Annotated in this window: 59 protein-coding genes and 1 riboswitch (2 of these 60 cut by a window edge); of the genes, 22 read left to right on the top strand and 37 right to left on the bottom strand. The window is 43.5% G+C overall.

The annotated features are described in order from the left end of the window. Both ACGTNH_RS01215 and thrS read right to left on the bottom strand, forming a co-directional pair. A protein-coding gene (locus ACGTNH_RS01215) for an L-lactate permease (RefSeq protein WP_394586098.1) crosses the window boundary here: on the bottom strand, positions 1 to 1,477 show its 5' portion. It extends 110 nt beyond the left edge of the window; 1,477 of the gene's 1,587 nt are visible here — the first part of the coding sequence; its start codon is at positions 1,475 to 1,477; its stop codon lies off the left edge, out of view. A gap of 157 nt (positions 1,478 to 1,634) precedes the next feature. Next, positions 1,635 to 3,557, bottom strand: coding sequence for a threonine--tRNA ligase (gene thrS, locus ACGTNH_RS01210; RefSeq protein ID WP_394584462.1), 1,923 nt, complete (start codon positions 3,555 to 3,557; stop codon positions 1,635 to 1,637). Positions 3,558 to 4,336: 779 nt separating this feature from the next. Here thrS and ACGTNH_RS01205 point away from each other — a divergent pair. Next, a complete protein-coding gene (locus ACGTNH_RS01205) occupies positions 4,337 to 4,528 on the top strand; it encodes a hypothetical protein (RefSeq protein WP_394584461.1) in 192 nt (63 codons plus the stop codon). On the opposite strand, the gene ACGTNH_RS01200 is transcribed toward ACGTNH_RS01205, so the two are convergent. The 4 genes from ACGTNH_RS01200 to ACGTNH_RS01185 all read right to left on the bottom strand — a co-directional run bounded on the left by ACGTNH_RS01200 (position 4,518) and on the right by ACGTNH_RS01185 (position 10,369). Beyond that, entirely contained in the window at positions 4,518 to 6,443 is a 1,926-nt protein-coding gene (locus ACGTNH_RS01200; protein ID WP_394584460.1) for an endonuclease MutS2, read from the bottom strand. The genes ACGTNH_RS01205 and ACGTNH_RS01200 overlap by 11 nt on opposite strands. Positions 6,444 to 6,799: 356 nt before the next feature. Continuing rightward, positions 6,800 to 7,012 carry a hypothetical protein gene (locus ACGTNH_RS01195; RefSeq protein WP_394584459.1) on the bottom strand — a complete coding sequence of 71 codons (213 nt, stop codon included), beginning with the start codon at positions 7,010 to 7,012 and terminating at the stop codon, positions 6,800 to 6,802. Further along, positions 7,012 to 7,716: an LppM family (lipo)protein gene (locus ACGTNH_RS01190; protein ID WP_394584458.1), complete on the bottom strand. Its 705-nt coding sequence runs from the start codon at positions 7,714 to 7,716 to the stop codon at positions 7,012 to 7,014. Before ACGTNH_RS01190 ends, ACGTNH_RS01195 begins: the two co-directional genes overlap by 1 nt. A 283-nt stretch (positions 7,717 to 7,999) precedes the next feature. Then, complete coding sequence (locus tag ACGTNH_RS01185) at positions 8,000 to 10,369, bottom strand: immune inhibitor A domain-containing protein (protein ID WP_507161308.1); 2,370 nt, start codon at positions 10,367 to 10,369, stop codon at positions 8,000 to 8,002. Between the two features lie 435 nt (positions 10,370 to 10,804). Between ACGTNH_RS01185 and ACGTNH_RS01180 the strand changes: the two genes are divergently transcribed. Further along, positions 10,805 to 11,089: a hypothetical protein gene (locus ACGTNH_RS01180; RefSeq protein ID WP_394584456.1), complete on the top strand. Its 285-nt coding sequence runs from the start codon at positions 10,805 to 10,807 to the stop codon at positions 11,087 to 11,089. A 171-nt stretch (positions 11,090 to 11,260) separates the two neighbouring features. On the opposite strand, the gene ACGTNH_RS01175 is transcribed toward ACGTNH_RS01180, so the two are convergent. Then, entirely contained in the window at positions 11,261 to 12,199 is a 939-nt protein-coding gene (locus ACGTNH_RS01175; RefSeq protein WP_394584455.1) for an LCP family glycopolymer transferase, read from the bottom strand. 142 nt (positions 12,200 to 12,341) lie between these two features. Here ACGTNH_RS01175 and ACGTNH_RS01170 point away from each other — a divergent pair, with 142 nt between their 5' ends. After that, entirely contained in the window at positions 12,342 to 12,992 is a 651-nt protein-coding gene (locus tag ACGTNH_RS01170) for a YdeI/OmpD-associated family protein (RefSeq protein ID WP_394584454.1), read from the top strand. 32 nt (positions 12,993 to 13,024) lie between these two features. Here ACGTNH_RS01170 and ACGTNH_RS01165 read toward each other — a convergent pair whose 3' ends face one another. Beyond that, a complete protein-coding gene (locus tag ACGTNH_RS01165; RefSeq protein WP_394584453.1) occupies positions 13,025 to 13,627 on the bottom strand; it encodes a class I SAM-dependent methyltransferase in 603 nt (200 codons plus the stop codon). Between the two features lie 14 nt (positions 13,628 to 13,641). Then, on the bottom strand, positions 13,642 to 13,821 hold the full coding sequence (locus ACGTNH_RS01160; RefSeq protein WP_394584452.1) for a hypothetical protein: 180 nt from the start codon (positions 13,819 to 13,821) through the stop codon (positions 13,642 to 13,644). A gap of 105 nt (positions 13,822 to 13,926) precedes the next feature. Between ACGTNH_RS01160 and ACGTNH_RS01155 the strand changes: the two genes are divergently transcribed. Both ACGTNH_RS01155 and ACGTNH_RS01150 read left to right on the top strand, forming a co-directional pair. Next, positions 13,927 to 14,256: an ArsR/SmtB family transcription factor gene (locus ACGTNH_RS01155; protein WP_394584451.1), complete on the top strand. Its 330-nt coding sequence runs from the start codon at positions 13,927 to 13,929 to the stop codon at positions 14,254 to 14,256. A 56-nt stretch (positions 14,257 to 14,312) separates the two neighbouring features. Continuing rightward, positions 14,313 to 14,948 carry a LysE family translocator gene (locus tag ACGTNH_RS01150; protein WP_394584450.1) on the top strand — a complete coding sequence of 212 codons (636 nt, stop codon included), beginning with the start codon at positions 14,313 to 14,315 and terminating at the stop codon, positions 14,946 to 14,948. Between the two features lie 270 nt (positions 14,949 to 15,218). Here ACGTNH_RS01150 and ACGTNH_RS01145 read toward each other — a convergent pair whose 3' ends face one another. Both ACGTNH_RS01145 and ACGTNH_RS01140 read right to left on the bottom strand, forming a co-directional pair. Next, positions 15,219 to 16,118 (bottom strand): DMT family transporter, encoded by a 900-nt coding sequence (locus tag ACGTNH_RS01145; protein ID WP_394584449.1) that lies wholly within the window; start codon positions 16,116 to 16,118, stop codon positions 15,219 to 15,221. A 104-nt stretch (positions 16,119 to 16,222) separates the two neighbouring features. Next, a complete protein-coding gene (locus tag ACGTNH_RS01140) occupies positions 16,223 to 16,936 on the bottom strand; it encodes a sulfite exporter TauE/SafE family protein (protein ID WP_394584448.1) in 714 nt (237 codons plus the stop codon). Positions 16,937 to 17,044: 108 nt separating this feature from the next. On the opposite strand from ACGTNH_RS01140, the gene ACGTNH_RS01135 reads away from it, so the two are divergent. Both ACGTNH_RS01135 and ACGTNH_RS01130 read left to right on the top strand, forming a co-directional pair. Then, positions 17,045 to 17,422, top strand: coding sequence for a VOC family protein (locus ACGTNH_RS01135; RefSeq protein WP_394584447.1), 378 nt, complete (start codon positions 17,045 to 17,047; stop codon positions 17,420 to 17,422). Positions 17,423 to 17,558: 136 nt separating this feature from the next. Further along, the gene (locus ACGTNH_RS01130; protein ID WP_394584446.1) at positions 17,559 to 18,833 is read left to right on the top strand and encodes an L-lactate MFS transporter; all 1,275 of its coding nucleotides are present in this window, start codon (positions 17,559 to 17,561) and stop codon (positions 18,831 to 18,833) included. 110 nt (positions 18,834 to 18,943) lie between these two features. On the opposite strand, the gene ACGTNH_RS01125 is transcribed toward ACGTNH_RS01130, so the two are convergent. The 4 genes from ACGTNH_RS01125 to ACGTNH_RS01110 all read right to left on the bottom strand — a co-directional run bounded on the left by ACGTNH_RS01125 (position 18,944) and on the right by ACGTNH_RS01110 (position 24,309). Then, positions 18,944 to 19,669 (bottom strand): polymer-forming cytoskeletal protein, encoded by a 726-nt coding sequence (locus ACGTNH_RS01125; RefSeq protein ID WP_394584445.1) that lies wholly within the window; start codon positions 19,667 to 19,669, stop codon positions 18,944 to 18,946. A 14-nt stretch (positions 19,670 to 19,683) separates the two neighbouring features. After that, positions 19,684 to 20,343: a hypothetical protein gene (locus ACGTNH_RS01120; RefSeq protein WP_394584444.1), complete on the bottom strand. Its 660-nt coding sequence runs from the start codon at positions 20,341 to 20,343 to the stop codon at positions 19,684 to 19,686. Continuing rightward, entirely contained in the window at positions 20,344 to 20,979 is a 636-nt protein-coding gene (locus ACGTNH_RS01115) for a YhbD family protein (protein WP_394584443.1), read from the bottom strand. Positions 20,980 to 21,147: 168 nt separating this feature from the next. After that, positions 21,148 to 24,309, bottom strand: a complete 3,162-nt coding sequence (locus ACGTNH_RS01110) for an efflux RND transporter permease subunit (RefSeq protein ID WP_394584442.1) — start codon at positions 24,307 to 24,309, stop codon at positions 21,148 to 21,150. 113 nt (positions 24,310 to 24,422) lie between these two features. On the opposite strand from ACGTNH_RS01110, the gene ACGTNH_RS01105 reads away from it, so the two are divergent. After that, a complete protein-coding gene (locus tag ACGTNH_RS01105) occupies positions 24,423 to 25,268 on the top strand; it encodes a TetR/AcrR family transcriptional regulator (RefSeq protein ID WP_394584441.1) in 846 nt (281 codons plus the stop codon). 38 nt (positions 25,269 to 25,306) lie between these two features. After that, positions 25,307 to 25,405: an AzlD domain-containing protein gene (locus tag ACGTNH_RS01100; RefSeq protein WP_394584440.1), complete on the top strand. Its 99-nt coding sequence runs from the start codon at positions 25,307 to 25,309 to the stop codon at positions 25,403 to 25,405. A gap of 280 nt (positions 25,406 to 25,685) precedes the next feature. Here ACGTNH_RS01100 and ACGTNH_RS01095 read toward each other — a convergent pair whose 3' ends face one another. From ACGTNH_RS01095 to ACGTNH_RS01085, 3 genes are all read right to left on the bottom strand, one after another. Next, a complete protein-coding gene (locus tag ACGTNH_RS01095; RefSeq protein WP_394584439.1) occupies positions 25,686 to 26,762 on the bottom strand; it encodes an alanine/ornithine racemase family PLP-dependent enzyme in 1,077 nt (358 codons plus the stop codon). Continuing rightward, positions 26,759 to 27,844 (bottom strand): N-acetyltransferase DgcN family protein, encoded by a 1,086-nt coding sequence (locus tag ACGTNH_RS01090; RefSeq protein WP_394584437.1) that lies wholly within the window; start codon positions 27,842 to 27,844, stop codon positions 26,759 to 26,761. The genes ACGTNH_RS01095 and ACGTNH_RS01090 overlap by 4 nt, the downstream gene beginning before the upstream one ends. Positions 27,845 to 28,120: 276 nt before the next feature. Beyond that, positions 28,121 to 29,209, bottom strand: a complete 1,089-nt coding sequence (locus ACGTNH_RS01085) for an NAD(P)-binding protein (RefSeq protein WP_394584435.1) — start codon at positions 29,207 to 29,209, stop codon at positions 28,121 to 28,123. A gap of 340 nt (positions 29,210 to 29,549) precedes the next feature. On the opposite strand from ACGTNH_RS01085, the gene ACGTNH_RS01080 reads away from it, so the two are divergent. The 3 genes from ACGTNH_RS01080 to ACGTNH_RS01070 are packed head-to-tail and all read left to right on the top strand — an operon-like array spanning position 29,550 to position 30,991. Then, positions 29,550 to 29,873, top strand: a complete 324-nt coding sequence (locus ACGTNH_RS01080; RefSeq protein ID WP_394584433.1) for an ArsR/SmtB family transcription factor — start codon at positions 29,550 to 29,552, stop codon at positions 29,871 to 29,873. 3 nt (positions 29,874 to 29,876) lie between these two features. Further along, positions 29,877 to 30,266: an SRPBCC family protein gene (locus ACGTNH_RS01075; RefSeq protein ID WP_394584431.1), complete on the top strand. Its 390-nt coding sequence runs from the start codon at positions 29,877 to 29,879 to the stop codon at positions 30,264 to 30,266. Positions 30,267 to 30,283: 17 nt separating this feature from the next. Next, positions 30,284 to 30,991, top strand: a complete 708-nt coding sequence (locus ACGTNH_RS01070; protein WP_394584429.1) for an FAD-dependent oxidoreductase — start codon at positions 30,284 to 30,286, stop codon at positions 30,989 to 30,991. A 282-nt stretch (positions 30,992 to 31,273) separates the two neighbouring features. On the opposite strand, the gene ACGTNH_RS01065 is transcribed toward ACGTNH_RS01070, so the two are convergent. The 4 genes from ACGTNH_RS01065 to ACGTNH_RS01050 all read right to left on the bottom strand — a co-directional run bounded on the left by ACGTNH_RS01065 (position 31,274) and on the right by ACGTNH_RS01050 (position 35,005). Next, on the bottom strand, positions 31,274 to 32,833 hold the full coding sequence (locus tag ACGTNH_RS01065) for a sodium:solute symporter family protein (protein WP_394584427.1): 1,560 nt from the start codon (positions 32,831 to 32,833) through the stop codon (positions 31,274 to 31,276). A 24-nt stretch (positions 32,834 to 32,857) separates the two neighbouring features. After that, a complete protein-coding gene (locus tag ACGTNH_RS01060; protein WP_394584425.1) occupies positions 32,858 to 32,992 on the bottom strand; it encodes a hypothetical protein in 135 nt (44 codons plus the stop codon). Between the two features lie 91 nt (positions 32,993 to 33,083). Beyond that, positions 33,084 to 33,192, bottom strand: a riboswitch (SAM riboswitch). A gap of 205 nt (positions 33,193 to 33,397) precedes the next feature. Continuing rightward, positions 33,398 to 34,300, bottom strand: coding sequence for a macrolide 2'-phosphotransferase (locus tag ACGTNH_RS01055; protein ID WP_394584424.1), 903 nt, complete (start codon positions 34,298 to 34,300; stop codon positions 33,398 to 33,400). Positions 34,301 to 34,483: 183 nt separating this feature from the next. Then, positions 34,484 to 35,005, bottom strand: coding sequence for a GNAT family N-acetyltransferase (locus tag ACGTNH_RS01050; RefSeq protein ID WP_394584422.1), 522 nt, complete (start codon positions 35,003 to 35,005; stop codon positions 34,484 to 34,486). A gap of 260 nt (positions 35,006 to 35,265) precedes the next feature. Here ACGTNH_RS01050 and ACGTNH_RS01045 point away from each other — a divergent pair, with 260 nt between their 5' ends. Beyond that, positions 35,266 to 35,916 (top strand): LysE family translocator, encoded by a 651-nt coding sequence (locus ACGTNH_RS01045; RefSeq protein WP_394584420.1) that lies wholly within the window; start codon positions 35,266 to 35,268, stop codon positions 35,914 to 35,916. A gap of 102 nt (positions 35,917 to 36,018) precedes the next feature. Then, positions 36,019 to 36,282, top strand: a complete 264-nt coding sequence (locus ACGTNH_RS01040; protein ID WP_394584419.1) for a hypothetical protein — start codon at positions 36,019 to 36,021, stop codon at positions 36,280 to 36,282. 105 nt (positions 36,283 to 36,387) lie between these two features. Here the strand turns inward: ACGTNH_RS01040 and ACGTNH_RS01035 are convergent, their stop codons facing one another. The 8 genes from ACGTNH_RS01035 to ACGTNH_RS01000 all read right to left on the bottom strand — a co-directional run bounded on the left by ACGTNH_RS01035 (position 36,388) and on the right by ACGTNH_RS01000 (position 42,268). Further along, on the bottom strand, positions 36,388 to 36,984 hold the full coding sequence (locus ACGTNH_RS01035) for a hypothetical protein (protein WP_394584417.1): 597 nt from the start codon (positions 36,982 to 36,984) through the stop codon (positions 36,388 to 36,390). 12 nt (positions 36,985 to 36,996) lie between these two features. Further along, entirely contained in the window at positions 36,997 to 38,433 is a 1,437-nt protein-coding gene (locus tag ACGTNH_RS01030; RefSeq protein WP_394584415.1) for a sodium:solute symporter family protein, read from the bottom strand. 14 nt (positions 38,434 to 38,447) lie between these two features. Further along, on the bottom strand, positions 38,448 to 38,660 hold the full coding sequence (locus ACGTNH_RS01025) for a hypothetical protein (protein WP_394586097.1): 213 nt from the start codon (positions 38,658 to 38,660) through the stop codon (positions 38,448 to 38,450). 25 nt (positions 38,661 to 38,685) lie between these two features. After that, positions 38,686 to 39,621: an ornithine cyclodeaminase family protein gene (locus ACGTNH_RS01020; protein ID WP_394584413.1), complete on the bottom strand. Its 936-nt coding sequence runs from the start codon at positions 39,619 to 39,621 to the stop codon at positions 38,686 to 38,688. Positions 39,622 to 39,731: 110 nt separating this feature from the next. After that, complete coding sequence (locus ACGTNH_RS01015) at positions 39,732 to 39,866, bottom strand: hypothetical protein (RefSeq protein ID WP_394584412.1); 135 nt, start codon at positions 39,864 to 39,866, stop codon at positions 39,732 to 39,734. Between the two features lie 30 nt (positions 39,867 to 39,896). Further along, positions 39,897 to 41,093, bottom strand: coding sequence for a hypothetical protein (locus ACGTNH_RS01010; protein ID WP_394584411.1), 1,197 nt, complete (start codon positions 41,091 to 41,093; stop codon positions 39,897 to 39,899). Next, positions 41,090 to 41,557, bottom strand: coding sequence for an RNA polymerase sigma factor (locus tag ACGTNH_RS01005; RefSeq protein ID WP_394584410.1), 468 nt, complete (start codon positions 41,555 to 41,557; stop codon positions 41,090 to 41,092). Before ACGTNH_RS01005 ends, ACGTNH_RS01010 begins: the two co-directional genes overlap by 4 nt. Before the next feature lie 267 nt (positions 41,558 to 41,824). Beyond that, positions 41,825 to 42,268, bottom strand: coding sequence for an RDD family protein (locus tag ACGTNH_RS01000; protein WP_394584409.1), 444 nt, complete (start codon positions 42,266 to 42,268; stop codon positions 41,825 to 41,827). A gap of 163 nt (positions 42,269 to 42,431) precedes the next feature. On the opposite strand from ACGTNH_RS01000, the gene ACGTNH_RS00995 reads away from it, so the two are divergent. Next, positions 42,432 to 42,689: a hypothetical protein gene (locus ACGTNH_RS00995; RefSeq protein ID WP_394584408.1), complete on the top strand. Its 258-nt coding sequence runs from the start codon at positions 42,432 to 42,434 to the stop codon at positions 42,687 to 42,689. Positions 42,690 to 42,715: 26 nt separating this feature from the next. Here the strand turns inward: ACGTNH_RS00995 and ACGTNH_RS00990 are convergent, their stop codons facing one another. Next, a complete protein-coding gene (locus ACGTNH_RS00990) occupies positions 42,716 to 43,426 on the bottom strand; it encodes a GntR family transcriptional regulator (protein ID WP_394584407.1) in 711 nt (236 codons plus the stop codon). A gap of 173 nt (positions 43,427 to 43,599) precedes the next feature. Here ACGTNH_RS00990 and ACGTNH_RS00985 point away from each other — a divergent pair, with 173 nt between their 5' ends. Both ACGTNH_RS00985 and bglA read left to right on the top strand, forming a co-directional pair. Further along, positions 43,600 to 45,513, top strand: a complete 1,914-nt coding sequence (locus tag ACGTNH_RS00985) for a beta-glucoside-specific PTS transporter subunit IIABC (RefSeq protein ID WP_394584405.1) — start codon at positions 43,600 to 43,602, stop codon at positions 45,511 to 45,513. A gap of 12 nt (positions 45,514 to 45,525) precedes the next feature. Further along, on the top strand, positions 45,526 to 46,989 hold the full coding sequence (gene bglA, locus ACGTNH_RS00980) for a 6-phospho-beta-glucosidase BglA (RefSeq protein ID WP_394584404.1): 1,464 nt from the start codon (positions 45,526 to 45,528) through the stop codon (positions 46,987 to 46,989). A 51-nt stretch (positions 46,990 to 47,040) separates the two neighbouring features. On the opposite strand, the gene ACGTNH_RS00975 is transcribed toward bglA, so the two are convergent. Next, positions 47,041 to 47,898: a cupin domain-containing protein gene (locus ACGTNH_RS00975; protein WP_394584403.1), complete on the bottom strand. Its 858-nt coding sequence runs from the start codon at positions 47,896 to 47,898 to the stop codon at positions 47,041 to 47,043. Between the two features lie 140 nt (positions 47,899 to 48,038). Here ACGTNH_RS00975 and ACGTNH_RS00970 point away from each other — a divergent pair, with 140 nt between their 5' ends. Continuing rightward, positions 48,039 to 48,614 (top strand): DNA-3-methyladenine glycosylase I, encoded by a 576-nt coding sequence (locus ACGTNH_RS00970; RefSeq protein WP_394584402.1) that lies wholly within the window; start codon positions 48,039 to 48,041, stop codon positions 48,612 to 48,614. 318 nt (positions 48,615 to 48,932) lie between these two features. On the opposite strand, the gene ACGTNH_RS00965 is transcribed toward ACGTNH_RS00970, so the two are convergent. Genes ACGTNH_RS00965 through ACGTNH_RS00955 form a run of 3 tightly spaced genes read right to left on the bottom strand, consistent with a single transcriptional unit; the run spans position 48,933 to position 51,276 of the window. After that, positions 48,933 to 50,642, bottom strand: a complete 1,710-nt coding sequence (locus ACGTNH_RS00965) for an ABC transporter ATP-binding protein (protein WP_394584401.1) — start codon at positions 50,640 to 50,642, stop codon at positions 48,933 to 48,935. 21 nt (positions 50,643 to 50,663) lie between these two features. Then, on the bottom strand, positions 50,664 to 50,891 hold the full coding sequence (locus tag ACGTNH_RS00960) for a hypothetical protein (RefSeq protein ID WP_394584399.1): 228 nt from the start codon (positions 50,889 to 50,891) through the stop codon (positions 50,664 to 50,666). Further along, positions 50,878 to 51,276, bottom strand: a complete 399-nt coding sequence (locus ACGTNH_RS00955) for an acyl-CoA thioesterase (RefSeq protein WP_394584398.1) — start codon at positions 51,274 to 51,276, stop codon at positions 50,878 to 50,880. The genes ACGTNH_RS00960 and ACGTNH_RS00955 overlap by 14 nt, the downstream gene beginning before the upstream one ends. Positions 51,277 to 51,540: 264 nt before the next feature. Here ACGTNH_RS00955 and ACGTNH_RS00950 point away from each other — a divergent pair, with 264 nt between their 5' ends. From ACGTNH_RS00950 to ACGTNH_RS00935, 4 genes are all read left to right on the top strand, one after another. Beyond that, complete coding sequence (locus ACGTNH_RS00950) at positions 51,541 to 52,230, top strand: response regulator transcription factor (protein WP_394584397.1); 690 nt, start codon at positions 51,541 to 51,543, stop codon at positions 52,228 to 52,230. Next, entirely contained in the window at positions 52,227 to 53,234 is a 1,008-nt protein-coding gene (locus ACGTNH_RS00945) for a sensor histidine kinase (protein WP_394584396.1), read from the top strand. Before ACGTNH_RS00950 ends, ACGTNH_RS00945 begins: the two co-directional genes overlap by 4 nt. A gap of 100 nt (positions 53,235 to 53,334) precedes the next feature. Continuing rightward, complete coding sequence (locus ACGTNH_RS00940; RefSeq protein WP_394584395.1) at positions 53,335 to 54,096, top strand: ABC transporter ATP-binding protein; 762 nt, start codon at positions 53,335 to 53,337, stop codon at positions 54,094 to 54,096. Continuing rightward, positions 54,086 to 56,029 carry an FtsX-like permease family protein gene (locus ACGTNH_RS00935; RefSeq protein ID WP_394584394.1) on the top strand — a complete coding sequence of 648 codons (1,944 nt, stop codon included), beginning with the start codon at positions 54,086 to 54,088 and terminating at the stop codon, positions 56,027 to 56,029. Before ACGTNH_RS00940 ends, ACGTNH_RS00935 begins: the two co-directional genes overlap by 11 nt. Positions 56,030 to 56,270: 241 nt before the next feature. Here ACGTNH_RS00935 and ACGTNH_RS00930 read toward each other — a convergent pair whose 3' ends face one another. Together ACGTNH_RS00930 and ACGTNH_RS00925 are read right to left on the bottom strand one after the other, a co-directional pair. Then, positions 56,271 to 56,891 (bottom strand): NUDIX hydrolase, encoded by a 621-nt coding sequence (locus ACGTNH_RS00930; protein WP_394584392.1) that lies wholly within the window; start codon positions 56,889 to 56,891, stop codon positions 56,271 to 56,273. Between the two features lie 123 nt (positions 56,892 to 57,014). Continuing rightward, positions 57,015 to 57,316: the final stretch of a GDSL-type esterase/lipase family protein gene (locus ACGTNH_RS00925; protein ID WP_394584391.1), read on the bottom strand. 415 nt of this gene lie beyond the right edge of the window; only the last 302 of its 717 coding nucleotides appear in the window; its start codon lies off the right edge, out of view; it ends in the stop codon at positions 57,015 to 57,017.

The raw sequence follows: 57,316 nt of genomic DNA, 5'->3' as shown, positions 1-57,316 counted from the left end.
CGACAGCACCTGCAGCTACTACGTTATGCACACAAATCATGTTTCCTGCAGATGCGCCGATCACCTGAAGAGAAAGAACCGTGTTGGAATCTAGTCCTGTCGCTTGTGCAATATTATATTGAATCGGGGAAAACGTAAGCTGTGAGACCGTCGCACTCCCTGTAATGAAAGAGCCCAGCTCTCCGAGGAATGGAGCGACTAAAATCCACATCGGACCAAAGCTTCCCGCCAGTGTTTCCGCGATATATTCCGGCATGCTTACTAAATCTTGTGCATTCATACCGGAATTTGTGAACACTTGAACAAGTGCAAGCGTAGCGGCGAGCGCAAGCGCTGCATCTTTCATTGACCGTACGGACTCTTTTGACGCTTTTACAAAATGCTGGAAGGAGGCTCGCTGAATGGCGACCGCAAGTAAAGCGGCAGCGACAAGCACCGTTCCCGGAGAATAAAGGACTTCCCATTTCGATGTAATGCCCTCCACACCAAGGATATTCACCCATGTAAGATCGACCCACGACATTGCTGCGTTTTTAACGGCGGGAATGATGCGTGTGACTAATAGTAAGACGACAATAATTAAATAAGGAGACCACGCGGTGACTAAAGGCATGGAAGACGTCTCGTTCACTTCTTCCGCATCCTCCGCCAGTGCGTCCTGCCAATTTCTTTTCGGCAGCAGGAACCCCTTGCTTGCAGTCGTAGTTGCGACAATAAGGGCAGTCAAAGAAGCTAAAATCGCTACAAATTCGTGTCCAAACAACGTCGCGTACAGCCACGCGGAAGACGTGTAGGAAATACCGACCAAAAATGCCCACGGAAATAATTCAAATGCATCTTTAAATCCTTTTCTTTTACCAAAAAACAGCGTAAGTACAATCACCAATACAAATGGAACGAACGTACCGACAAATAAATCGATAAACGCGACTTGTGCTCCTATCTCTTTATAAAATGGAATCCCGGCCTCAGGTAAGTTGCTTAACCCCACTTGAATCGGCGTTCCGACCGCTCCATAAGACACAGCTGAACTATCCGCTATTAAAGCAAGAGCCGCAGCAGCCATCGGAGTAAATCCAAGGGCCACCATTAACGGCCCTGTAACCGCAGCAGGTGTGCCAAATCCGGAAGCCCCTTCAATTAACGAACCAAACAAAAAGGCGACAATAATTACTTGAACACGCATATCTGTAGAGATGCTGCGGAACCCCTGATTAATCCGGTCCACAGCACCTGTCCGCCGCAGCGTATTTAACAGAACAATCGCACCGAATAAAATAAGCAGAATCGTCAACGTCTTATGAGCACCTTCAAGAACGGAAGCAGCGATCACTGCCGCATCCATTCCCCATACTGTAAAAGCTAAAGAAAGTACGATGAGCGCACTGAAGAACATCCCCTTTTTCGCCGACATCCGCAACAGAACGAGAAAAACAAACGGTGTAATAATTGCACTAAACGCTACCAGCAACAGCATATGGTCTCCCTCCAGCACTTGCTCTTCTTTTAAAAGTAAGGTCATCAGATGACCTGATATTATATTTTTATTGTAAGCCTTTTCTTATGAAAAAGCAATCTAATTTTTGCCAATAAAAAACGGTCAGCTCCTGATAAAGGAACCAACCGCGGCATACCTAGAGTTTCAGACTCCTAGCCGTGATTTTATGATTAACGGCACGTATAAATTCATCTAATTTAAGATTCTCGGATTCTTTCTGCCCGTATTTTCTTACATTAACTGACCGGTATTCCATCTCTTGATCACCCACTACCAGCACATAAGGAACTTTATTCATTTGAGTCTCACGTATTTTATATCCTAATTTCTCTTCTCTACTATCGGCTTCTACGCGGATCCCCGCCCTCTTCAGCTGGTCTTTAACTTCTTGGACGTATTTGTTGTGGACTTCGTTCGATACACCGATTACTTTCACTTGAATAGGAGCGAGCCAGACGGGAAATGCTCCGCCGAAATGCTCGATCAAAATACCGAGAAACCGGTCGATCGAACCAAATACTGCACGATGAATAATGACAGGGCGCACTTTTTCATTACGCTCGTTCACATAGGAAAGGTCAAATTTTTCAGGCATTTGAAAGTCCAGCTGAACCGTCGCACATTGGTGGCTTCGATTGAGAGCATCTTTTATATGAATATCTATTTTAGGACCATAAAAAGCCCCATCGCCTTCATTAATGTTATAGCTGTAATTTAAATCACCCAGCACATTTTCCAGAGCCTGTTCCGCATCCTCCCAAAGTGCCTTATCCCCCATATAATCATCCGGACGAGTCGAAAGCTCAAAGCTGTATTGAAAACCGAACGTGCTGTATACTTCATCAATTAATTGCAGAGCCCTCTTAACCTCTTGCTCTACCTGCGTTTCTGCAGCAAAAATATGAGCATCATCCTGGCAGAATGTACGTACTCTAAGCAGCCCATTTAAAGCACCGCTGAACTCGTGACGGTGCACCTGACCAAATTCCGCCATCCTGATCGGCAGGTCACGATAAGAATGAAGCTTATCTTTAAATATCATCATGTGACCCGGGCAGTTCATTGGTTTTAGCGAAAAATTTTGATCATCCACTTCTGAGAAATACATGTTCTCCTTATAATGATCCCAGTGGCCCGACTGCTTCCACAGGCGCTGATTCATCATAATTGGAGTACGGACCTCCTCATAATCATATTGGTGCTGGACTTTTCTTAAATACGCTGCAAGCTCATTACGCAGCACCTGACCATTCGGCAAATAAAAAGGCATGCCTGGAGCTTCTTCTGAGAACATAAACAGTTCCATCTGCCGGCCCAGCTTCCGATGATCCCTTTCCTTCGCTTCCTCGACAAAATGAAAATATTCCTCCAATTCAGAGGCAGAGGCAAACGCAGCACCATAAATACGCTGCAGCATTTGATTATCACTGTTCCCCCTCCAGTAAGCACCGGACACATGCGTTAACCGAAAAGCTTTAATGTACTTTGTCGACGGTACATGAGGGCCGCGGCATAAGTCTACGAACTCCCCCTGGCGATACACCGATACAACTTCGTCAACGGGAATGCTCTGCAGGAGCTCAAGCTTTAACGGCTCAGCGGCAAAAAGAATTTCCGCTTCTCTGCGTGAAATTTCCTCCCTGCTAATTTCAAGGTTTTCCGAAATAATTTTTTTCATCATCTTCTCAATCTGGGGCAGATCATCTGCTGGCAGAGATTGAACGATATCGATATCATAGTAAAATCCGTTTTCCACCACCGGCCCGATACCTAAATGAACGTCGCCATATAAACGTCTCACAGCCTGGGCTAGTAAATGTGCGGCTGAATGCCTCATGACTTCCAAGCCTTCAGGCGAATGAAGGTCAAACAATTCGATTTCTGCATCATGCCCGATGCTACGTTTCATATCATACAGTTCCCCATTCACTTTGCCGGCTACGGAGTTCTTTTTCAAACTCGAACTAATCGATCCGGCTATCTCCTCAAGACTCACCCCTATCTGATAACCCTTCTGGCTTCCATCAGGGAACTTTACAAGCACTTTCTCTTCATTCATGTGAACCACTCCTTTTGAATTCGGCTTAACTACACCTCAAAATAAAAAACACACACTCTCCCTAAACAGGGACGAGTGTGTGTTCTACCCGTGGTTCCACCCAATTTTCCGCCCGTCCAAACCTAAGACGAAGCGGCTTCATTACTAACGGTATCGTCGTTAAGACGGCACTGATTACTATTCCTTCACCAGTGCAGCTCCAAGGGGGTAAGTGATTCTCCTGCGTTAGGGTGATCTCAGCCCTCACCCCTCTCTGTTAACCGGTCAGAAAAACTATTGTCCTCATCTACGCTATGTATTTTTCATTAAAAAACGCACCCATCCCTTATAAAAAGGGACGAGTGCGTTGGAAACATAACCCGTGGTTCCACCCAAATGATACCACTGAAATGGTACCGCTTAATTGGCGCAATAACGTTGCGAGGACGATGCTGGTTACTCAAGCTTCCCCAGCACAGCTCCGAGGTGGTAAGCTATCTGCGTCAGGCTAGGGAGCTCTCACCTTTTCTCCCCTCTCTTTCAACCGCTGCACATAACCCGTGTCCTCTTCTTGGCTTTTCTATAATTGTAAATAATATACACAAGGTACGAGATAAAGTCAATAGTCATTTTCAGAAAATTATGCAGATGAAACAGCATCATCTCTGACTGGTGAAAAAGGGTTTCAGGAAACGGCGACACTCTTATAGAAGAGAAAGCGAAGGCTTCTCTACAAGCTGAGTTAAAACATGTTTCATCTTCAGCTCACTTGTCTATTTAATAACAAAGGAAGTGAACTCATGGAAATCCTAATTGCTTTTTTAATGATGATCGGTACTCTCTCCCTCTGGGGGATCGGCCTCATTTATCCGGACCTTAAACGATGGAAAGGAGAAAAGGTCTCCGAATGGAAAGGGTATGGCTACAGTATGCTCGGCGTCGGAATCTTCCTACTTATATTCATCGCATGCTGGTTTTTAATTAACGCTTAAAGTCCTCATCCTCAATTGTCAGCCCCTCGACATGCTTACGATCGAGCTGCTTCCTCACTTTACGATATTCCTTTGATTTAAAAATAATATCAAAATCGTAATCCGCCGGGTATAGCTCTTCTGCACGGATATAGAGCTCTAGACGTTTATAATTGATCTTCAGCTTTTCTCCCTTCTGCTGCACGATATAGTCGCCATTTTCGTCCGGTCCTTTATAAACAATCACCGTTTCTCCTGTCGCTTTCACTTTCACGTTGTCACCCATGTTAAAGTGAGTCACAGCGCTCTCTTTAGGAGCGGCTGGTTTCTTTTTCACATAACGGTTCACGATGATTTGCTGTTTCATTTCATTGCTCTTCAAAAGGGACTCCTCTACAGCATAGCTTCCCTTTTCCTGATAGGTGACTTCATGAGCCCGCTCAATAATGGATGGATGGAGTTCGAGCTTTAATGCAATTTGAAAGGCCTGGCTCTCTCCTGCTTCGCCGATCACGAGTCGATACGTCGGCTGCAGCGTTTCTAAATCAAATGACATCGATCCATTGATAAAATCTTCGCGTTTGTTCGCAAGCTCCTTCATCTCGGTAAAATGCGTCGTTACCATAAGCTTTGCTTTTTTCTCAACAAGCTGCTCTAAAATCGCCTGGGCCAGACCCATGCCTTCATTCGGCTCCGTTCCTGAGCCAATCTCATCGATTAAAGCCAGTGTACACGACCCCGCTTTTCGGAGAATGTCAATAATATTGACGAGTCTGGAGCTGAACGTGCTTAAGTTGGCTTCAATGCTCTGCCCGTCGCCAATATCGCAAAAGATGTCGTCATAAATCATTACATTGGACGCTGCGCTTGCCGGAATCCATAATCCGGCCTGGGCCATCATCGTCAGCAGGCCTGTTGTTTTCAGCGTAACGGTCTTACCACCTGTATTCGGCCCTGTAATCATTAAAGCCTGATCCTTTTCCTTCATGGTAATCGTTAAAGGGACCGCTTCTTGACCGAGCTGCGGATGCCGTGCATCAATGAGCGAGATGACGTTGTCTTCATTTAACTGAGGAGGATGAGCGGCAATCACTTTTGCGTATTTCGCTTTTGCAAAAATCACATCGTACTGGTGCATAACGTCAATGGCAAGCTGAATCGCCGGTTTATGCTCAAGGACGAGGCCTGTTAAATAGTACATAATCTGTTCCACTTCATGCTGCTCAGAAAATCTCAGCTGCTCAATGGATGCCTGCCGATCCGCAAGCTCCGCTGGCTCGATAAAAAGCGTGGCACCTGAGGACGACTGGTCCATCACTGCCCCCTTCAACTTTTGACGGTGCTCTCTTTTCACCGGAAGGGTGAGTCGTCCATTTTTCTCAACAATCATCTGCTCCTGCAGAACCGACGCGCGTTTTTTCAAAAGCTCCTGCGCCCGGTTTCTCAGTTTTGTCTGCTCCTGCTGCAGGTCTCTGCGCAGTTTAAGCAGCGCTTTTGTCGCGTAATCATCAATCTGCCCATTCTTTAAACAGCGGCGCAGCTCTTCCTCAAGCTCTGTGAGGTCCTCCATTGAATCGACGTAAACGGAAATCGTAGGGGCCGCATACCCTTTATCGTCCATAAACTTTTTCAGCTTACGGCAGTGATCGAGAAATTCGATCATACGGCTGAGGGCCTCCACGCGGATGTACCTCCCTTTTTCTCCTTCTTCTAAAGATCGAGTGACGGAATCAAGCGAATAAATCGGAACGCTTGAGTTGAGGGTAAGAATCGCAGCGGCTTCTTTAATTTCCTGAAACGACCGTTCGATCCGCCTCCGCTCCGTCATTGGTTCTAATGCTTGAATCGTTTGTTTTCCTTTATTCGTTAACGCATAAGAGCTGATTTCTTTCACGATCTGATCAAACCCTAATTTGTGAATCGCTTGTTTATTCAATGGTCATTCTCCTTTATTTATTTTTACATACAAAAAAACCACAGCAGGCGGATATACTCCTCCCTGCTGTGGCTGCTCAACCAACCATTCTGCAGATTAAAGATAAAAAAAGAACTACGACAGGCGCGTCATAGTTCTCCCTTTGATCATCGGGTATGCCTGTTCTTAACTACCCCTGCTTTCGTTCAACACAAAGAGCACCTGTTGATCAGGTGTTTTTGGAACGGGCAAGGATTATACAATTACGTATTAGTTAAGAACATACACACTCATAAAACAATCTCCTTTTAGATACCATAGTTGCAGAATGGTATGCTTTATTTATACGCCGGCTACGGTAACTTTGTCAATGTTTTTTACCTTTTACATTCAAATGAATAATCATTAGTGAAATTATTATGAATCTCAAGGATGACTTCTCCCCCATGGTCGTAGCATTGAGAAGTAAATCTATTAATTTCCTTCGTATTGAAATAGCTGCTCGTCATGAGTAAAAAGCTTACGACGAGCAGCAGCGTCACAAGTACAATCGAAGCACTGATAAAATATTTGTTCGTTACTACCTTCATTACTGTCCCTCCTTATTTGGCTTCCCTTTTTTACGCATCACTAGAAAAATTACAACGCCAATCACCGCAAGCGCTGCGACTCCAACTATGATAATGTTCCTTACATTCGGAGCATCCGCTTCGACCATAATGTCATTACTACCCGTTGGATTAATGTCCCAGGCCAGTACGCTGCCGTCTTCCTCATCAGCATTATGCTCCTTCGCCTGAATCGGCAGATCAAGGGTAAAGGTAAGATCCATTTGGTTCGCGATCATCTGCTCGACACCGCCTAAATCAAACGCTCCTTCTAAATCAAAAGAACCCTCGAGTCGATACGTGTCAGTAAAAAATCCTTCCTCTACTGAAAAGTTGATGTCTTCCTCCGCAGCAGAAGCATCCATGTCGGCCTGGTCGATAGTATCGGTATCGGGAATAAAGTCCATCTCTCCTGCATCTTCAAATTCCTTTGTCGCCGTAATGCCTATGTAGCCTTCTTCATCAAGCTCTTCAATTGTGTATCCTTGTGCTTCTAAATCTTGATTTGTTTCATCCAGCATTCCCTCGTCTCCGCCAAACTGAGCGAATGTGACTTCTTCGACTCCTATCGTAATGGTGTTAACGCCGCTGCCATCTTTATTAATTTTTACTGCAAAATCCCCTTTTACGCAGCCTGCCAAGAGCAAAGCGAGCATTATCATGGCTAGAATCATTCGTTTGTTCATTTGTCCATCTCCTCTATTTAACTATGAAACGGTAATGACTAGTGAAATGTCATACTATCATAATTTTTTCCAGTAGAGAAGTACTATATAGGAGCGAGGACTTGTATTCATTCTGACATTTCAAGGGTTATTTCTGACATTTGAGCTTGTTTTTCTGACATTTGGATGAATAATTCTGACATTATAAGATATTTTTCTGCCAATTGATCCGCTTATTCTGACATTTTACATTTAAAATAAAAAACGAGCATGGAAGCTCAACCGCTTCCATGCTCGTTTATCGTTAATCTCTCTTAATTGTAACTTTTCCAACTGTTCGATCTTTCGCTTCTCCCGTAACTTCCATCTTCAACCCATAGTTCGGTACGTTGCGTCCGGCATCCGGCAGCGCTTTGTTTAAGTAGTTCTTGCTATCATCGAATTTTTTCACAAACTGTTTGTGCTTATCTTCGATCGTCCCTCCTAACGTGTCACGGTAGTCAATAAACATTTTTTCATCATGCCGCAGGCTGAAAGCGGCGTCGTGCACCTGGAAACGAGTGGATGCTGCGTCTCCATTATCCCAGAAAACTCCCTTCTGATCAGCATCGACCACCCCTAGATAGCCTTCTCCAGGGTGGAAGCCTGTCCAATTATCGCTATATTTATTATCGGCGTACCAGATGACCAAGCCCGGATCATAAGACATTAAGCTGGCGCCGCGGCGGATGTTTCCAAGTCCTTTATCTACCCCTTGATGGTTTCTCCATTCAAGTAAATAGTAGTGTTCCGAGTTTTTCACCCCGGTGTCTTTCGTAAATCCGTCTAACGTAACTTTCGGTTCTCCCTCTGCATCATCAAAAAGTAAATCAGTATCTGTCCCTTCAGCGGTTACCCGAATGTCGTCCACGTAAAGACCAGGGTTAATAGCTGCTACGTCTGTCCAGTAATTAATTTTCACCTCTATGTTCTTACCGGCATAATCACTTAAATCAAACACGGCATCCACCCAGCCGTCGGATGTACCTGTGATGCCGTGACCCGGATTCTGATCATGCGGGTCAGTGTCAGTCGTAATGTTACCAGGAATAGCGTCCCACTCATCGGAACCCTCTTCTTTCACTTGGACCGATCCATAATCCCAATCGGTTTCAATGTCGTACCACGCTTTAAAGCTGAGTCCGCCTCCTCCATTCGTTAAGTCCACTTTAAATTCAGCCGAGTGATCAAGGTTATTTCCGCTGCCGCTGAAATATTGATACTCCCCGCTGTACGGCGTATTGACCACACTCACTTTATTCGGAAGATTAATACGCATCGCATCTAAATTGGTTCCTTTCGTATTCGCCTGATCAAGCAGGACCTCCATTCCTTTTTTATCAATGTTCTCGATATCTACTTCATCATATTTCAGCCAGTTGCCGCCGTGTGCCGCCTGCAGGTATTCCTTCGACCAGGCGCTGAATCCCGTTGGCTCTGTGCCTGGAATGTCCCCGGCCCAGCTGCCGCTCGACATAATCGACCAGTAGGCTACCGGCTCTCCGGCACCGGAATACTGCGTGTCGTACTCATCCGGGAGGCCGAGATCGTGGGCATACTCATGAGCGAAAACGCCGGCTGCTCCGTCGGCTGGCTCAATCGTGTAATCATAAGCGGCCATTCCACCGCCCCAGTAACCCACTTCAGCTTGTGGTGCTCCAGGAATCGCATATACTCCGCCAAGATTCCACCGGTGTGACCAGATCGCATCTCCCGCTAATTGACCGCCACCCGCTTCTTCCCCGACGGACGAATGAACGACCATTAAATGATCGACGAGCCCATCCGGCTCGCGGGTATTACCATCCCCATCCAGATCATAACGATCCTCCTGATCAAATTGAGATAAATCCAAATCAGGGTCCGCTGCTGCAGCTGCTAAGGCTTCTTTCACAAGAGCACGCGGGTTCTTATCACTTCCATCCGGTTCAGGATCGTTAGCTCCATAATAAGAGGCTGGATGTTCAGCTTCGTACCAGCCAGCTACCGTTCCTTCAACGGTGTACGCTCCACTGGTCTGTTCTTCATAAAACTGCTTCATCGATACGAGGTTTTCGCCATCGGGCCCTTCATACCCTTCATCGCCGAAAATCATATCCTCGTAGTGTTCTTTTACGTATTCTTCATAATACATGTCGGTATCCTCTGACTTAATTTGATCGGCTTTAAAATCCGGGAATTCCATTAACAGGACGAGCACTTGATCGGTACGGATATCGCCGTCATAGTCCTCCTCTACAACGGAATCAAGGTTCTTCTTCCCTTTTTTCGCTTTGTCCTTTCCTTTGTTTTTATTCCCTTTTTTCAGTTTTTCTTTTATCTCCTCCTCAATCTTCTGTTCTTCGTCATTCAGCTCGCCATCGTCATCCAGCTCTTTGAGGCTGTCCGATTTCTTTTTCAAAAATTCTTCTAATCCCTGCTGCGCTTCCTCTGGAGATGCTTTATTAGGAATATCTCCGCGCTCCTTCAGCATTTCGATTAGTCGTTCTTCGTTTGCGACAGCTAAGTCAAACGGACCTTCGCTATGTGCGTGTTCTTTGGTTGACTGTTCCGCCGACACACTCGGAACTGGTGATGCGGTAAACAGGCCTGTACATAAAACTGCAATCAACACCATGGACCAAAACTTTTTCACACTCAACTTTCCACTCTCCCGGTATGTATATTTTTTCAACGTCTTAACTATATTCTAATTTCAGAAAATTGAGAATCGTACCATGGTCTTATTGTTTCTACCTTTTTTTACATACATTTCCTCCCGTTTTCTAGGATTCCCCGGGATGTGACACAAAGCGGTTAAATTCCTGTTTCACTCTTCAAAAAAAGATTGGGGCATGAGTAGAGCAGCGAGAATATGTCAGGCACCGATGCTTGGCGTGCCTTTAGAATCCATGCTGTGGAAAACGGTGTGGACCATTACCCAGCGTGCTTTCAAGTGTGAGAAAACCTCCACCATCAGAGAAATAATGAATGATATGATAATAAAAGGGAATTTAATTCCAAGTGTGGAAACCTACTTAGATTATCTAAGTTTACTGTAGATAAATATAAAAATAATGGGGGCATAATGATGTGGTTAATATTTGGACTTATTGCCATAGTGGCAACTTTTTTAAATCTTTCTATGTATAATACAGGAAAAGATTATAAACTTGCGATGGCAATGGGATTATCATTTACAGCATTCACACTTTGTGCAGAATATAGCCTTGTATCTAATTGGGTGAAAAGTGAAGATTGGGCAGCTTTATTGGATGTTGTACCTACTATGGAAAAGGCCTTATGGTTTTTGACAATTGTTTCTATCATGTTAAATATACTACCTATCCTCTTAGAACTAAAAGATAAAAAATAATCTCAGGGTGCGTTAATTCCATAAGACAATAAAACGTAACTGAAATTCATTTTTAAGGTGTTTTTCTATAAATATCAACATAACAAAGCCTGACAAAAAATAATCCGAACTGATTTATGTAAAATCGTTCGGATTATTTTATGCTTTATTCAGTTTTATCCCAGGTTTCGGTTATAACTTATCTGGATAATCCTTAATCATATGGTGTACTTTCTGAACTTCACCATCGGGAACGAGCAGGTACCACACATCCCCGATATACGTTCCATCGCCTTCCACCTGATACGTATCTATCGTTTTTCTGGCACCGCGATAATCGGTAGCGAGCGTGCGCATATCAGAGAAATCCATGTTGGTGCTGACATTGTCGCCTAACACATCTAAAATATCATGAAATTTATTCATGCTGCTGAAGCTTGCCCCTTTACTAAGAACACCTTCAATGACTTGACGCTGGCGTTCGTTACGCCCGGCATCGCCTTGAGGATCGTCTTTTCTCATTCTTACATACGCCAGTGCTTCGCGCCCATCTAAATAAAGCTCACCCTCAGGAAAGTCAAAGCGTCCATTTGAAAACGCCAGATCATTATCAACGGTAACTCCATCGACAGAATCCACGAGCTGCTCCAGCCCTTCCATATTGACCGTAGAAAAGTAATCAATCTCAATATCGAGAAAATTCTCTACCGTATTCACAGCCATATCACTGCCGCCAAAAGCATACGAGTGATTAATTTTATCCGTTGTTCCACGGCCGATGATTTCCGTACGCGTATCTCTCGGGATACTTACCATCTGCATCCGTTCATTATTCGGGTCAAGTGTCAGTACGATCATCGTATCTGACCTCCCGCGGTCGTTGGCTCTTTCATCGACCCCGAGCAAAAGGATGTTTAACGGCTCCTGATCCTTCACCTTGCCCTTCGTAATCTCATTATCTATCGAAGCGACCGATTCATGGACGTCCTGATCGACCGTGTTTTTTAAATTATGATAAATATAATAGATCCACGTTCCCCCGCCCGCGATCAATAATGCCATGAAAACCAATGAGACTCTACCCCAGCGAACTTTTCTTCTTTGCTTGCTTTTTCTCTGCTTCCTATTCATATGTACCCCCATCATTCTGTGCTCTCTAACTCACCATTATATCTTATTTTGACGAAATCTGTAAGAAAAATTTTCAAAATGAAGGAAAGGTAAAATCATAAATCTGTTATAATTTTACTAATCTATATAAGGAGCCAGGCCCATGACCATTATCGATAAATTGAAGCTCGACAAGTATTCAACGCTCACTGTACTCAATGAGCCTGCTGATTATGACCTGTTTTCCGCCTGCTCGTCTGATCTCTCACAGCAGCACGATGGTATTTTTATTTTCATAGAAACAGTGGAAGAAATGAAAGATTATACGCAGCACATTATTCAAAAGGATCTGCTGCTAGAAGGCGGCTATCTTTTCTTTGCTTATCCGAAAAAAGGCAACAAACGTTATGAGACGCATGTGCACCGGGACGAAATTTTTCCAGCGCTATCGATTGGAGATGACCGGTATGTGGAAGGGAGCGATATAAAATTCTCACGAATGGTCAGTATGGACGATGTGTTTACCGTCACTGGCTTAAAACGTGAGAAAACAAAAGCCGCTCCCTCGTCCGCTTCCAGTCAGCGTGTGGCAGACTATGAAGATAAAATTGGAGAAGTTAAAAAAATGCTCCGCGAGCACCCCGAAGAGCTCACCTTCTATGAAACACTGACGCCGGGTTATCAAAAAGACTGGGCACGGCAGATTTTTTCCGCAAAGCAGGAGAAAACGCGTCAGAAACGATTCCAGCAGATGGTGGATGTTTTATCGAAAAGGTATAAAACGCTGGATTTGTACCGGAGGAACCAAAGATAAGCCAGCTTTCAAATGAGCTGGCCGCTAGGCTATCACGACTTCTGCGCCACTACTTGAATCACATGACCAAGTCCCGTATGCCTGTCCCCTTCATGACGTACAGCTTCCCCGTAATAAAAGTGAAGCACTTTGCAGCCTTCGACCCAGCGAAGAACATCAGCGGGATCATAAAGCAGCTCCTTTGATGGCGGGCCGCCCGTGCCGTAGTCCAGCTGTGCTTCGGAATACACTTCAACCAAAATATATCCTCCAGGCTTTACTGAAGTGAAGAGATTTTTCATAAGAAAAGGCTGGCCCGATTTCGGCACATGGCCAAATACCATGACTGCAGCATCATTGTTTAATGTTCCGACTTCCTCTTGCGTTAAATCAGCCTGTACAGGCATAACTCCTACCCCTTGCTTACGGGCAAGCTCGCTCATTTTGTCCAGCCCAACCTGCGACTGATCGTAGGCCGTCACTTCATGACCCTGAGTCGCTAAAAAAACAGCGTTTCGTCCTTCGCCTTCTGCAAAACATGCCACCTTCGCACTTTCAGGCAGAACAGCGGCCTTCTCCCTCACAAATTCATTCACTTGCGTTCCATAAACAAATCCTTCTTCAGCAAAACGCTCATCCCATTGATTTTTAGACACCTTCCCCATCTCCTTTATCTCTTAGCATTAGATTTTGTACCTCCGAACAATCGCAGCATCAGGCTGTAAACAAGGGTAAAAAAGAAGGCCTGGATCAGATTCATTACCCAGCTGACATGTTCAAAGCGGACATAATCGATCACACAGCCGACCGCGAACACAATGACGAAAAGAATCACAAACTTCTTTGGCAATACATCCCCTCCCATCCCTTTCTATAGTGTATAGCTTTCCAAATAAAAAATAAAACTCAGCCCTTTCCATTGACATTTACCAGCCTATCACTTACAATTCGAAACATGTCGAACTATAATAATGTAAACGTAGAAGATTTTAGTGAAAAGTTTAAAGCCTTATCCAACCCTCACCGGTTAAATATTTTTCTTTACCTTGCAAAAAACTGCTTCCCGGGAGAATTAAGCACAGAGAAAGAGATGAGGATGACGGTAGGCGAATTAGGAGAAGGACTCGGGATCGTCCCTTCCACCGTGTCTCACCATCTAAAAGAACTTCGTCATGCCGGCCTCATTCGAATGGAGCGTAAAGGAAAGAGCATCGAATGCTGGGTGGAACTTCATTCGGTGAACGGATTAATTGAATTTTTTGAACAGACGAAAGGAGGACAATAATTTTTTGATTAATATTTCGATATTTTTCGAATTATAGAATTGAAAGGGTGAAAACGATGCTTCATATATTACTAAGCGGATTTCTTATAGGGTTTGCTTCCTCTCCGACTTGCCCAAGTAACGGGGAAGAGATTAAACATGGTGCGAAATATGGATTTTCTTCTTCGTTATCAGTTGGAGTTGGGGCCGTTGTTGGAGATGCTGTAGTGCTTGCAGCTATTTTACTATGGCTGATGCCCCTTATGAATGAGAACTCTTTCGTCATTACTTTGCTATGGCTGCTTGGAAGCTTCGTCCTTTTTTATGTGGCCGTAGGAATTTTTAAAGAAATGAAAACGGTGGAAGGTGTTGTAAATAAACAATCAGGTCCCGCATCTTATTTACCTAAGAGGCATTTTCTTAAAGCATTTTGGACAGGGGCTGCCATCACAACGTTCAATCCTTTTACAGCCCTTTGGTGGGTGGGGTTGTTGACGCCTGTCATGGATTCCTCCAACACGATGAACCTTACCTATCCTTTAGCTGTCATTGCTGGTGCACTGGCATGGTTTGTTCTGCTGGCCTTTTTATTACACTTAGGCGAAAGATGGTTAACTAGAAAACGTAGACAAGTCATATTGTTTATAAGCGGTTTTGCAGTTTTAAGCTACAGCTTCTATTTTTTCTATCAATTTATTAAAAACATCCTATAAAAACGCTCAGGCGGTCGAAAAAGTTGCCTGCAGTCTATTTTGTGAGTATTTTTTGTTTCGACCATAACGTTTTAGGAGCAGATATTTGAGCATACGGATGGGTGTTAGATTGATCTCTGTGGATGCCACGAGGAGCGTTCGGGGGGGGACGCCTGGTCGATTAAAACCGGCCACGTCCGGTGCGGGAACAGCGCGAGACGAAGATCCACTTGGTCAAGCCAAGTTAGCTGAAGCCGTGCCCGCCACCGAAAAGCGATTCGTGAGGCTCTGTCAGGCTGTTTTTCGTAAAAGAACCTGCTGCTTTTTCGCAAAGCCGTTAATCACAACGACACCTAAAATCGCGATTCCCCCGCCAACAAGAGAGAGCGTGCTCGGCCATTCCTGAAGCCAAACCCAGGCGACGAGGATCGCAACGAACGGTTCTAAGTACATCAGGCTGGTCACGGAGCTTGCACTCCCGAGCGAGAGAGCTGTCGCCCACGTTACGTAAGCTACTCCAGCAGGAAAAATGCCGACATAAAGAGCGGATAAGTTCGCTTCAAGTGTCGCTCCCGCTACAGAATCCCATACACCCGGTGTAAAAATGAGAAAAGGGAGCGTTCCTGCCCACGTGAAATAAGCGGTCAGTTCAAGGGGGCGGTAACGGGCAAAGAGCGGCTTTTGAAAAACAAAGAAAATGGACGTGGCGACAGCAGCCATTAAGACGAGCCAGGCCCCTGTTGATATAGCGAAAGAATCCCCTGACGTTCCTAATGTAATAAGCACAATACCGATAAACCCGATGCCAAGACCGAGCCAGCCGAATAAACCGGGATGTTCTTTTAAAAACAGGACGGCGATGAGCGCTGTAAAAATCGGTGCAGAGCCGATCAGCATCCCTGCTGTCCCAGCGGAAACGGTGATTTCACCAAAAGTAACGCCCATATGATAAAGGCTGATCCCAACCCAGCCAAGCAGACAGATTTTAACAAATTCTTCCTTGCAAGGAAGGCGAAAACGAATTCCCGGCCATAACGCCAATACAAAAAAAACAGCTGATGCAATGAGATAACGGACGAGGACAAGGTGACCAGCTGTATAACCTCCATGAAGACTGGCACGTATGCCCGCGAATGTGGATCCCCAAATCAAGATTGTCACCAGCCCGAGCAGCATAGCTTTAGCATTCATAAGATCTCCCCCTCCCTGCTTTTACACATTAGCGAAAAAAAGCGTTCTTTTACCCTTCATCTTAAGGGGTGATCACTGGAAAAACAAGAAAACAGCAGTCAATTTTATAAATTACCAATCAATAAATAGATTCCCGTAAATAATAGGATCAAATAAGTAAACACCCGAAATAACTGGGGATTCACCCAGTAAAACAACTTTTGTCCCGCATACATTCCAACAAATACAAGCGGAAGTGCAAGGCCGCTCGACATCCAGACCTTCATATTGGTGCCGGCAGCGAATACTTGAATAAGAAGGCTCGCTAAATAAATAAACAAATAGAAGGCCAGCGTCGTTGCGCGCAGTGTTTCCTTTTTCGTATCAGTGCCGGAGAAATAAAGCAGAAGCGGCGGGCCGGGCATGCCGATACTCGTCGTCAAAACACCTGATATCCCGCCAACCCCAAGGTCTCTCCCCTTAGTTTGATTCATTCGGAACTTCAAAATAAGAAGGACCGTTAATACTAAAATAATTACGCTCACCACAAGCTTCAGTTTGACGATATCAAGCGCGAGAAAAATCATCATTCCCATAGGCAGACCAACCGCACTCCCCACTGTAAAACGTTTCACGATGCCAAAATCGATATCATGATAAATGTTTCGAATGAGAACCATTGAAATAACGAGAGACAAAATTAAGTTAATTTGAATTGCTTCTTTTGGTTCAAACAACAGCAATAAAAAAGGCGTGGCTAAAATAGAGAAGCCAAACCCTGTGCTCGTCTGCAGAATCGATGCGACCGCTATGATGACAATAAACAATGCAATATCCAATGAACCCCGACCTTTTTTTAAATAAATTCCTTATCTATTTTATCATAAGCCATATGCTTACGTGGATCATGTATACTAGGTTCAAACCATTCAAAAAGGAGAGAGACGATGAAAGGTGCAGCTATTCAAAAGATCGGTCAAATAGGAATTCCTGTAAAAAATGTGGAACGAGCCCTTCACTTTTATCAGCATCAATTAGGTCTCCAGCTGCTGTTTCATACAGAAACGATGGCCTTCCTCGAATGCAGGGATGTACGCATCATGCTGATCCTTCCTGAAAAGGAGCAGTTTTCCCGCCCAAGCTCCGTCATTTATTTTCAAGTCGACAACATTCATCACACCTATGAGGAACTGAAAGTAAAAAGTATCTCCTTTATAGACGAGCCTCATGTCGTGGCTAAAATGGACCATTCGGAAACGTGGATGACTTTTTTTGAAGATACAGAAGGTAATGTCCATGCTTTTATGAGCGAAACGACTATTTAATCTAAGATTCCTCTTCAGTAAAAACAGGCCTTTTTGTTCAGATTTTTTAAATTTTTCTAAATAATTTGATTTTGTTTTCTGCTCCATGTATCCTCATTTGTATACGCTTACAGCATGTACATAGAGGAGGAACAACATGGAAGCAACGAAAAACAGATGGCTGATTGCTTTATCAGCTATTGCCATTCATCTCTCCATCGGGGGGGCATACGCATACAGCGTCTACACAACCCCCGTCAGTGAAGCAATGGGCTGGACGCCTACTCAAGTAACGATCGCATTTACCATTATGATGGCGCTCGCTGGTTCCTCAGCCGCCTTATTTGGAAAATTTGTTGAAAAAAGCGGACCGCGTAAATCAGCGATGGTTTCCGCTGTTTTATTTGGATTAGGACAAGCGGGGTCCGGAGTGGCCATTGCCGTAGAATCTCTGCCGTTATTTCTGCTCACCTACGGACTAGCAAGCGGACTGGGACTAGGTATTGGATATATATCACCGGTTTCCACCCTTGTTAAGTGGTTCCCAGACCGAAGAGGATTAGCTACAGGACTAGCTGTATTAGGGTTTGGTACTGGTGCACTGATCACAGCCCCAGTAGCGGACAGCTTAATGACATCCGTAGGAATTTCTAATGCCTTTTACTTACTCGGTGCTGCTTATTTTATATTTATTATGATCGGTGCTTCTTACATCGCCCCGCCTCCAGAAGGCTGGATGCCGTCTACGATGAAAAAAGATATGGCTTCCGGGAAAAAGGTTTTCAAAAAAGATTTGCAGCAGTTAACGTCAAAAGAAGCGGTGAAGACGAGAAGGTTCTGGCTGTTGTGGGGCATGATGCTCATTAACACGACCGCAGGGATTATGATGATCTCCGTTGCCTCCCCGATGGCTCAGGAAGTTGTCGGTTTATCAGCCGCTGCCGCTGCCACGATGGTCGGGATCATGGGGATCTTTAATGGCGGAGGACGAATTGGCTGGGCCGCCGCTTCGGATTATCTTGGTCGTTCAAACGTCTTTTTCATCTTTTTCGTCATTCAAATGGCAGCCTTCTTTACGCTTCCATTAACGACGAACGTCATTTTGTTCCAGGTGTTTATTTTCCTGGTCGTCAGCTGTTACGGAGGCGGATTCTCCAATCTGCCGGCCTTTATCGGCGATTTGTTTGGAACGAAGCAGCTCGGCTCTATTCACGGCTATCTTCTAACAACCTGGTCGCTCGGCGGGGTGTTCGGACCGATGCTTGTTTCCCAAATTCGAGCCCAGACGAGTGGGTACACGGCCGTATTTTATGTATTCTTCGCGTTAATTACGCTGGCGTTTATTCTTTCCATCTTTATGAAGCGGGATATTAAAAAGATTGAAAGAGAGGTGCAGGAGAAACAAAGAGAAGAAGAAGCGGTCAACTATTAAATGAGTTAAATAAAAGGTTCTGTTCTTCAGTTGTTTAAAACGCTGGAGAACAGAACCTTCTTCCATTCCTTACCGCCGCATATTTTATAATCCAACAATCTCTCCGTAATTTAAAGTTTCTCAGATTTATCTACGACAGCCTTTTCCGATACATTTAGCTCACTGCGGTATTCAATAAACTCAATCTCACACCCGGGACCGATTTCCACTGTATTTCCGCGCACAACTCTAGCCTTCGTATATTCTAATTTCACCACATCACCTTCAATGATAGTAGCATGTAATTTTTTACTTAACGTTTTAATCAACTTATCTAAATGAAGAACGGGGTGTCGATTTCTTTTGACAGTAATTACTTCTCCACCTATTTCTTTCACAGAGGATTTGCCATGCAGCGTTATTTCAACATGGTCAGCATTTAGCAATCCATCAATGGTAAAGGCTCCTTTTAGCTCTGCTTTCTCCACTTCACAATCCTCGTCTACATTCATCATCCCTTCGAGCAGTAAGTCGTTGCCTTTAATAGATTGTTTCCATTGAGTATTCCCCTTGATTTCCATTTTTCGAAAAAAAGCATTTCCATCTATCGTTCCATTCCCATGTATCTTTATCTCGTCAGAAGAAAAATCTCCGTGTACCTTTGTACTTCCATTGATTACAGCGTGCTCGCATGTAATATTCCCTTTTATTTTTCCCGAACCATTACACTTAAATTCTTTACATTCTACATTTCCATGGATGGCTCCATGACCGTTGATCGCAACCTTTATAAATGAGCCGCCGCCTGATTCACTATTCCCAGATAGAATTAAGTCACCTTTTGCTTTTTGAACCATAACAAAATCCCCCATTATTTAATTTGATTAACTCGCAAAATATTTTTTGAATGCTTTTCTTTATTTGTAAAAGCAGACCTGTATTCTACTTTCTCAATATGGCAGTTAGGACCTATTTCAATGTCATTTCCTCTAACTATTTTTGCTGTCGTATGTTCTAGATATATGTGATCTCCTTCGATCACCTCTGCTTCTAGCGTGTATGATCGTTTCAAAAACCTGCTGCTTTTGATTATGATCTTCTCACCGCCTATTTCGCCGACCTTACTAGTAGCACCTTGTAAATTAACTTGTAAATCACCAACATTTAACAACCCAGTGATCGTAAGACCCCCTTTAAGGTTCATTTTTTCCAGTTCCACATTTTCATGCCCGGTGAGGAAGCCTCTCATATCAAGCGTATTTGCTTTCAATAGCTTCCTAACATCTAGACTGCCAATCACAATCATTCTATTACTATTTAATTCTTCATCTATATGAAGACTCCCAGTTACATGCACCTGGTCTATGGCAGCCTTCCCCGCTATACGATATTCGCCCACAATCTTTGCTTCTTGGGAATAAATATCATCAAAAATTTCTCCTTGACCTGTGACTTTAATTATTTCGTAATCTCCACCAGGGTAGCTTCCTTCCCCCATAACTTTTAATTTTTTATTTTCATTGTTTGTCATTTATAAACCCCCTCCTACTAGGGAATTCAGTAGTTTATCCACTTCTGTATCAATGTCTAATGACACAGCCACTTTTGTTTTCTCATCAACATAAAAGTCATCGGGATTGGTAACGAGCAGCACTGTTACAACACCCATTTTTCTTAACACTATTAATGAAGCACGCTTTTCCTTTAGCTTCGGAAAGTGGTCATGTAAAGTTTGAATGATTTGTGTCCCTTCTTCCCATCCGACCTCACCTGTCTCCAAGGATTGATCTAGAAGGTACAAATATAGTGAAGTTTGAAAATTTATTGTATCCAGTTCACTGAATTGCTCTTCAAAAATAACTACAGCATTTGATGAAACAATGTTTCGTTCCAAAAAGTCCTTTCTTGAAATGTTTACGTCCTTCTTCTTTGGAGATAAAGCATTGGCTAGTTCATCCAGTGATAAACTGTCCTTTAATTCTTTGATTCTGTTAATTCTTTCAACGATTTTCTCCCTTGGAAAAAACGTTTCCTGGCCAGTAAACGTTGATTTTCTAATAAACCAATCGTCCGGGATTAACTTTTTTCTCTTCCAACGATAGAGCTGTCCGTAAGTAATGTCAGTTTGCTCTAGTAAGTCTTTTTTCGAGATTAATTCTTCCTCCATTGTCTTCACTCCTTAAAACAAATGTAACATAACACTGTTACACTGTAAATACTTAACTAAAGTATTGATTTACTTTACTAGTGAAATTATCGGGAGAAGATTGGATAAGTTAGGTAATTCGTAGCTTCACAAAAAAGAACACCCCTAAAATCAGAGGTGTTCTTCCTTTTATTGTTGAATTGTAGTTTTCTTTTTCTTAAACTTACTCAACATTTCATATACAAGCGGTACAATAAGCAGCGTTAACAAGGTAGAGCTGGCCAGCCCTCCGATAACGGTCACACCTAAACCTTTACTAATGATTGATCCGCCTTCAAACCCTAAAGCTAAAGGCATTAAAGCTCCAATTGTGGCAAGAGCCGTCATGAGGATCGGTCGTAACCGCGTAACCCCGGCATCAAGCAGGGCTTCACGTGTAGTAAATCCATCGTTTTCCTTGTGGATCACCCGGTCAATTAATACAATGGCATTCGTAACTACAATACCGATAAGCATAAGCCCTCCAATCATGGCAGAAATACTCAACGTTTCTCCAGTGACTAACAGACCGAGCACAGCCCCAATCACAGTAAACGGTAAAGAGAACAAGATCGCTAATGGGGCCAGTCCTCCACCAAAGAATATGACGAGCACTAGATAGACAATCGCTATCGCCGCTAGCATCGCTAAGCCCAGCTGAGTAAAGGATTCTTCAATATCTTCTGATACACCTCCAAGCGTGATGTCCATTCCTGTCGGCAGTTCCATGCTGTCAATCTCTTCCTGAATATCAGCTGTGACAGAACCAATTTCATCTGAAGTTATAGAAGCACTGACACTGGCGTACACTTGACCATCACGACGGGTCACTGTGTCGGCTGTCGTGCCCTCTTCGATATCAACAACTTCATCAATCGTTATCGTTTCCCCTGAAGCAGTTTGCAGCTCTTTCGCTGTCAAATCTTCAATGGCTTGATATTCTTCATTATCTGAAGCTACATACACATCCAGCTCTTCGCCGTTTTCAGTAACCGTTGTAACGACAGATCGAGCGGGACTCTCGTTTAATTCCATTCCAACTTGGCCGGCTGTTAATCCAGACTCGCTTAATCGATCATGATCGATAACGAGCTGATATTCTTCATAGGATTCAGAAACGCTAGAATCAATGCTCGATAAATCATCTCGCTCTGTTAACATGCCTTCTACATCTTTTACGACAGGTTTAATTTCATCTATATTTTCACCATAAATGAGAAGCTCGACTTCACTGCTTGATCCTGTCGAAGAAAAGTCTTGAGAAGCCCACTCCCCTGTATCGGTTAAAGACTGGAGATCTTCAATAACTTGTTCTGATTCAGTGTCAAAGTTTTCAGCATCATCATTGTACTCCACATTAAATGCCGCCTGGTTAGAGGCCCCAGGACTCATCGGGTTTTCTCCACCCACCGAATACTGAATAGTGTCGGCTCCTTCTCTGCCTTCAAAATATTCTTGCGCTTCTATGGCTATTTCCTCAACATCTTCAATTGTTTGTCCTGGTTCAGGATTGTACGTAGCCATCACGACCTTTTGATCTTCAGAAGGCAGGAAGCTGACTCCAACTAAAGGTACAAGTGCAATACTTCCGGCTAATATGGCAACAGCAGCGACAGAAGCAATTATTTTGTGATTCAATGTTTTATTTAAGAGGGACTTATACCAGAGTCCCAATCGGCCGCCTGACCCTTCCGTATGAGCCTTTATTTTTTCAGGCTTCAGCAGCGAGTGCGACATCATCGGAACGATCGTCACCGCTACGAGAAGTGAAGCAGCTAACGCAAATACAACCGTTAATGCAAATGGAAGGAAAATCTGCCCGACCATTCCTTCAACTAAACCTAATGGCAGGAATACGGCAATCGTAACGATCGTTGAAGAAAAGATGGGCATAAACATTTCCCGTGTTGCTGAGCGTATGAGCGCTTTTCCTTTTAATTCTTCCCCCGGCAGCGACATGCGCCTGTATATGTTTTCTACCACCACAATGGAATCGTCGACTACACGTCCAATCGCGACTGTCATCGCACCTAACGTCATAATGTTTAATGTAATGCCCATCTGATTCAATACGAGAACTGCCATTAATAAAGATAATGGAATGGAAATAACAGAAATTAACGTTGTTTTCACATTACGTAAAAACAGAAGAATGACAGCGACAGCGAACAAACCGCCAAAGAGTGCTTTATTTAACATGGTACTTACCGACTCTTCAATCGGTTCTCCTTGGTCGAAAGAATTAATAAAGCTGACGCCATTTAAATTCTCTTCGAAGTCATTGACTTGTTCTTTTACTAAATTGACAACATCTACGGTATTCGCTTCTTGAGACTTAACAATTTGCAGGGATACGGAATCTTCTCCGTTCGTACGGGAAATAGATTCCGTTTTCCCGCTCATTTCTATGTTTGCTAACTCTTTAAGCGCTACAGTAGGAATGTTAGCTGTTTGTTCATTCTCGCCTGTTCCAGGCATCTGACTTGAAGCTTCTCCTTGCGGTATTTGGCCGCTTTCTTCAGCCATTTCCCCTTCTTCTGACGGTGCCTGCTGGCCTGCTCCTTGTGAAGGTACCGCTGGAATTTCAAGGTTTCGTAATTCATCGAGGTTCTCCAGTTCCCCATTTACTACGACAGACTTTTCCGCGTCCTCAAAGTTGTATAGTCCAAGAGGCATCGAAACATCAGAACCTTGGATCATCTGCACAACTGTATCCTCATCTAAGCCATATTCTGATAAAGCTTCTTCATCGAAATCGATCGATATTTCCTGCAATTCCTGTCCCGACACTTGAACGTCTGCCACACCCTCTAAACTTTCCAGAGAAGGAATCACATTTTCCTCAAGCGCAGCCGTCAGTTCATCCAGCGATTGATCTTCACTGACCGCACTTAAGCTGAGCACTGGAAATGCATTAAAATCTAATTGTGAAACTTCAGGTGATTCCACCCCATCGGGCAGATCCACACCTTCTACTGCCTCGCTCAATTCATCTTCTGCCTCGTCCAGACTTTTATCAAAACTGTATTCAATTTGTAAGTTAGAGGCATTTTGGTAGGAAGTAGAACTTACTGTGTTTACCCCGCTTAAATTGCTGATCTGCTGCTCTAACGGTTCAGATATTTCATCCGCAACTTCTTCCGGTGTCGCTCCTGGATATGTAGTGGTCACAGTGATGACCGGTGGGTCTATATCCGGAAGTGTTTCTAGTTTCATATTTAACCCTGCGTATAAACCTGCTAAGGTTATAATAATTGTCATCAGCCATACAGCAAATTTATTGTTCATTGAAAAATTAATAATCTGTTTCATCTCATTCACCTCTCCTTAATTGACTATACAGTCATAACTATATAAAATATATATGACCGAACAGTCAACCGTCAAGTGGAAAATACAAGATTGTTAATAGAGGAGCTTATTAAATGAAAAATAAATCCCTTCTTATTATCGAAAATGCACTCAGACTTTTTGCCAAGAAAGGTTATAGCAACACTACTGTGCAAGAAATAGCCAATGAATGCAACATTTCAAAAGGGGCGTTCTACTTACATTTTAAGTCGAAAGATAGTCTGTTGTTAGAGGCTCTCAAGCATTATTCACGTAAAATCCAACTCAAATCCAATGAAATACAAGCGATGGATTTAGATCCTCGCACGAAGTTTATTAGACAATTAATGGTTACTTACCGAGAAATCATTAATCACCGTGATTTCATCATCACACAAATCCGCGAACAAGCTCTTCCCTACAACAAGGATATTGAAGATTTTATGCAGCACTTACGTTTTAACTCTTATCTATTTTATAGAAGAAATCTGCTTGCGATTTATGGTAAAGCCATCGATCAGACCATATGGGAAGTGACTTTATTAATGCAAGGAATGTTCAAAACCTATCTTGATTTGATCATCATCGAGGGAATGGAGTTAGACATCGAACAATTATGCGAATCCATTTTAAGACGCGCTGACTATATTGTCGAAGGGTTCAACCGAACTGGTGACCAACCAGTCATAAATGATGATATTATGAACCGTGTCATGCCGGAGAATTATTATTACAACCAGCTTCACACGATTATAGAAACGTTAAGTGTAATGGAAACGAGTTCTAATGAGGATATAGACGTCACGATTAGTTTCCTTCTTGAAGAGATCCAGCAGGAACAGCCTCGACGGGCAGTCATCAAGGGGATGCTTTCGAACCTTGAGGAGAAAGATAGATTTAAAGGGGTAAGCGGACAGATCCGTACATTTTTTCAATTATAAAGTAAAGATTCTCGTAGTTTTCCAGAGATCATTCCATAGTGCTTATAGCCATGATTCATTTCTGGAGAAAAAACATGCTTCTATCCATTGCAGTCGGCACAATCTTCTATATGGTATTAATACAATTGCTTTTTTAAAAGTATAAAATCATTGAAGAAAAAAGAGTGTGGGCGAATCCTTAATCATAAGGTTCGCCTTCTTAAAATATTTCTACCTGACTTTAACTAACTCTACTCTTCGAAAATTAATTCGTAATAAGAAGTGTGTGAGTGAAGGGAGATATCTACTTGCCGATGGGGGACAGACAATTTTATTAGGTTCACAAATTATACTAAAATTACACCATCTCTCTTTTGCCTCGCTTAACAAACTTACATTTTAAAAACCGCTCAGAGCGTCGACCCTGAGCGGCTTTTATTAAATAACATAGCTGTATTTTTTATAAATATAAGGAGACGTCATAAGGGAAAGAAGGGCTCCATAGTTCAAATTGAAACTGACTTCATCGCCAACTCTCAAGTTGCTATCTTTGGCATTAATTACTGTATGATCGCTGCTTGACCCGAGGATTTCAATATCTAATAACGGCACTAACCCTGCAACCAATACGTCTTGATTACCCATGCCAACAATCACGCGATTCATGAGTCCACGATCTTGAAACTGCGGAGCCACTCCAAAAGCATTCTGTCCAATCTCTCCATAGGGCATCGAAGGTTTTACTTTTGACTCGATAACCTCTGAAATAAAAGTAAATGCGTCCGTGTACAACTCTGGGATCACCAATCGATTTAACGTTTCCCGCCCCAAATAAATCGATTCTCCCAAACGCAGATTATTTACCTTCCCCACATCTGCAGCACCCTTAAACCACTCGTAATTGGCTGAATTCCCACCTGATACAATTGTAAGGGGTAAGGTGAATTTTGTTTCAATCATGGAAGCTAGTAAGGATAGCTCCTCCATCTTTTGGTTGTCTGGTTTGACACCACCGAAACAGGCAAAATTAACACCTATCCCCATGACTTCAATCCCTTTCAAGGTCAGTGCTTCTTGAATAAAACAGTCAAGATCCTCGGGCATGAGTCCTTCTCTTAAATCACCCATCTCGATCATAATAATAATGTGCTGCTCCGTATTTCTTTCCAGTGCTGCCTCAGATAATTTTGTAACTACAGCCAGTTCAGTATTGATACTTATATCAGCATATTTAATGACCCAGTCAACTTCGCTTAAAGCGGGTGATCTCAAATATACAAACTCCGCCTGAATGCCAGCTTCCCGCATTCTTTTTAGGTTGACCAGCTTTGAATCAGCCAGCATGGGAATTCCCTGTTCCAACAGGACCCGGGCAATTTCCGGGGATCCGCAAACCGTCTTCGTTACTCCCATTAATCCAATATTTTTAGACCCATATATTCCGACTAGCGCTGATGTATTATGTGCGATTTTTGCCAGGTTAATTTCGATGCGTGGAGTAAGTGATCTGGTCAATGAGTGGTAACGCTCTGTTTCCTTTTTAAGTCTGGATAAGCTTCAAAAATACTTGATATTAATTTATCACACCCAAATTTAAGAGTATCCGTTGTTGGAAGTTTCAAATCATTTTCATATTCTGAAATCGTATGATCCAATTCTTCATCAGACATATTTTCATGGTTTATCGTCACAGCAATGACTTTTGATTTCGCAAAGTTTTCGATTAATTCAATCTCACTTTTGACTGTCGGCATTTTCATATAGCTGAAATCACCTAGTTGCGCCCGTTTCGGGGCATGTTGTACAATAACGGCACCAGGTCTTGCACCTCTTATAATTCCACATGAACTAATATAGGCTGGATGACTTAATGCTCCCTGCCCTTCAACGATAATGATATCCGGCTTTTCATTTGTCCACGCTTTTATGATCTGGTTCTCAATTTCCCCTGTCATAAACTGAGAAGGGATCGCATCAATAGCAACACCGTATTTTGCCCCCTGGATTAAACCAGTCTGGCCAGTTGCAATAAAGGCGACATTTAATCCCTGCATCATTAAGGCCTCTTCAAGCAGCACAGAAGTTGTTCGTTTACCGTTTGCGCTATCTGTGCCTAGTACCGCTATGACCGGCGTATCCATTGTTAGGATTCTACCTGAAAAAAGATGCATGTCTTTCTTTTCCGGAGGCTTCCTGACATCGTTTATCGTGACATTACATTTTTTTGAAACGTCTATAAATTCTTGATCATTTGTAAAAAATTCATGAAGAGGATTAACAATATTCATCCCCCGTTCCATGGCATAAAAAAGAAGGTTTCGTTCAGCTTTTTTCAAGAAAGCCTCTGATGGCGCTATTCCATATATAAACTGGTGAGGAACATCCTCCAACAACTCCAGTGCATGGTGTAGATCCTCGAAGATTGGAATACCATTTTCCTTTCCAAACAGAAATTCACCGGCGTCCATCCCAGCCTTTGTACTATCAATAACCCCCACGATATCAAAGTTTCTTGAGCTTCTTACCAGCCCGTTGGCTGTCTTTCCATCCATTGTTCCAAATTTATCTTCACAATACACGATTGCACGTTCTTTCATAAAGCTATTCCTCCCAAATCTAATTTTACTGCAGTAAATCCGCGTAAAAGAGATTCTACATGTCGGTCAAGAAAACTTGTCCATATAGAATAGCCAGTAAGTGAATTTTTTAAAAAATAAAAAGATTCACACGCATATATCATTATAGCACACAAATCAGGAAAATTTTGTTAGCTTAAATTAAAAGGGTCTGATCCCCACTCTATTTATTCTTAACAGAGCGGGGTCAGACACAGTTCTAAAACATTTTTTCTTTTTTCAAAGGGATTGGTAGATTTATTTTGACGTAAAAGGCTTTAATAAATAGCTGAGTCCTTTCAAAACACTCATGTTCGGCTGGGTGACTACCTTGTTCACCATCGAATTGTGAAGTGATTTAGTCACTACATCCAGTTGATGATTGCTCAGTTTTTCAATCCCTCTGCGGAGTACCAGGGAATCATCATAATCCTTATCGAGCGTTTTACACAGCGTTTCATAATCGCCAAGCCCGCAAATATCCTGAGCTGCATAAATACCGCTAAGAATAGACCCCGTCTGCCCAAAGCCTAGAAATGGAGTAATGGCTCCGAAACAGTTGCCAACAAAGAATGTGTTTCCGATCCGTGGATATCTGCATTTGCCTATCTGGTAATCGGAGATCGTAAATTCTTCTTCAATTACAATTTCCTGGTTCAAAGTTCGGGAGACTTGATTCACCATTGCTTCCCAGAACTCATTTCTTTTTTGTAACCCATCTACCTCATATTGCGGATAAACGTTCACGAGAGTCGCTTGTGTATTGGAGTGAGGCAGCAAATAGCCCATACCCTTTGGAGCAAAATCGTTATTAAACCAGGTATGTACCTCATTACGGACGAAATCTCCTTTAACGACAGCACCGGCAAAAGTAGAAGAATAGGCTATGTCGTATGGCTGGATCTGCTGTGTATCCTGTGAATCACCTGTGGCTAATACCACATGGGTATATTCTTTGGAGATGCCTTCATAAGTCGCATGGCTGTCACAATGGATTTTGCTATGGACCAGCTGTTGGGCTAACTGCTTCTCATAGGACTCCTTATATTCGCCCCGCATATTGATAAAACCGATATTTCCTTCTACATAGGCAGATTCGTTTTCGGAATGGACATATATTTTCTGTACATTGCTGGACGGCTTTAAATGGATATTATAGGTTTCAGAAAAGAATTTCACCGCGTCATTGATAGGTGCGTGAAGAATAGGCGTCATTAATTCCGCAATGTCATAGCGAAAACCTATTCCCTTACTTTGTTCAAATATATCAGCCATATGCCCATGTTTTTCCAATGTCAATGCACATGAAAGACCGGCAAGTCCCGCCCCGATAATCGCTGTTTTCACTTGGTCTCCTCCTTTTTTATAGTGTTCGTAGGGAGGTCTCTTTTATACTTAGCGGCGTGAAGGAAATTGGTCATACAGATCTTCCTCGATACCATCAAACTTCTCACATACTCCTCTATAAACCGGACAAAGCATTATAAAGAAACACCCTCATCGAATTCGAAATACTCAAGCAAAAATGCTCAGTTTTTTCTATGTTAGAAAATACCGTGACAACTAATATTTCTTACTTAAATACATTGTTCATTTCATATACTTTTTCTCAGAGGACTTGACTAGACACTAATTGGTGTCTTATTATTATGTTACCAAATGGTGTCATATTGAAGGAGGGGAGGATTTGAAGCACACTTACCAAGAACGTGACGTTTTTGTAGCTATTGCGGATCCAACAAGGCGAAAGTTAATACGTCTGTTAGCAGATTCAGATAAGGAACTGCCTCTTTACGAATTAACGAATCACTTTGAGATGGGGCGAACTGCTGTTTCTAAGCATTTGACTATTCTTAAAGAAGCCAACTTAGTAGTTAACAGTAAAAAAGGTAGAGAGACAAGATTTAAATTAAACCCAGAGCCCTTACAGGAAGTTAAAGACTGGTTATCCTTTTATGAGGATTTCTGGAAGGAAAGAGCAAACACACTTAAAAATATATTGGAGGAGTAGAAGATGGCAGATTTATCATTAGAATTTCAATTTAAGAGCCCTATAGATAAGGTTTGGAATGCCTTAACACAGTCGGAAATATTGGCCCAGTGGGTTATGGAGAATAACTTCAAACCGATCGTGGGGTATAAATGTCAATTTAGAAATGAGAAAATCGATTTGGTTGTAGATAGTGAAGTATTGGTGGTAGACAAGCCCCATAAATTATCTTACACATGGGTAGGCGGTCCGATCGATACTATCGTCACCTGGACCTTAACTCAAGAAGGTGACACTACTTATTTACACCTTGAACATTCAGGGTTCGAAGAAGAAAATCAAGCTTTTATGGGAGCGAAATATGGTTGGGCCAATAAGATTGGTCAGCTAAAAAGTATTTTGGAGGAAGCCTAATACAGAGGAGGATGAGAATGAGCTTTTTAAAAGATAAATTATCTATTTTCACTAAAACAGAACTCCCCTTTCTAAGGAGATATCAAGAATCCGACGATGTTTACAACTTTCTATTTGAAAAAGAGAAAGACTTAACCTGGAAGGCAGGACAGCATGGGTTGTTTACCATAACTCATAAGAAAATGAAAGACTCCATTCGACCGTTCAGTGTGGCCTCCTCCCCCTCCGAAGGTGTAATTAGAATTACAACCAGAATTAGTGAGCAGCCAAGTGAATTTAAAAAAGCTCTCCTAGAGTTAGAAGAAGGTTTAAAAATTACTATGAGCGGTCCTGTTGGCTCATTCTACTTAAAAGAAAAAACCCCCACGCTCTTCCTGGCAGCCGGTATAGGGATCACCCCGTTTCGAGCTATTGTAAAACAATTAGAAGCTGAAGGGGACACACACGAAAAAACAATTGAACTTCTCTATTTAGATAGCAAACCACACATTTACAAACATGAACTTGATGAACTAAGTGCTGATACATCAATAAATGTACACTTTCTCGATTCAATAGAAGATATGTACCACAAAACAGATCAATTTCTTGCTTCACATAAAAATAATGCCCATTACTTTGTTGCTGGCCCGAAGTCTATGGTGGAATCTATGACCAATCATTTAAGAAAGAATCATATTACCAAAAAGAATATAAAAAAAGATGCTTTTAGAGGAGTTTATTGAAGGAGTGGGCATGCATGATTAACTAAAAAATGCTTAAAAGATTGGCGACAACTCTGCCACATGACTTTGCTGTAATTCCCGACTTTTAAGTCATCAATGGACAGACTCCCCTGTATTACTGAATCCACATATTCTGGAACGATAAATGTTTTGACGAGGTAAATATAATTTATTATTAAAGCTTACTATTCGAATTTTATGGTTCAACTATTTATCGAACCAGTAAAAAAATAACCTGAGGAGCTGTCAAATTTAGCAGCTCCTCAGGCAATTGAGAACACTTTAACCTATATTAGAACGATCATTATTACCTTCAGAATCTTCTTGAGTAGTGTTTCTCATTTTTTTCAGAACCTGCTGAGTAGATTCGCTGACTTCTGCCTTAAAATAAGGTTCATAGGCCTCAAGTGGTGGTCTTTTCGTAAAGTAAACAGCAAGTAACACCCCGATCAGTGATACAGCAACAGCGATTACAAACGGCATTCCATAACCCATTGCCTTCGCTGCCACATAAACAACGGAGCCGATGGTGATCCCGGCATAGGCCCCCGCTCTGTTCATTCTTTTCCAGTACAGCCCTAAGAAAACCACGAGGAAGAACGCAGCCCCAAACCCTCCATACACATAGACAAAGCCCATAGCCAAAAACCATGGTGGATTAATAGCTAATAGAACGGCTGCGGTTGCAATTGTAAATATACTTAGGCGGAGCCAGTTCTTAAACTTCCTCTCACCGATTCTTTTTGAAGATATATTCAAATACACATCATAATAAAGAGAAGTAGCGCAGTGTAGCAACATCGAATTTGCAGTGGATATTGCGGCTGCACAAATAGCTACCAGTGTAATGCCCCCGATAATAGGCGGGGTGTACTCCTGAATTACTAATGGAATAATATAGTCGGTAGTTTTTCCTACAGGAATGCTAGGTACAAGAACTTTTGCCCCTAAACCGATAATGATCAATGGAGTCATAATGAAAATTAACACAAGGATCGTACCCATGACCTGTAATATCGCAACTTTCACGTTTTGAGGGGCCAACATCCTTGTTACCCAGTGAGGGGAAGAAGGAGTTCCTAATGAATTTGAAATAAAAATAGAAAGCAATGCACCAATACCAAATGTCCCAAAAGGAGATAGTAAAATTCCCTCTTCTAGCGCCGGTCCCCCTGCATTTGTCGGCGCAGTAGTTGTCGAAAGTGTTTCTAGTATACTGCCAATGCCCCCAGTTAACGACCATACCACCCCGCTCGCAAGCAATACTCCGATGGTAATCAAAATAGTATTTAATGTATCGGTGGCAGCCACAGACCAAAATCCACCCACACTTGTAATTAAAATAAAAAGTAAGAAACCGAAGATCGCTATTTTGTAATCAATGCCGGTGATACTTGAAAAAACGATACCAAAGCCAGTCACCTGAACATTTACTAGAAGCAAATAACCGATAAACATTAAAATACCAACAATCGCTTGTAATGTACTCTTATTTTGAAATGGTTCAAACCTATGTCGGATAAATTCAGGGAAGGTCCTGGCAGGCTTTTCTGGTCTCCTTATTTTATAAGCGACAATAGGTATTAAGGCTCCACCAAAACACCAGCCTGCTACCCAGCCTATTACAGCCGATACACCTGAACTGTACAAATATCCTGGGACCCCGATGACAGAAGCTACACTAACCCATGTGGCTGCCGTTGTACCTATTCCAAGGAGCAGCCCCATTCTATGGCCGCCGGTTGTATAATCATCAATTGATTCTGCTTTTTTAAGACTCTTTATATTTGCCCAAATTAGAAAAAGTATATAAAAACTAAATACGATTACATACCATATCATTTGTCAACAACTTCCTTCCAACCCTTATTTATACTTAAATAGACTACCAGTAGCTCCCCACCGTTTAACACCTGACTTTTCCACTTTGTAACAAAGAAATGTGCCTAACAGGAAGGAAAAAATCATTGTACCCACCCATACCATCATCGCTAAAAACATTACACTCACCCTCCTTTTGAAAAAATAAAAAAACCCTTCACTAATAAAGAGAGAAGGGCTGTATGCAACCGTCTTATTGTCGCAGCTTGCTCTCTCATCTCCGGAATAGCTCTCGCCTTCCTCTGAAATTGGCACCGTGCATAAATCAGCCGGTTGCCGAGGTTTCATAGGGTCAGTCCCTCTACCTCTCTAGATAAGAAAATTTAAAATATTCAAATGTTTATAGAGTTTTATTCTATCATATCCCCCTGTTTCGTCAATCGACCTGTAATCTTCTCCTATGATTTGTTGGACGAGAAGATCGATTTGATCGTACTTCCTCTCCTTAACTACATTTGATTGTATTTTTGTCGAGTTGTATATGAAGCTCTCCCCACTCTATTACTTAAGCTTGGATTGTTTATACTAGGCTATTTCCAATGCTTCTTTAGCCATCTGATAGTATTCCTCAACACCGGAGACCAACGCAAATTCGGCTATTGAAACTGGATAGGCGGCGTCTAGCTCAATAATATGCTCTTTCATCTTTGGCCAGTAATATCCACCTGCACCCTTATAAGCACGTATCAGAGCTTCAAGTCCTTCTTCCCCAAAAGCTTTATAATTAAAGACAAAGTCATTTGAAATGTCTGTGATCTTCGTTTCTGTCCAGTCGATTAAACCAATGACGTTAGCATCGTTATCAATTAAAGTATGTCCCGCATGAATATCTCCATGGGTAAGTCCTGTTTTCTTTGGCCACATTTCATCATCAGAAATCCATGTTTGCCATCTGTTCCACAGACGCTCACCTACCCCAAACTTCGCTCTGACAGCATCCATCCGTTGTTTCATGGAACTCCTTGCTTCTTTTGGTGTATGTACCACAATGTCAAGCCCGGCAGCTCGTTCACCACGAATGCTATGAAGCTCTGCTAACACTTTAGCAAGGGATTTGTGAAATGAATCTGGAACGTGATTGATATCTATTTCCCAAATATAATTTCCAATATTATGATCGATAGTTCCTGCTGGAACCCCATCTAATTTCTTGTAAGCTATTAGCTCAGCTGTGTAAATAACCCAATTTGGCGCTTGAAAAGATTTGGGATGATGGTTCACCAGGTCTAATGCTTGCTTTTCGACTTTTGTCCTAGGCATCACATCATCACGTCTGGGTAATCGGAGCACCCATTCCACACCACTATTATCCATTACAAACACAACCTGAAAATCAAGTCCGGATTCATTAAACTTCATGGTTTCTTCTTTAAGAAATAGATTATGCTTTTCAGCTATTTCTAAGACTTGCTTTATATTATTACTCACTTCACTCACTCCTTCTCTCTATTGACCTGCATTAATGTAATTAGATTATTTCTACTAAAAGAAGTGGAATTTATTTTCCATTCACTTCTAGAAAGTTATTTCTCTAAAAAACTAATTTACCAAGTGATCTCAACTTCCTTTTATTAAAACATTGCCTGTCCCCCCGCACTATAGTCTTCCGTTTTACAAATCTTCAACCAGCATTCCATATACAATGCTGTCTGTCCACTCACCTTTACTCCAGTAGTCCTGTTTGAAGTGCGCTTCTTTTCTCATCCCTATTCGCTCACACAACTTTTGAGAGGCTAAATTCCTCGCATCCAAGGTGGCTTGGATGCGATGCACCTCAAATTCTTCAAATAATTTTCTAACTAAATAACTAACTGCTTCAGTTGCGTACCCCTTACCTGAAGTTTCAGCAGAAAAACTGTATCCAATTTCAACCGTATCCTTCATCGCTGTAAACCATACTGATAAATCACCAATAACGTTTGTACGGTCCACCACCGCCAAACTTAAGCCGTTTTCTTTAGTGAGGGAACGGTTCTTTAATTTCTTATCAAATGACTCCTGCATGTTTTCACGTGTCCATTTATCGTGCAGTAGATACCTACATGTCTCATCGTTATTGTAGATGTTAAATACATCTTGTAAGTCATGCCTCTTAAACGTTCTAATTTTTAACCTTTCAGTAGTGAATTCCAAAAGATCCTCTCCTCTTTAGCTCCATTTAAATCTTTCCTAATCTGCTTATACGAAGCACCAATAAAACTGATATAGCAGCCAATTTGAATATCTCCCCAAATTCATGCACAACTTGCCCTCTATTCCACCATAAATAGACGGTCAGAAGCTTTCCGAATCACAAAGCTGTTCACTCCTTTTTTCAGCCTTTCACTTCTATTTCACCTTGTCCATTCATTAACTATAAGGACAAACTTCTTACATTGCAGGAGGCTTATGGCATGATCTTACTTTTAATCCGGCAGATTGTTCTTGGGCTGTCACTCGCAGCCCCGATTGGACCGATCAATATTGAAATTATTAGAAGGGGTATTCATCAGGGGTTCTGGCCTTCTTTACTTGTAGGAGCGGGCGGCATGACGACAGACCTTGCTTTAATGTTTCTTATGTACCGAGGACTTTCCGAGTATTTAACTGTAAATGGTGTACAGCTTACATTGTTAGTATTTGGGTCCCTCGTACTCACTTATACAGGCATCCAGAGCTTCTTCCATCCATCTGAACCGATCGTGGAAGAGGCTGATTATAGAGGCGAGGGCAATCGTGCTGAATTGCTTCGTCCCTATCTCACAGGGGTTTCAATCGCAGCTTTCAACCCTTTAAACCTCCTCTTTTGGCTAGGCATTTATGGATCGGTGCTCAGCGATTCGCTGCAGGACGAAAATAGGCTGAGAGCCTTTTTCATAAACAGCGCTATTTTTATCGGGATTGGTATGTGGAATGTGAATCTGGCTTTTACCGTTCATTTCAGTAAGTCACTGCTAAAGCCTGGGGTCTTGAAGCTCATCTCTTTAGCGGCGGGGTTGTTCTTAATAGGACTGGGTGTTTATTTTGCGTGCAAAGCTGCCGTGAAAGTCTCAGGGTTTTTTTGAATTGATTTCACAAAAGGCTGTAAAAGTTCATATAGTGAAAGAGCCTTTATTTAATATCCACAAATGATAAACGTTTATGACATGGAGTAAAGGAGCGTTTTTATGGGTAAAAACACTAAAAATCTAAATCAAGATAATGATGATCAGAATCCATTAGATAAAAGTCTGACGCTGGCGTTAACGGCAGCTATTCTCACTACGGTGGCGGACGCCATTGCTGTTCTATCGGCCTTGGAAGCGATAGAAGAGTCGATTATCGCCGCCGAAGAAGATAAAAAGGCTCAACAGGAGCTCAATGATACGCTTGAGGGTCTGCAGCAGCAAATCGATGCTTTAACGGATCAATTATCTAAGAGGAATTCGTAGACTGCGTTCTGTTTACCGACACGTTGTCCTCCTGCCTTTCCTTACGATAAAACAGGCTACTATTCTTAGGTGATCGGATAGCTAAGCAGCAAGAGGACAGAAGCTTTACTTTTCCTGTAACCGCCATTCTACGCTTCTCCATAATTTACTCATATACTCCTCTGACTCCCCGGTATTAGCGTTAATGAAGAATTCCTTCGTTAAGTAATCAGAGTCTACTTGCACCTTCCAGAGCGGCAGATACGTCAGGAACAGTTCTTCCAGCTGATAACGGGGCTTTTTTAATACATAGCTGCGGTTGATTTGATTTTGCTGGATGTCCTGAATGTAGGTTTCTTTTACCTGCTGCTTCGTCAACTGTGCAGGCACCACTTCGCCGGTTTCCACTTCCCCTTCATTCATCGCAGGCACCGTTGGAAAAAGGCCGCGGTAACCGGACACTGCATCGACAAATACCATATTCGGCTTCTTTCTCGGTGGAAAAGGTTTTCGGTCAGCAATAACGAGAAGTTTGGCCACCCACATTGGATGGTACACACGCTTTGTACGAGCAATGTGGTTTTTAATATAATCCGCACTGATGCTTCGGTTCATCTTCATCTGAATGCCAAGGTTTTTGTAAATGACGTTGGGAAGCTCACTTTCAGCTATGCCTCCGCCTGTTCCGATGAGGCGGAGGTTTTTCTGCTTTACTGTTTCCATTGGTTTCATCCTTTATGAATCAATATGTGTGTGATAGCGGTCCACTTCGCGCTGCATGTCTTCCGGCGGTGGAGACGTCATAAGACTGACGACAATCACAAGAATCGCGGATACAGGTGCAGCGACGATGGGCTCCGCGACAAGCGCAAATGGCAGAACGGCCATGATGATAAACGCCACTGATCCACCGATCATGCCGGCCAGTGCTCCAGCCATGTTCGCCCGTTTCCACCAAATGCCGAGGACGAGCGGGAAACCAAAGGCCGACAGCATAGCACCGCTCACCCACCCAACCATAATCGCGATGAGCTGCGGTGGATCAATTGCGAAATAAATACCAACGAGACTAGCGAGCATCATGACGACGAATCCAATCCGCGTAACTGACTTTTCGGATGCTTTTTTATTAATATGACCTTTATAGAGGTCGTGAGCTACACCTGCTGAAACCGCGAGCAGCATGGCATCAGCGGAAGACATAATCGCCGCTAATAAGCCGGCAAGCATAATACCGGCAAGAATCGGCGGCATGTAATGCTCAATGACGGAAATAAAAATCATGTCCTGATTATCGAGCGAGCCGATAATGCCGAGGCTTGCTCCGGCAGAAGCAATAATCGCACCAAAAATGAAGACGCAAAGGTATAAAATACAGGCGCCGAGCGCGGAACGGCGGGCCGTTTTTGCATCACGGGAGGCGAAATTACGCATGACGGCCGATGGCGATACAACGCCGAACCATAGGAAGGCGATAAACAATCCAAAATACGACATCCATGGCTGAGTCACTTCACCAAATGCAGGATCGACGGCCAGAGCATCTTGAATTAACCTCCCTATTCCTTCATGATCGGCTAAAATAATGATGGAGAGCACGAGCATCCCAATCACCATAACCGCCCCTTGAATCAAGTCAGTATATGTAATCGCCCACATACCGCCTAAGGCTGCATATAAGGTAAATCCAATGCCCAGGAAAATAACAGCCGTCGTATATTCGATGCCTAGCACGTAAGAACCGATTAATCCGGAAGCCGTGAGCTGCGGCACCATATAGAACGTCATCGTGAGAACGACGATAACAGCCGCTACAATTTGGACCGGTTTTCCAAAGCGTATTTTGAAAAATTCCGGCATCGTTTTGACGCCGGACCGTCGAATCTGTCCTGCGATTAGAAAGAGAGCAAAGGACGGGATAGCCACGGCCCCAAATCCATAAGCAAATAAGAATGGCAGACCGAGTGCGACGCCTGACCCAACCGCTCCCATTAACGAGCTGGAGCTTGCCACAGCTGCGAACAAAGCGAACGATCCTACGAAACTATTAATATTGCGTCCTGCCGTCCAGTAATCATCCTCCGAAGAGTGAGCTCTCTTGGCAAAATAGATACCGATGAGGGTCATGAATATTAAGTAGAATGCTAATATGGAAGTTTCCATTCCTTTCATCGTCTACAGCTCCTTTAATTCGATCGTTTTTCTATCTTTTCAATCCAAATCACATAAATAAAGGTTAACAGCAGCCAAATAAAAAAGCAGAAGAACATCAGCCATCCGGCCAGGGAAATACCCATCCAATACACTTCCGTCGGCCACCAGATCCAAACGATCGAAGAAATGATCACGAGGGAAATGACCATGATAATGCCGGGATCCTTCCATTTTGATTTCGTCATTTGCTTCACACGGACTCATCCTCTCTTATCGGATTTTTTCATATAAGGCTTTCGTAACGATTAAATCAAAAATCGCCGCACCTACGGATTTGAAGATGACCGATTGTTCTTCCGGGTTCTGCGGACGATGATTGCGTGCGATGATCTCTTTTAGCGACAGTGTTTGATCAGGGTCAACACCAAGCTCCTGCGCGCGAATCATATCGCCTGATTCACGGAAAGCACTAGGCGCATCGACGTAAACTTCATCCGCCTCCTTTAAGATACTGTCAGGAATCTCCTGCATGGCCGGGCGGAACGAGCCGACGCCGACAATCTGTCTGCCCTTGTAGGCGGCAGGTTCAAGCTCAGGAAGGACGGGTTTTTCAGAGGTGGTGGTCGTGACAATAATGTCAGACTCACGGACTAACTGTTCGGTGGAAGCTTGTTCAATATGTAAGGACGGAAAGGCCTGCTTCGCTCGTTCGATAAAAGTCGAAAGCTTGGCCTGACTGCGGTTGTACACCTTCACCGTTTGAATCGATCGGACCGAACAGGCGGAGTGCAGGTGACTCCACCCCTGCGTCCCCGTGCCGATAATGCCGAGAGAAGACGCATTCTCCTTCGCTAAATACTTCATGCCAAGCCCGCCAAGCGCCCCCGTACGAAGACCGGTAATCGGTACCGCATCACACATCAAAAGTGGCTCCATCGTCTGACGGCTGTACAGTACCATCAGTCCATGAATCGTCGGCTTTTGAAGCGACGTATTGTTCGGCGCTACTCCGACGAGCTTCGTAGCGTAATAATCCCCATAATAGGAAGGCATTAATAGACTTGTATTATCGCCGTCTTCGATATGCATGCGGTCGGGCATGATTATATCACCATTGCTGTCGTCCAAGTAGAATTGTTCAATTGAACGGATCGTTTCGTCCATCGTTAATCTTTCGTTGACTTGTTCTGCAGTTAAATAGTCCATATAAGGCCTCCTTCGTTACTAGTAAAGCTATACTACCACAATTTTCTGATTTATTAAAATAATGAAAAATCCAGCACATTTGCAGTTGTGCTGGATGTAAAATTATAGGATTAATACAAATTCCGATAAGTCGCTTTACGATTTAATAACTGTTCTTGAGCTTCCTTGGGATGGTTACTCATAGGCGTTTTATCTTTTTTCTTTCTTGTTATGGAAATCGTAAAGATAAAAAAGTGAATCGTCATTTTGCTCCTTCCTTTCTATAAGAAGCTAAGTTAAAGCATCAACTCTCCTAAATTGCCTAAACTCGAATCTTCCGTCTTCATCCCTGCATCTTTAACCATTCCTGTATTCACGCGTATCACCTGCTGTAAGCTGCCTTTTAATGATAGATTTTCTACAGTGACGACCCCTAGAATGTCTAAGCTTTTTATTTTTGATGAAAGCACCTCAGGCGTGACACTATCGTCCAGGGTCAGCTGGCCTTCTACTATACATGCGGTTGGCTGAGCTAGAGCTTCCAGCTGTTCGTTCGTCCACCGCTCTTCCCCTTCGAGATAGAGAAAACGATCTTCATACGACAAAACCTCTGTTTCCAGCAGCGGGGCTGTTTCATACACGAGATCCTCCAGTTCTTCTGGACAAACAACAATTGACGTCGAGTGGATGCCTGCTATGGAAAATGCTTCACGTGTTACATCGGCTTCAATAATAACCGGCTTGTTTGTGTAGAGCTTTTTGCCTTTGAATCGTTTAATGGAGCGGCTGTTCACTCGTACCTGCTTCTTCAGCTGTAAGTACCCGTCTGGAATGACTTCCACCTTGCTGGAGGTCAGCGATCCTGATTTTTTATAAAAATGCGCTTCTTGAGATTCATAGAGCATAACCTTGCCATTGACATCAATCTGGTGAATTTTTTTCTGAAACAGATCCATATCTAAATCTTCATCTAATCGCAGCTTTCCGTTTACGGTTAATCGCATCGTACGGTCAGCTGAATGTAAGTAGGCATTCGTTAACTCGAAATGCCCGTTTTCAAAACGCAGCTGTTCCTCTCTATACGACTCCACATCCATGGCGCCATGCGAAATGATGTGAAACAGAGATCCAGTCAGGTGGGCCGGGCAATAAATGCTGCCGCTGACTCTCAGTTCAAGCAAGCTGTTCTTCAGCTCGTCAGCCTGCACATTGCGGTCTACGATGAGGTTACCGTTTACGAACAGCTTCACTTCTTCCGTTAACGATTGAAAATACGCTTGATCTACGTGTAAATTGCTATTTACTACTTGATAGCCTTCTGGCAGCTCTACACACTGCCCGATATTGCCGGCGTTTAATTTCGGCAGGAGGTGCGCTTTTTCCTTTGGATATAAAACCATGCCAATGTTCTCGATTCTCTCCACATTTTGTAAGCTTTCTTCTGTAGCATTCATTAAATTTAACAGTCCTACATTTCCAATTCGCTGACTCATCGTTCATCCTCCTCTAATACTTTACGTAATTGCTTGATTGCAGTTTGAAGCTTATAACGTACGGTCGAAGCTGGCAGGTTAAGACGTTCACCGATTTCCTTACTCGATAAATTCAGCCAGTACCGTTTAAAAACGATATCGCTTAAGTCCGGGGAAAGCCGGGAAAGCAGTTCTGTCATCTCAAGTCTCCCTGAAGTGAGATCCGGCACCGCACTATCAGCATCCTCTTCCCACTCCGTGATCCTCTTGTCTTTTCTCCGCTCATCAATGAGCTTATTTTTCATCACTCGATAAAACCATGCTTTTTGCTTATGAAGGGGCAGCTTGAGCAGCTGTTCTTCCTTTAAAGATTTGATCCACGCATCCTGAACGAGGTCCTTTCCTTCCTGTTCGTGACGCGCAATGGAATAAGCAAAACGGAACAGGTCGCTCTTTAGTTCTTCATATAGATCACTTACTTCCATACGACCACTCACTTTGACTAATTATTGGCTCCTTCACTTAGATAACGAATAAGGCGGTGGAAGTGATGGAGTTTTTTTAAAAAAATAGGTTGAGGGATTTGTCCGGGAATTGAAAAACGCTGATATATTCTCATTTTCGCTGATAAAGGAACAAAAACGCTGATATAAGTATAGTTTAGCTGATAAAAGACGATTTCCGCTGATATCTACAATCAAAAAAATAAGCAGCCGCAAACGGTCTGCTTATTTTTATAGCTTCTATATCATTTACTTCGCCGCGACTGCCGCTTCCTGATCTTCCGGTGGTTCCTTGGTCACATACGTGCCCGCAATAAAGTCATGAATTGCCCGTTTATCTTCCCTCATTCCGACCATAAACGCACTGACGATCAGGCCGATGCCAAGCGTCACAATATAGACGAGCGTTCCCACCACTTCTCTTAACAGCATCGTACCAAAACCAACATTCTGCCCATTCATCCGTACGATACGGATGCCGATCAACTTGCGGCCCAGCGTGTATCCATACCAAATAACCGGCAGCACAATTGCATAGACGTAGCCGAGAAGATCCACAGGACTGTAACCATCGTAGAAAAAACTTCCGTGGATAAGCAGTGTAATCAGTCCAAGTGGAATAAATAATATAAGAGCATCTACAATCCTTGCCCCTAACCTATTCCAGAATCCAGCCGGGTAATGTACTTCCATAATAAAAAACCTCGCTTTCTTTCCATACTTATCGTACGATTCAACGGGCGTTTTGTTTCACCAAAAATTAAAACATCCAAACGAATCTTCAGTGATTCGTTCGGATGATTTATGTTAAAGAATTTACGTCGCACCTTCAATGATCCTGCCTTAGAGCTATGAAGTGAGTTCCCGCTTTTTTGAAAGCAGCGTTCTTCTTTTACAAGAAGCAGAGAAGATATTCTTTTATGCCTCTAAGAATTTATATCGAAAGTTGTTGATGCCACGTGGAGCACTCGGTAGTGACGTCTGGTCGATTAAAACCGTCCACGTCCGGTGCGTCGTGGTAAGAGCGCGAACCGAAGATCCACTTGCTGAGGCCGTGCCCGCGGCTGGCCTCCACCGACAAGCGATTCGCGGAATCAACAACAGCTTCCTATAGATTTACTGCTCCGGGCTCTTTGCGCTCTATAATATATGACTATTTGCCTGAAGAAAGAACTGTGATTGTTCATAGTTGTACGTCACTTTAGAAAAGTCAAACGGCTGCCCGTTCGTTAAATGAAAAATACTTTCCATGAAAAGCTTCGGATCCCCTGATTTCAACCCTAAATACGCCGCTTCTTCTTCATTCAGTTTATGTACGTGAAGGTAAATATCTGAGAAACCGACCTTTAAACCGAGGCCTTCTTGGATGTAATGAAAGATCGACTCAGAGGCAATCTCTCGATTCAAGTAGGTTACCGTCGATTTATTATAGTACGACTCCTCCAGACAAAGCGTTTTTCCGTTAATGTAACGGATACGTTTCACATAATAAACCTCCTGGTGCTGATCAATGTTCAAGTTATAAGCCACTTCTTCTGTCGGTTGACAAACCTTTAGCTCGACCACCTCAGATGTGACATTAAATTCTTCCAGGTCCTTTTTAAATCCCTGGTTTGATAACAGACTGATGTATCCTTCTCTGTTATGTCTTCTGACAAAAATCCCGCTGCCCCTTACTTGATACACGACTCCCTTTTTCTCCAGAAGATCCAGGGATTTCGTAATGGTGCTCTTACTCACGTTAAATCGTGCCATCAGTTTTTCAAGGACAGGCAGTTTATCCCTCTGCTGAAGGTTATGCTCTTCAATATATTTTTCGATGTCGATTGCGATCTGCTGATACTTTAACATAAACATTCCTCTTTACCTTTTTAGTCCTTACATTACCAGCATTATAGCATAAACAGCCCTGCGGCTCATTCACTCATTTTAATCACATATAATTATTTTGTCAGGGTATTGATTAATTATATCGATACAATTATAATGTAAGCGAATACTCAAATTATAAAGGAGGGTTTCATTTGGCGAAAAAAGTGAGAGATTACCCTAAGCTTGCAGGGGATATATTAGAGGCAGTCGGCGGGGAAGAGAACATAATTAAGGTATCAAGGTGTGCCACGCGGCTCCGACTCGTACTTAAGCGATCGAGACCTCAGGCTAAAGAGCAAGTAACGTCGTTACCTGGAGTGATCACGGTAGTTGAGAACAACGGACAGTTCCAGGTCGTCATTGGTCAGCATGTGGGTGAAGTTTACGAGGCATTTGCCAGTCTAGTCAATATGGATACGTCGAATGATGATCAAAGTGAAAAGCAAGGGACCATCATCAACCGTGTTATTGCTACAATGTCAGCTGTTTTCGCCCCCTTTATTTACATTTTAGCGGCTGCTGGTATTCTTCAAGGAACGTTAATTTTAATTAATTTGTTATTTTCCGGATTTGAGGCAACAGGAACCTATGAAGTGTTGAGCTTTATTTCCTGGGCGCCTTTTACCTTCTTGCCTATTTTTATTGCAATGACCGCAGCGAAACATTTTAAGGTCAACACGTATATCGCAGTTGCCTGCAGCGCAGCTTTAGTCAGTCCGACTTGGACAGCAATGGCTGATCAGATTGCGTCAGGGGAAACCATTTCTTTCCTCGGCATTGCATTATCAGAAACGGTGTACACTTCTTCTGTACTGCCGCCGCTTTTTTTAGTATGGATCTTATCCTATCTTGAGAAGTTTCTAAATAAAAACATGAACGAAGTCGTACGTCCATTGTTCGTACCGTTCATCTGCATGATCGTCATGGTACCGTTAACGATTCTGTTAATCGGCCCGCTATCCACATTAGGAGCTAACGGGATTGCGAACGGCTACAATTTCTTAGCGGAAAATGCACCAGCCCTGGCTGGAGCAATCATTGGATCGCTATGGCAGGTGCTTGTCATTTTCGGTGTTCACTGGGGCGTTACGCCGATGGTACTCGCTAACTTTGATCAGTACGGCCGCGATTCGTTCCAGGCGTATCAGACGATTGCTGTTATTGCCCAGGTTGGTGCCGTGCTTGGGGTCGTTTTGAAGGCGAAAAGCCAGGAAACGAAAAAAGTCGGTGTATCGGCTGGCGTAACCGGCATCTTCGGAATTACAGAACCTGCAATTTACGGGGTCAACCTGCGATTTAAAAAACCGTTTATTTTTGGATGTATTGCAGGGGCCGTCGGGGCGATTACGGCAAGCTTTTTTACCCCGTATTATTTTGCCTATGCCGGTCTGCCGGGTCCATTAACCATTGTAAACGGCATAGACAGCGCCTTCCCGATGTCAATATGGGGCATTGTAATCGGCTCGCTGATCGCCATAGTCCTTCCTGTCGTGCTCATTCAAATTTTTGGATTTGGAGAAGATACAGCCAAACAGGCTGGCAGCCAAGGTTTAGTTGAGGAACAGGGACAGCCTGGCGAAACCGCTGCTGCAGCAAATGATGCAAAAGTGAATGAAGAAATCGTGGACGCTCCATTCAGCGGCAATGTCATTCCGCTTTCAGAAGTGCCCGATGAAGTATTCAGTTCAGGAGCGATGGGTAAAGGCGTCGCCATTCAGCCGACGGAAAACAAACTGTATGCTCCATTTGACGGCACCGTCGTCATGATCGCACCTACCAAGCATGCGATCGGCTTACGCTCAGAAACCGGCATCGAATTACTCGTGCACATAGGAATCGATACAGTCAAACTCGACGGAAGTCCGTTCAACTTACATGTAGAAGACGGGGCTGTGTTTAAAAAGGGAGAAATCCTTGTTGAATTTGATGAAGAAGCCATTATAGGACATGGGCTCGAAACGATCACTCCTGTCATCGTTACAAACGCCGGGGCTTATGAAGAAGTAATTATTGAAGACCTCAAGCAGAGCATATTTAATCAAAAATTAATGACAGTCGTAAAATAAGGAGGAAGAAACATGACACAAATACCAGAAGATTTTCTATGGGGCGGCGCGTTAGCCGCTCACCAATTTGAAGGCGGATGGAACGAAGGCGGCAAAGGGCCGAGCGTCGTTGACGTTATGACCGCAGGAGCTCACGGCGTACCAAGAAAAATTACGGAATACATTGAGGAAGATGAATTTTACCCAAACCATGAAGCCATTGATTTCTACCATCATTATAAAGAGGACATCGCGTTATTTGCTGAGATGGGATTGAAATGCCTGCGAACCTCCATTGGGTGGACCCGTATTTTTCCAAAAGGGGACGAAGCAGAGCCGAACGAGGAAGGGCTGCAGTTCTATGATGATGTGTTTGACGAATTAATCAAGCATGGCATCGAGCCTGTAATTACACTCTCCCACTTTGAAATGCCGCTCCACTTAGCGAGAGAATACGGCGGGTTCCGCAGCCGCAAAGTGGTCGACTATTTCGCCAAATTCGCAGAAGTCTGCTTCAACCGCTACAAAGACAAAGTGAAATACTGGATGACGTTTAATGAAATTAACAACAAAATGGACGTCAACAACCCGATTTTTCTATGGACAAATTCCGGCGTTACTGTCAAAGAAGGAGAAAACCCCAAAGAAATCATGTACCAGGCCGGCCACCACGAGTTACTGGCCAGTGCCTTAGCCGTTGCAAAAGGAAAAGAAATCAATCCAGACTTCGAAATCGGTGCCATGGTTTCTCACGTTCCGATCTATCCTTATTCTTCAAACCCGGAAGATGTAATGCTGGCTGAAGAAATGATGAGGCAGCGCTACTTCTTCCCTGATGTTCACGTACGCGGGTATTATCCGAGCTATGCGTTAAAAGAATTTGAACGTGAAGGCTATCATATTCCATTTGAGGACGGAGATGAAGAAATTTTACGTAACGGAACCGTTGATTATCTCGGCTTCAGCTATTACATGTCCACGACGGTTAAAAGTGACGTAGAACAAGACAACCGTGGTGATATTGTCAACGGCGGCCTGCCAAATGGAGTAGAAAATCCGTACATCAAATCAAGCGACTGGGGCTGGGCGATTGATCCAACGGGACTGCGCTATACCCTCAACCGCTTCTATGACCGCTATCAGATTCCATTATTTATCGTCGAAAATGGATTTGGCGCTGTCGATACGGTGGAAGAAGACGGATCGATTCACGATAAAGCAAGAATTGAATATTTAAAGTCTCACATTGAAGCTGTAGAAAAAGCCGTCATGTACGATGGCGTTGACTTAATGGGTTACACGCCGTGGGGCATTATTGATATCGTATCTTTTACAACCGGTGAAATGAAAAAACGCTACGGCATGATTCACGTCGACCGTGATAATGAAGGAAACGGAACCATGAAGCGTTCTAAGAAGGATTCATTTGACTGGTATCAGCAGGTCATTGAAACGAACGGTGAAAAATTATCCTATAAACACCATATAAACATTTAAATAAAAACAAACCCGAATAAGCACTTATTCGGGTTTGTTCGTATGAATCTGTTATTCGGCTTCCATCGCATCCTCTTTCGTTTCATGAACCGTGCCGAATGGATGCTCAGGCGGCGCATAAATCGTATACAGCTTCAGCGGTGTATCTCCTGTGTTCGTTAAATTGTGCCACATTCGTGCTGGCACCATAATGGCAAAATCATCCTCAACGTCCGCTTCGAAATCCAATTGATTTTCCCGCGGTCCCATCTGTACGAATCCTTCCCCTTCTTCCACCCGTAAAAACTGATCCACATCAGGGTGCACTTCTAAGCCGATGTCACTCCCTGGTTCAATGCTCATCAACGTCACCTGTAAATGCTTTCCCGTCCATAAAGCTGTACGGAACGTGTCGTTCTCTTTTGAGGCAGCATCAATATCGATAACAAGTGGACCTCTTCCGTAATCCTTTAATTCCATGCTCTCCTCGTCATCGCCCATCTGTCTCAACCGTTCCGCGAGTGCGGCTCCATGATGACAGACATGCCAAAACACATCCCGAACCGGGAGATGCCGGGTAAGTACATAGCTTTGCTGATCCTGGTCATAAGCCTCACATTCAGCTGCATAAGCCTTTTGTAAACCGTCTCTAAACGTTTCAAATATTTTTTGCTCGATTTCGTAATCAGGCTGGCTCCCCGTATGCCTGACATATTCATTTGTTAATTGTTGAACAAAAAATTGCTTATTGGCTGCTGCTTCCAACAAGTCATGTTTATGATGCGGAGTGGGAGCTGCGTCTGCTAATCGTTGGTAAAAATCAACCGAAGCCGCTTCTTTTTTAATACAGGAAAGAATCGTATTCTCTATTTGAGAGCTGTTGCGTTCCACGCTGGCATGCTCTGGAGGAAAGGAGAAATTCTGGTACATATCGATCAGTCCTTTACAAATTTTTATAAAAATATCCTATGCACCAGCCAGCGGAGTGTACGTAAGAAATCGTTCTTTGTGATTTCCAATCCCCCGCGCTATACTTAATACAGATCTTATAAAGGCAGGTACTTAATCACATGAATACTTCTTCCATTTGTTCGTGGGCTCAAGGAAGCCCTGAAATGACCCAGTACCATAATACAGAATGGGGACGGCCCAGCTATGACGATTCCTATCTGTTTGAACTGCTGAATTTAGAAGGGGCTCAGGCAGGTTTATCGTGGAAAATTATCCTTTCAAAGCGCGAAGGCTACCAGAGGGCTTTTCATCAATTTAACATCGACCGTTGTGCTGCTTTAACAGAAGAGGATTTAGAGGCGATACGTGAAGCCGGGGAGGTCGTCCGCCACCCGCAGAAAATAAAAGCCGTACAGACGAATGCTCTCGCTGCGCAGAAAGTTCAGCAGGAATTCGGCAGCCTGGCGTCCTACGTCTGGCAGTTTACGGACCATCAGCCGATTATTTATCAACGACAGGAAGTCTCAGAAATTCCAGCCAAAGATGACCTCTCTGTCAAAGTAAGCAAAGACTTAAAAAAGCGCGGCTTCAAATTTGTCGGACCTGTAACCGTCTATTCCTACCTGCAGGCTGTCGGTGTGATTGACGATCACCTGATCACCTGTCCGTACCATACGAACAACCGGCACGAATAAAAAAACCGCTCAATGGAGCGGTTTTCTTAGCGGCGAAGCATGGATATTCCAGACATCTTCTGTTACCTGCATCCGGGAAAAAGCGATTTCTCTGCGGTCGATATGCAACCTCCGTGGCCTCTCCTGTGTGCTCATTCTATATTCCACTAGTAACTTTTCTCGAAAAAGGGTGTTAGGAAACGGCGAGACTCCTACGGGAAATGCGAGATAGGTGTGACCCCGGAAGGCTTCAGCCTGAGGAGACACACCATTCGCCCGTGGAAAGGGAGTCGTTTCCTAACACCCTTACTCTTCCTCATGCAAGAAATGTCTACAGTATTAACTGAATTGAGCGGCATGCAGGCGGCTGTAAATCCCTTCAGATTCAAGCAGCTCCTCGTGATTCCCCTGCTCTGCAATTCCATCCTTCGTCACAACCATAATTCGATCAGCATTTTTAATAGTAGCCAGACGGTGTGCAATTACAAGCGTTGTACGCCCTTCTGTTAATTCCTCCAGCGACTTCTGAATCGCAATTTCCGTTTCCGTGTCCAATGCGGACGTCGCCTCATCCAAAATTAAGATCGGCGGGTTTTTCAAAAACATGCGTGCGATCGACAGGCGCTGCTTCTGCCCGCCGGAGAGCTTCACGCCGCGTTCGCCAATTACTGTGTCGAGCCCTTGCGGCTGGTTGGCGATAAATTCATCCAGACGCGCTCGAATCGAAGCTTGCATGATTTCTTCGTCTGTGGCCTGTAAGTTACCATAGGCGATGTTTTCCCGTATCGTTCCTGAGAAAAGAAAGACGTCCTGCTGCACGATGCCAATTTGGTTGCGCAGTGCATCCAGCGTGATGTCACGGATGTCAGTGCCATCAATTGTAATTTCACCCGCTTGAATTTCATAAAACCGCGGCAGCAGGCTGCAAAGTGTTGTTTTTCCTGCACCTGAAGGTCCAACAAAAGCGACGGTTTCTCCCGGATGAATCGAAAGGTCGATTTCATGTAAGACGGGGGCAAGTCCTTCATAACCAAAGGTGACGTCTTTATATTGAATCGTACCTCGAAGCTCTTTAGCCACGGCGTCTTCACGATCCTGAATATCCGGATCGGTATCGATAATTTCTGTATATCGCTTAAATCCCGCAATCCCTTTAGGATAGCTCTCAATGACAGCATTAATTTTTTGAATCGGGCCAATTAAAATATTCGCAAGTAGAATGAACGCCACAAACTCGCCGTACGTTAACTCTCCGGCAATCACGAAATACGTGCCGAACAGAAGTGTAAACAGCGTCACGAGTCTCATGAGAACGTAGTTGGCCGTTACGTTTTGAGCCATAATTTTATACGACTGCAGCTTCGTCGTACGATACTGGTCGTTATTCGTTTGGAATTTGTTCTGCTCATGCTTTTCATTCGCAAAAGCCTGAACGACTCGGATGCCGCCGATGCTGTCCTCGACGCGAGAATTAATTTCAGCGACGTTATGGAACATGCGCCGGAATGTCACGGTCATTTTTTTATTAAAGTAAATCGCAAGGACAATCAACAGCGGGATCACGATAAAGGAAAGAACGGCAAGCTTCCAGTTAATCGTCAGCATTAAAATAAACGAGCCGATCAACGTCATAAAAGCGACAAACATATCCTCCGGCCCGTGGTGAGCCACTTCGCCGATCTCCTCTAAATCCTTCGTTAAGCGCGAAATGCTGTGACCCGTTTTGCTGTTGTCGTAATAGCCGAACGACAGTTTCTGCATATGCGTAAAAAGCTTCTGCCGCATGTCAGTCTCGATATTAATACCAAGCTTATGACCCCAATACGTAACGACGTAATTCAGACCCGTGTTAATTAAGTAGACGAGCAGCAGGCCGACGCAGGCCAGGATTATAATCGTCCAGTTTTCCTGCGGCAATAATTTATCAATGACGTGATTTACCGCCAGGGGAAAGGCCAGTTCTAAAAGGCCAACTAAAACGGCACAGCTGAAATCTAATATAAACAACCATTTGTATGGTTTATAGTAGGAAAAAAATCGTGCGACCACCTTGAAACCCCTCTTCTTCTTTTACAATTGAAATTCATTTTCAATTATACTGCGGGAGCGTCCAATTGGAAAGGCAAAGATATAAACGGCTCCCTCAAGAGATTTGGTGTAAGAATCGCTTCGAATCGTTGACGATACAGCGGCATATAAAAGTATTGCACCCATATCGCCTGCCGATACGCAGGCTGTCTTGTATCGTATCGCGGTACGATACGCAATAGAAGAGCCGTCTTTTCTAGTGTGCTTCATGCATATGATTTGCTAATGCACGGCGTATATCGTCTGGAATCCGCTCGGACACCTGCTTTTCTACGTTGAAATTCACGTAGATCGTATCGCCTGCAGCGCATAGCGTATCGCTCTGCCATACCTCTTCATACAGCGTAAGGCTCGTATTGCCGATCTTCTTCACCCACGTACGAATCTCAACGTTTGTACCAAAGTAAATTTGGCTTTTAAAATCAATGTTCATATTGAGGATGATCATCTTCCAATCGTTGAAATTGTCATCAGGGGTAAACAGTTTAAACAATGGATTGCGCCCCGCCTCAAGCCAGACAGGGACGACCGTATTGTTAATGTGCCCCACCCCATCGGTTTCAGAGACGCGCGGTTCGATTATGGTTTTATACATAGGCTCATTCCTTTTTCACTTGATTGTAAAAGGGCATGATGGCAGGGTCAACTGTTTTCCTGTTCTGCCGGTTTGAGGAAATTCGCGGCTAAAAAATGATTTTAGCGGCTAAATGAGAAAATTCGCTGGCAAATCGTAATTTTCGCGGCTATTTTCACAAAAACGCGGCCAATCTCAAAAAATCGCGGCGAAACCAATTAGGCGGCCCCCGCGCGTATCCTCCATAAATTTGCTATAATTTCCATAGAAAGCGTGGTGATTCGGTTGTTTAACATTTTACTCATTGAAGATGATATGTCTCTGTTTACTGAGATTAAAGAACGGCTTTCCCAGTGGGAATACGAAGTCGACGGCATTGAAGATTTCCATAAAGTCATGGATACGTTCACAGAAGCTCAGCCTGACCTCGTCATTATCGATATTCAGCTCCCGAAGTTTGACGGCTTTCACTGGTGCCGGATGATTCGGCAGCATTCCAATGTCCCGATTATTTTCCTCTCTTCACGCGATCACCCGACAGATATGGTGATGTCGATGAACCTGGGCGCGGATGATTTTATTCAAAAACCTTTCCATTTTGAAGTGCTAATCGCCAAAATCCAGGCCCTTCTCCGCCGGGTGTACAACTACAGTGCGGAGGCACCGGAGTTAAAGACGTGGCTCGGGGCAACGGTTGATTTTGAACGAAGCCGTGTGACAAATGAGCACGGGGAGATTGAACTGACGAAGAATGAGATGTTTATTCTGCGCCTGTTAATCGAGCGGAAAAATCAGATCGTCAGCCGGGAGGATTTGATGAACCGTCTGTGGGACGATCAGCGATTTGTAAGCGACAATACGCTGACCGTAAACGTTAATCGGCTGAGGAAAAAGCTGGCAGAACTTACGCTTGGCGATGCGATTGAAACAAAAGTCGGACAGGGATACATAGCGATTGATCAGGTGAGCCAATGATTCGATCTTATATAAAAGAACGGCGCAGCTGGATCCTCCTCTTTGTAGTTTTACAACTGCTCGCCTTGCTGATTACCTACGTCGATTCAGCGATTCCGCTGTCATCAGTCGGGTATTATACCTTCCTTTCTTCCGTTATATTCATTGTATTTTTCGTCGCTCGTTATTACCGTGAAACGCGTTTTTTCAAGGAGCTTGAGGAACGCGAGGAAGATTTAGATATGACAAGTCTGCCTGAGGCGAACCGGCCGTTCGAATTTATCGCTGAAAAAAACATTACTGAACCTATTGAGACATTACAAAGGCGATCCGCTTCCCTCCAAGCACAAATGGACCAGGAAAAAGATGACTTGCTCGCATGGATTCATGAAGTCAAAACACCGCTTACTGCGATGCACTTAATTATAGACAGGCTCGAGGACCGCCAGCTTAAAGCTCAATTGACGCATGAATGGCTGAGAGTCCATTTACTCCTCGATCAACAGCTGCACCAGAAACGTATGCCGTTCATTGAAAATGATCTATATGTAGAAAAAGTAGAAGTGGAACCTCTTCTTTTCAGTGAAATCAATATGCTGCGCTCGTGGTGTATGCAAAAAGGCATCGGCTTTGAAGTAGATGCAGCAGCCGTTACCGTGCTCAGTGACGCGAAATGGCTTGGATTCATCTTCCGTCAGCTGCTGACCAATGCTGTGAAATACAGTAAAGACGGGTCTGAGATTACCATTACAAGCAGCCGGCAAAATGGGAAAACTACCCTGAGTATCAGGGACCATGGACACGGGATGGAAACACGTGACCTGCCGCGCATCTTTGATAAAGGCTTCACTTCCACGAGTCAGCATGACAATAAGGCCGCTACGGGGATGGGTCTGTACTTAGCGAGAAAGGCAGCATCCCCCTTACGGATCAGTATGGACGTTCAATCGAAGCTCGGACATGGCTCAACCTTCACTCTCACCTTCCCAAAAGCGAACGAGTTCATCGAGATTCAAGGCGTGTGACAAAAGTGTCACTCGCTTTTCTTTTTTGTTCGATCAATGAAAGGACTCTTGCGGCAGGAACTTTTACAATGGAATTATCAATCAAACGGAGGGTACGTGGATGACTATTTTAGAAGCAACTAAAATTCATAAAAGCTATGGGAATAAGTTTACGAAGCAGGAGGTGTTAAAGGGCATTGATGTGAGCATTGAGAAGGGTGAGTTTGTAACAATCATGGGGGCATCTGGTTCTGGAAAAACGACGCTGCTTAATGTACTTTCTTCAATTGACCGCGTCAGTGAAGGAACGATTGCGATTGATGGGAAGGAACTGACAGGTCAGAAAGAGAAGCAGCTGGCTGAATTCCGCAAGCATCATCTCGGGTTTATTTTTCAAGAGTATAACCTGCTCGATACGCTGACGGTGAAGGAGAACATTCTGCTGCCGCTTTCCATTACGAAGGCTTCGAAAAAGGAAGCGAATGAGAAGTTTCAGGCGGTGGCAGCTGAGCTTGGGATTGAGGACATTGCGGATAAGTACCCGAATGAAATTTCCGGCGGGCAGAAACAGCGGACGTCAGCAGCGCGGGCCTTTATTCATGAACCCAGCATAATTTTTGCCGATGAACCGACGGGAGCGCTTGATTCGAAGTCAGCTTCCAATCTGCTTGGAAAAATAAGCGATTTAAATGATAAGCGGGAAGCTACGATTGTGATGGTGTCTCATGACCCCGTTGCTGCCAGCTACAGCAGCCGCGTTGTGTTTATTAAGGATGGACACATTTACACGCAGCTTAATAAAGGGGAGCAGTCACGCCAGACCTTCCTGAAAGACATCATGAAAACGCAAGGTGTATTAGGCGGGGTGCAGTATGAGCTTTAATCAGTTAATTTTTCGTAATATGAAAAAGAACCTCGCCAACTATTATTTGTACGTGTTTGCGCTCATCTTCAGCGTGGCTCTCTATTTTTCTTTTGTGACGCTGCAGTATGACCCTTCCATGGATGAGGCGACGGGAACGCTTCGTGGTGCAGCTGCATTGCGTGCGGCTTCCATTCTGCTTGTATCGATTGTCGCTGTTTTTCTGGTTTATGCTAATAAACTGTTTATTAAACGCCGCAGCAAGGAAATCGGGCTGCTGCAGCTGATCGGGATGACAAAACAGCGGATTTTTTATATGTTAAGTGCAGAGAATTTAATTTTGTATTTCGGTTCCCTGGTGATCGGAATCGCGTTAGGATTTTCGATTTCAAAATTAATGACGATGATTGTGTTTAAAATTACCGGTGTGGAGGATGTGGCTTCGCTTAATTTCTCATCCGAGGCTCTCGTCCAAACACTGCTCGTTTTCGGCGGTGTCTACGCCCTGATTATGCTGTTGAATTACGTATTCATTAAACGGCAGACAATTCTATCATTGTTTCACGTGAAACAAAAGACGGAAAGCCGTGTGAAAAAGCTATCGATTATGGAAGTGGTTATGGGTGTTCTCGGCATTGGGTTGATTGTCACAGGCTATTATATTTCTTCCAAGCTTTTTGATGGAGACTTTGTGTCCATTAACAGCTTATTTGCAGTGATGATCTTCATTCTTGCCTCTGTCATTATAGGTACGTATTTTTTCTATAAAGGATCGGTGCGTTTTATCTCAAATGTAATAAGGAAAAATAAAGGCGGTTACTTGAATGTAAATGAAGTGCTGTCGCTTTCCTCCATTATGTTCCGTATGAAATCAAATGCGCTGCTGCTTACCATTATTACGACCGTTTCGGCGTTGGCGATTGGGTTGTTATCTTTAAGCTACATTTCCTACTATTCTGCTGAAAAAACAGCCGAGGGGCAGTCCCCCGATGACTTCACCTTTATCAGTGCGGAAGATGCAGATGAATTCGGCGAAGCTCTTTCTACGCAAGGGATCGCGTACAGTGAGCAGACGACAGAGTTAGTAAGAGCTGAAGTTTATATTGAAGACATCATCGGGGCTAACATGGAAGATTTAAATTTTGACGGAAGCTGGACAACAATGGCCCTCGTCAGTGATGAAAGCGTGGAAGAGATCGACGTTAGTGAAAAAGAAACACAATTCGCCGGCTATAATGATGCCATGAATCAGTTGATGAAACTGGCTGACTCCGGAGAGATTAAAATTAAAAGTGGCGATGAGGAAATTGATCAGGAGTATACGGGAATCTCAAAAATTGATGTGCTGCCCTTCTTTTTCACTTACGGGCTTCCGACAGCAATCGTCGATGACAGCGTGTTTAAACGGATTGAAAGTCAAGCCGATCCGGAACTACAGGGTGAATCCAACTTATTTGTCGGGTTAACGTTAGAGGAAGACGCATCGACCGAGGAAGCTGATGAGCTGTTTCAGAGCATGGAGATGAGCGAGCAAGCCGGCAATGCCTCACAGTATGCGTCCAGTCAGTTTCAGAAGCAGAACATGGGGCTGATCATGTTCATCGTCGGGTTTCTTGGGTTAACGTTCCTCATTACGTCCGGCTGTATCCTCTACTTTAAGCAGATGGATGAAGGAGATGAAGAGCAGCCGAACTATACAATTTTACGTAAGCTCGGGTATACACGTCATGATTTAGTCCAGGGGATTCAAATCAAGCAAGTGTTTAACTTTGGCATCCCGCTAATTATAGGTTTAATTCACAGCTATTTTGCCGTTCAATCCGGCTGGTTCTTGTTCGGAACAGAAGTGTGGACGCCGATGCTGATCGTAATGGGCGTGTATACCGCGCTGTATTCGATCTTTGGGATGCTGTCAGTGTTGTATTATAAAAAAGTAATTAGAGAAGCGTTATAAAAAAGGATCGTTCCTTCGTATAAGGAACGATCCTTTTTCAGCTTGTAGAGAAACCTTAAAGAGTGTAAAATTCTCTGCGTTAGTGTGATGAGTTTGAGGAAACGAGTCCGTTTCCTCAAATCCTTTTTCCTGTTCCTTTCTCCACGCTTATATGAAGCTTTTTCATTCTCTCCCTGATTAACCGGGATTATGAGCGTATCGCTTGCCGATACACCCTTATGAATGTTTCACGTGAAACATTTTATTCCTGCAGCGACTCAATAAACGCATAAAGGACCCGGGCAGTCAGCCCCCAGATCACTTTGTCTTCATATTTATAAAAGTATTCTTCCATTTTACGTGTCTGCCACTCGTAATCACGGCCGTTGGCAATGAGGTCGTAAGGAAACCCCTCATCCGGCTTGACATCAAAATTTACGAGATGAACGTCCGGATCATTCTCTTTAAAAAAAGATAAAGGAACCGTAAATACTTCCTCTACCTCCGCTGGATTGGGCGATATCCTCTTCTCCGGACAATTTAAAAACCCGACGTACGTATGCACAATCATCCCAAACGGGGAAACCATATAATCAAAAGGATATACTTCCTCAATTTCGTGACCGGTAATGCCCAGCTCCTCTTTCGCTTCTCTGACAGCAGCATCGATGACCTGTTGGTCTTGTCGGTCCACCTTGCCGCCAGGAAAACAAATTTCCCCGGGCTGCCTTCTCATCTGAAGCGAGCGGACCTCAAACAGCAAATGAAGCTCGCCTTCTTTTTCAATCAGAGGCAGAAGAATGGAATAATTCGTTAATTGCTTCCCGCCAATGACAGAAGGCGTTCGATTTTCCATTTTACGTTGAATGGCTTCTCTCTTCATACCTTCACCCTTTTCTTTCCACTAGTCATACTTATATTATACGTAAAAGGTTACCAGCTTTACAGAATATAGCTTTTCATTCTATAAAAATAGCGAACCAGCAGCTGGTCCACTTTTTGAATGTTAATTTTTACTTTTATCGAGCTTCTTCCAAAATTCCTTGGCTACGGCTTGATAACCTGCTTCACTTAAGTGGATGTTATCAGGATTAGGCAGATAACGTTCGTACCTTTTAGCAATCAGCCTTTCCGTAGGAACATAAGTATGCCCGTATCTATAAGTTGTTGATTCAATGACATTGTTTAATTGATCCAGCAGACCTTCGAACTGTATTTGCTGTTCTTGTGGAGCGTACGGAAAAGGATTGTAATATCCCATTATATATATGTTCGCATGGGTACCAGTAGATTCTATGAGGTCTAACG

The organism is Halobacillus sp. B23F22_1 (assembly GCF_043497005.1).
Lineage (GTDB): Bacteria > Bacillota > Bacilli > Bacillales > Halobacillaceae > Halobacillus_A.
This window is presented reverse-complemented; position numbering and strand designations above follow the sequence as displayed.

What these genes read in the sequence shown, in the direction of transcription:
- ACGTNH_RS01065 (WP_394584427.1), bottom strand. Translation starts at nt 32,833, where the DNA reads ATGATATGGTATGTAATCGTATTTAGTTTTTATATACTTTTTCTAATT.
- ACGTNH_RS00975 (WP_394584403.1), bottom strand. Translation starts at nt 47,898, where the DNA reads ATGTACCAGAATTTCTCCTTTCCTCCAGAGCATGCCAGCGTGGAACGC.
- ACGTNH_RS00960 (WP_394584399.1), bottom strand. Translation starts at nt 50,891, where the DNA reads ATGAAGCACACTAGAAAAGACGGCTCTTCTATTGCGTATCGTACCGCG.
- ACGTNH_RS00990 (WP_394584407.1), bottom strand. Translation starts at nt 43,426, where the DNA reads ATGTTAAAGTATCAGCAGATCGCAATCGACATCGAAAAATATATTGAA.
- ACGTNH_RS01030 (WP_394584415.1), bottom strand. Translation starts at nt 38,433, where the DNA reads ATGAAAGGAATGGAAACTTCCATATTAGCATTCTACTTAATATTCATG.
- ACGTNH_RS01120 (WP_394584444.1), bottom strand. Translation starts at nt 20,343, where the DNA reads ATGACAAACAATGAAAATAAAAAATTAAAAGTTATGGGGGAAGGAAGC.
- ACGTNH_RS01155 (WP_394584451.1), top strand. Translation starts at nt 13,927, where the DNA reads ATGTCGAACTATAATAATGTAAACGTAGAAGATTTTAGTGAAAAGTTT.
- ACGTNH_RS01180 (WP_394584456.1), top strand. Translation starts at nt 10,805, where the DNA reads ATGTGGTTAATATTTGGACTTATTGCCATAGTGGCAACTTTTTTAAAT.
- ACGTNH_RS01035 (WP_394584417.1), bottom strand. Translation starts at nt 36,984, where the DNA reads ATGGAAACAGTAAAGCAGAAAAACCTCCGCCTCATCGGAACAGGCGGA.
- ACGTNH_RS01045 (WP_394584420.1), top strand. Translation starts at nt 35,266, where the DNA reads ATGATCTTACTTTTAATCCGGCAGATTGTTCTTGGGCTGTCACTCGCA.
- ACGTNH_RS01015 (WP_394584412.1), bottom strand. Translation starts at nt 39,866, where the DNA reads ATGACGATTCACTTTTTTATCTTTACGATTTCCATAACAAGAAAGAAA.
- ACGTNH_RS01105 (WP_394584441.1), top strand. Translation starts at nt 24,423, where the DNA reads ATGAAAAATAAATCCCTTCTTATTATCGAAAATGCACTCAGACTTTTT.
- ACGTNH_RS01190 (WP_394584458.1), bottom strand. Translation starts at nt 7,716, where the DNA reads ATGAACAAACGAATGATTCTAGCCATGATAATGCTCGCTTTGCTCTTG.
- ACGTNH_RS01110 (WP_394584442.1), bottom strand. Translation starts at nt 24,309, where the DNA reads ATGAAACAGATTATTAATTTTTCAATGAACAATAAATTTGCTGTATGG.
- ACGTNH_RS01130 (WP_394584446.1), top strand. Translation starts at nt 17,559, where the DNA reads ATGGAAGCAACGAAAAACAGATGGCTGATTGCTTTATCAGCTATTGCC.
- ACGTNH_RS01025 (WP_394586097.1), bottom strand. Translation starts at nt 38,660, where the DNA reads ATGACGAAATCAAAATGGAAGGATCCCGGCATTATCATGGTCATTTCC.
- ACGTNH_RS01125 (WP_394584445.1), bottom strand. Translation starts at nt 19,669, where the DNA reads ATGGTTCAAAAAGCAAAAGGTGACTTAATTCTATCTGGGAATAGTGAA.
- ACGTNH_RS01005 (WP_394584410.1), bottom strand. Translation starts at nt 41,557, where the DNA reads ATGGAAGTAAGTGATCTATATGAAGAACTAAAGAGCGACCTGTTCCGT.
- ACGTNH_RS00940 (WP_394584395.1), top strand. Translation starts at nt 53,335, where the DNA reads ATGACTATTTTAGAAGCAACTAAAATTCATAAAAGCTATGGGAATAAG.
- ACGTNH_RS00955 (WP_394584398.1), bottom strand. Translation starts at nt 51,276, where the DNA reads ATGTATAAAACCATAATCGAACCGCGCGTCTCTGAAACCGATGGGGTG.
- ACGTNH_RS01150 (WP_394584450.1), top strand. Translation starts at nt 14,313, where the DNA reads ATGCTTCATATATTACTAAGCGGATTTCTTATAGGGTTTGCTTCCTCT.
- ACGTNH_RS01070 (WP_394584429.1), top strand. Translation starts at nt 30,284, where the DNA reads ATGAGCTTTTTAAAAGATAAATTATCTATTTTCACTAAAACAGAACTC.
- ACGTNH_RS00970 (WP_394584402.1), top strand. Translation starts at nt 48,039, where the DNA reads ATGAATACTTCTTCCATTTGTTCGTGGGCTCAAGGAAGCCCTGAAATG.
- ACGTNH_RS00935 (WP_394584394.1), top strand. Translation starts at nt 54,086, where the DNA reads ATGAGCTTTAATCAGTTAATTTTTCGTAATATGAAAAAGAACCTCGCC.
- bglA (WP_394584404.1), top strand. Translation starts at nt 45,526, where the DNA reads ATGACACAAATACCAGAAGATTTTCTATGGGGCGGCGCGTTAGCCGCT.
- ACGTNH_RS01205 (WP_394584461.1), top strand. Translation starts at nt 4,337, where the DNA reads ATGGAAATCCTAATTGCTTTTTTAATGATGATCGGTACTCTCTCCCTC.
- ACGTNH_RS01020 (WP_394584413.1), bottom strand. Translation starts at nt 39,621, where the DNA reads ATGGACTATTTAACTGCAGAACAAGTCAACGAAAGATTAACGATGGAC.
- ACGTNH_RS01010 (WP_394584411.1), bottom strand. Translation starts at nt 41,093, where the DNA reads ATGAGTCAGCGAATTGGAAATGTAGGACTGTTAAATTTAATGAATGCT.
- ACGTNH_RS01175 (WP_394584455.1), bottom strand. Translation starts at nt 12,199, where the DNA reads ATGAATAGGAAGCAGAGAAAAAGCAAGCAAAGAAGAAAAGTTCGCTGG.
- ACGTNH_RS01115 (WP_394584443.1), bottom strand. Translation starts at nt 20,979, where the DNA reads ATGGAGGAAGAATTAATCTCGAAAAAAGACTTACTAGAGCAAACTGAC.
- ACGTNH_RS01145 (WP_394584449.1), bottom strand. Translation starts at nt 16,118, where the DNA reads ATGAATGCTAAAGCTATGCTGCTCGGGCTGGTGACAATCTTGATTTGG.
- thrS (WP_394584462.1), bottom strand. Translation starts at nt 3,557, where the DNA reads ATGAATGAAGAGAAAGTGCTTGTAAAGTTCCCTGATGGAAGCCAGAAG.
- ACGTNH_RS01040 (WP_394584419.1), top strand. Translation starts at nt 36,019, where the DNA reads ATGGGTAAAAACACTAAAAATCTAAATCAAGATAATGATGATCAGAAT.
- ACGTNH_RS01075 (WP_394584431.1), top strand. Translation starts at nt 29,877, where the DNA reads ATGGCAGATTTATCATTAGAATTTCAATTTAAGAGCCCTATAGATAAG.
- ACGTNH_RS01135 (WP_394584447.1), top strand. Translation starts at nt 17,045, where the DNA reads ATGAAAGGTGCAGCTATTCAAAAGATCGGTCAAATAGGAATTCCTGTA.
- ACGTNH_RS01090 (WP_394584437.1), bottom strand. Translation starts at nt 27,844, where the DNA reads ATGAAAGAACGTGCAATCGTGTATTGTGAAGATAAATTTGGAACAATG.
- ACGTNH_RS00945 (WP_394584396.1), top strand. Translation starts at nt 52,227, where the DNA reads ATGATTCGATCTTATATAAAAGAACGGCGCAGCTGGATCCTCCTCTTT.
- ACGTNH_RS01195 (WP_394584459.1), bottom strand. Translation starts at nt 7,012, where the DNA reads ATGAAGGTAGTAACGAACAAATATTTTATCAGTGCTTCGATTGTACTT.
- ACGTNH_RS01000 (WP_394584409.1), bottom strand. Translation starts at nt 42,268, where the DNA reads ATGGAAGTACATTACCCGGCTGGATTCTGGAATAGGTTAGGGGCAAGG.
- ACGTNH_RS01060 (WP_394584425.1), bottom strand. Translation starts at nt 32,992, where the DNA reads ATGTTTTTAGCGATGATGGTATGGGTGGGTACAATGATTTTTTCCTTC.
- ACGTNH_RS01170 (WP_394584454.1), top strand. Translation starts at nt 12,342, where the DNA reads ATGACCATTATCGATAAATTGAAGCTCGACAAGTATTCAACGCTCACT.
- ACGTNH_RS00930 (WP_394584392.1), bottom strand. Translation starts at nt 56,891, where the DNA reads ATGAAGAGAGAAGCCATTCAACGTAAAATGGAAAATCGAACGCCTTCT.